This is a genomic window from Pseudomonas sp. ATCC 43928, from assembly GCF_005938665.2.
Classification (GTDB): Bacteria; Pseudomonadota; Gammaproteobacteria; order Pseudomonadales; family Pseudomonadaceae; genus Aquipseudomonas.
In genome coordinates this window covers 2,431,133-2,488,099 of sequence record NZ_CP041753.1, presented here as the reverse complement: position 1 = coordinate 2,488,099, position 56,967 = coordinate 2,431,133, and the positions used below count along the sequence as shown (strand labels likewise).

Here is a 56,967-nt window from a genome sequence, read left to right as displayed (position 1 = left end):
GTCCGGTATCACCCCGGACATGGTCTGCCTGTCGAAATCCCTCAGTGGTTACGGACTGCCGTTCGCTCTGCTGCTGCATCGTCCAGAGCTGGATCAATGGTCGCCCGGCGAAGACAACGGCACCTTCCGTGGCAACACCCTGGCCTTCGTCGCAGCGACCAATACCTTGCAGGAATTCTGGAGCGACGACCGTCTGGTCAAGCACATCCAGGCCAATGAAACGCTCCTAAAGACCTGGTTCGCCAAGGTCACCGAGCGCTTCGCGGTGCATATCAAGCAGGTGCGTGGGCGCGGGCTGTTTTATGGCATCGAGTTCCACGATGCGTCATTGACCGCCGCGGTCACGCGCGCGTGCTTTGCGCGCCGATTGATCATCGAGCGCTGCGGCCCGGAAGATCAGGTGCTCAAGTTGATGCCGGCCCTGACCATCGACGCAGAAACCCTGCAGACCGGACTGGCGAGCATTTTTGAGGCCATGCAGCAGGTACTGGAATACCCCTCGTCCAGCGAATCGGACACTGATACAGATACGTTGCGCTTTACCAATGAGGTCTCCCATGTCGACTAATAACAACCGGGCAATCATCGAGCTGACCATCGGCGGGCTGATGCTCAGCCTGTCAGCACTGGCGGTGGCTTTCGCCCATATCGGCGCCGGTGGTGCCGGATTCTATCGGATGCTGATCGCCTCGATCCTGTTCTTCCTGCTCCTCAAGGTGCACAAGACGCCGGTGCGACTGAAAAGCGCCAAGGCCCAGCTCTACACCGCATTGGCCGGAGTATTTCTGGCGATCGACCTGGTGCTGTGGCATCAGAGCATCTACATCGTTGGCCCGGGCATCGGATCGATCCTGACCAACTGCCAGGTGTTCTTCATGACCTTGCTGGGGCTGTACCTGTTGAAGGAAAAGCCCTCGATCTACTTCCTGATTTCCATCTCGCTGGCCTTCGTCGGGCTGTACCTGTTGCTGTTGCCGGAGATGACCAGCGGAGTCGGGATCAAAGGCGTGGTGTATGGGGTGCTGTCGGGGCTGGCGTATGCCATTTGCGTGTACTTCCTGAAGATCAACACTCAGCTGCCTGATGGTGGCGGTGACAAGATTGCGCAGATGCTCAACTTGAGTCTGTGGGCTGCCCTGGTATTGCTGGTATACGCGCTGGCGACCGGGGAAAGCCTGGCCATCGTGGACGGACAAACCTTGGTGATGCTGGTGATTTACGGGGTACTGGTGCAATTCGTCGGTTGGCTGCTGGTCAATCGTTCGATCGGCGCCATCAGCCTGGGGCTGGCCGGACTGATCCTGCTGCTCGAACCGGTGATCACTTACTTCATCGACGTCGCTTTTCTCGGTAAGGCAAGCTCCTCGCTACAGATTGCCGGCGCGCTACTGACTATCTTCGCGGTGTACATCGGCTCAATCAAGCCGCCGGAAAAGGCTCAGAACTTACCCGAGGCTATCTGACGGATGGGGTGTCACGGCATCTGTGAACCTGGTTGCGTGCCCCCAATCGATAAGCTACGTGCAGGCCCACAAGGTTTGCGCGTAGTCGTTTATATCCGTTGCGGCCAACTTCTCGGACCGGGCAGATCGTGCCAGCTCACAAAAAAGGACGAGAAAAAGCTGCTGAATCTCCGGCTAATCGTTCTTTTGGGGTCGCTATTCAGCGAACCTTGTCAGCTATAGGCGGGCGTTTATCAAGAGCCTGGCATATCTGTCTTTTATTTTGCCCGGCAAGATATTTTCATTTTTCCGAGCGATCATTGTTCGTTAGCATCCAATCATCATGCCTTGTGTGAGCTTGCGCTTGGATTGCCAGGGTTTGTCTTGCAGCATCTTGGGATCGACCCACGATAGCAGCTGTTGCTAATTGAAAAGGTGTGATGGCTAACTGAATCGCCGAAGACTAGAGCAAACTATGGTCAACGTCAGTGCCATTTTTTAGCCAGCATAGACGCGTGTCACATTATAAAAACTGTCAAACTAATGCAATGATCGGTAAGCGGGATGGACGCAACTGCGGTGTTCATAGTGACCCAGGAGTTTCCATAAAGTCTCGGATTAATTAGGATAGCCTTAGGGATATAATTTTTATATATTTTGTAAAATGTCTTTGTAAAACATTTGCTTATTTTTCTATTCGAGTCCAGGTCGTGGAGCCAGACAGCAAAACCGAAAAGCCCCTGAATCGAAAGATTCAGGGGCTTTTTTGTGTTTGCCATAAAGTCAAAAGATCGCAGACCGCAATCTTTTGACTATCTATCTTTAGACATGCTCACTGCTTTTCGCATGCACCGCCCGCAAATCGGCGTGCCCATGGTCCATCTCCACCACCGGAATCTCATTCCCGTCGCAGTCGCGCAGTTTACCTTCGCTGAAGTAGTCCCCTTCCCGCAGCGCCGCCAGGTCTTGATAACGCAAGACCCGCTCTGTACCGGCGGCAAACACCGATTGCTGGTCCGAGTTGCCGGCCGTGAGGTGGTTGAAGGTCAGGTTCAGCACGATGGCCATGATCGCCGAGGAGCTGATGCCCGAGTGGAAGATCGTCGAGAACCAGCTGGGAAAGTGGTCGTAGAAGTTCGGGGCGGCGATGGGGATCATGCCGAAACCGATGGAAGTGGCGACGATGATCAGGTTGACGTTGTTGCGGTAGTCGACCTTGGACAGCGTCCGAATGCCGCTGGCGGCGACGGTACCGAACAGCACGATGCCGGCGCCACCAAGTACGGAGGTTGGCACGGCGGCGATGACCCGTCCCATGAACGGCAGCAACCCAAGCACCACCAGAAACACACCACCGGTGGCCACCACGAAACGGCTCTTGATCCCGGTGACCGCCACCAGCCCGACGTTCTGGGCGAAGGCGCTCTGAGTGAAGGAGCCGAAGATTGGCGCGATCATGCTCGACAGCATGTCTGCACGCAAACCGTTGCCCAGGCGTTTTGAGTCGACCTTGGTGCCGATGATTTCACCGACGGCGAGGATATCGGCCGAGGTTTCCACCAGGGTCACCATGATCACGATGCACATCGACAGGATCGCGGCGAAGTGGAAGGTCGGCATGCCGAAATGGAACGGCGCCGGAAAGCCGAACATCGGCCCTTGGGTAACGGACGAGAAATCCGCCATGCCGAGGAACACAGCGATGACCGTGCCGATGACCATCGCCAAGAGGATCGACAAACGGGAAATGGTCGCGCTGCCGATCTTGCTCAATAGCAACACCAGCACCAGCGTCATCGCCGCCAGACCGATGTTCGCCATGCTGCCGAAATCCGGCGCATGGCTGTTGCCACCCATGGCCCAGCGCGCGGCCACCGGCATCAGCGTCAAGCCGATAGTGGTGATCACAATGCCCGTCACCAGCGGTGGAAAGAACTTGGTAATCCTTGAGAACACCGGCGTGATCAGCAAACCGATCAACGACGCGGCAATCACCGCCCCGAGAATCGACTGAAAGCCACCCTCCCCGCCACTGCTGACTATCGCGACCATGGTCGCAACGCCGGAGAACGACACGCCCTGCACCAGCGGCAACTGACAACCGAAAAACGGCAAACCCAGGGTTTGCAGCAATGTCGCCAGCCCCCCTGCAAACAATGAAGCAGCAATCAACAAACCGATGTCTGCCGGCGAGAGCCCGGCCGCCTGGCCGATGATCAAAGGCACCGCGACGATACCGCCGTACATGGTCAGAACGTGTTGCAGGCCATAAGCCATATTCGCGCCGATCCCAAGGTTTTCGTCCTCAGGCCGCTGGTGTGAAACATGGGGCGTTTTCATGGTTGGGGGGTTCCCTGGTTTTTGTTATGCGCACACTGTATTCAATACTCAGGACAACTGTCTATAGAGTTGTATACAACTACCCAGTCAGATTATGGACACTTGTCCACGCCACCCTTTGGCCATAGCGCCTCCAACCCCAAACGTCTTGAAATACTTCCCTGCGCCCCTATCCCTCCTCACCGCTAATCTTTTGCTTTCCAAGCGACCGTCGGCACGGACGCCTCCTCGCTTATACATATAAAGTATGCATAATGAAGTCATTCGAGATTCAGTATCACAGGGCAAAGAACGCGGCCAACAAACTAAAACATCAAGGCATCAGCCTCGCAGAGACAGAACCGGTGTTTTATGACGAACGAGCCCTGACTTTTCAGGACAACCATCATGATGAGCAGCGGTGGATCATCATGGGGCTGGATGCCAAAGGTCGCTTGCTGGTCGTTGCGTACACCTATCGCGACCCGAATTTCGTGCGAATCATTTCCGCACGCGTCGCCACCAAAGGCGAGCGTCGCCACTATTTGGAGGCTTGAACGATGAAAGACGAATACGACTTCAGCAACGCCAAGCGTGGAGCAATTGCCACAAGCAAAGGCAAGACCCGAATCACCATCATGCTCGACGATGTCGTCATAGAGGCTGCACGCGCTCTGGCAGAAAACGAGGGGTATGGCTACCAGACAGTGATCAACAATACTTTGCGCCAGGTGTTGCTCAGCGATAAAGGCAAAGCGGCGAAGCCCGATGAGAACACCGCAGGTACAAACGTCGGGCATTTCAAAAAAGGCATAACCGCCTCGGAGCTGAAAAGCCTGGAGAAAAAATTGTCAGAGGCCCTCAGCGAAATCCATCACGTGATGGAGCTAGAAGTTCGTTCCTAGACACAAACCGCTTGAGTCGGCCAAATAAAAAAGGGCGGATTGATCAGATCCGCCCTTCGCGTGGTGCTCAGTTTGCCTGCGGCACCGGCTCGATCAACCGCTCCAGCACCGGCTCCAACGCCTCCTTCGCTGGCACCCGAATGTCGAACTCACGTTCCAGCAACCCGATCAACTCATCCACATCCGTCACCTGCCGCCGCTCGCTCTCGCTGCCCAAGCGGTGAATGGCAAAACTGCCATTGTTCAGCGTGCGTCGCCATCCCTCCCCCGTCCGCGCCACCATCAATTGTTTGACGAAGGGCGATTCAGGATGAGTCGAGACGTACCAGTTACCGAGGGTGTAATCGATGTCTTCCTGACGTTGCAGATCGAAGATGTACATCGCCCGCCATTCACCGCCGACGTTGGCACGCAGGGTGTAACCGTCTGCATGCTGTTCGATGCGATAGGGTTCGTGGGGAGTGAGCTGTTCGTCCTCGGTGTCGAGGATCAGCGGTGCGGTGGGCACCATGCCGCCGAAGCCGACGTCGGTGATGTAGCGCACGCCGTCAAGGATCACCAGGCTCAAGCGGTGAGTGCGTGCGGTCCATGCGCCTTCGGGCTGGTTCATGACTACGCGACCGGTGATGCCGCGCGCCTCGAACCCCAGCGTCTGCAGCAAGGCCAGGAACAGGTTGTTGAGTTCGTAGCAGTAGCCACCGCGACCGTCGTGCAACACTTTCTGCTCGATGGACGGCAGGTCGATGAGTACCGTTTGACCCAGCAGCGTGGTGAGGTTTTCGAACGGAAAAGCACCGGTGTGGCGCAACTGCAATTGACGCAGGGCTTCCAGGGTCGGCGCCGGGGGCGCGTCGAAACCCAGGCGTTGCAGGTACAGCGCAAGATTTGTCAGTCGTGGTTCGCTCATCGCTCAATCCTTATGCATGGAGCCCGCGGATCGCTCCGCCGATGGCCGCCATGTATAAGGGAAAAAGTGCTCGGGCCGATAATTGATTTCGCCAATCGCCGCTCACGCCAAAACTATCGCCGTTTGCGTGAACCCAATCGAATCCACGTCGGCGCGTGATCGCTGGCATGAGACTCGTTGCGAACCCAGGCGTCGACGCCGGCCTCTCGCAGATAAGGACTCGCTGCCTGATTGAGCAGCAGATGATCGATGCGCAGTCCCGAGTTTTTCTGCCAGTGCTGCCGGAAGTAGTCCCAGAAGGTGTAGATCCGCTCCTCTGGATACAGATGGCGCAGGGAATCAGTCCAGCCCTGATCCAGCAGACGCTGATAACACGCACGACTCTCGGGTTGCAGCAGCGCGTCCTTGAGCCAGGAGCGTGGGTTGTAGATGTCCATATCGGTGGGCACCACGTTGTAGTCGCCGGCCAGCACCACCGGATGCTCGCTGCTCTGCAGGTCCTTGGCGTACGAGATCAGCCGCTCGAACCACGCCAGTTTGTAATCGAACTTCGGCCCCGGCTGCGGATTGCCGTTGGGCAAGTACAGACACCCCACCAGAACCCCGTGCACGGCCGCTTCGATGTAGCGGCTATGGGTGTCACTGTCATCGCCCGGCAGACCACGCCGACGCTCCAGCGGTTGCGCATCGCGCGCCAGAATCGCCACCCCGTTCCACGCCGCCTGGCCCTGCCAGATAGCGCCATAACCGGCCGCCTCCAGCTCAGCGGCAGGGAATGCCCCGTCCACCGATTTGAGTTCCTGCAGGCAGGCGATGTCTGGCTGCTCCCGCGCCAGCCACGCCAGTAGATTGGGCAGGCGTGCACGCATGCCGTTGACGTTGAAGGTGGCGATTTTCAGGTTGTTCATAATCCGATGCTCGCGCCGGATGGGCGGTATCCAATTGTGACCGGGGGCTGCCCCGGCAGTTGCCGCGGCGGATGTAACAGGCGACTAAAGGTGCGCGCTCTGCAGCGGGAAATCTTCCTGCGAGACCTTGAGCAACGGCAGCAGCGCATACCTGTCCACCGGACGACTGAGGTAAAAACCCTGCACTTCATGACACTGATCCGAGATCAGGAAGTCCAGTTGCTCCAGCGTCTCGACACCTTCTGCAGTGACGGTCAGGCCCATCGCCTTGCCCAGGTTGATGATCGCCTGCACCACGGCGCGATCATTGCTGCCGCTGCTCATGGACGAAATAAAGCGTTTGTCGATCTTGATCCCGTCGAACGGATACGTGCGCAAGTAACCCAGCGAGGAATAACCGGTGCCGAAGTCGTCCATGTTCAGGCGCACGCCCAGCTCCTTGAGCGCATTCATGGTCGCCAAGGCGCCATCGACGTCGATGAGCATCACGTTTTCAGTGATCTCCAGCTCCAGCCGACTGGCGGGCAAGCGGGTCTGGATCAACGCTTCGCGCACGTCCTCGATCACATCGCTACGGGCGAATTGAACCGGTGACAGGTTGACCGATACCATCATCGCACCGGGCCAGGTCAGAGCGGTCTCGCACGCCTCGCGTAGCACCCAGCGGCCCAATGGCACGATCAGATCGGTTTGCTCGGCCAGCGGGATAAACGCGTCGGGACTCAACAAGCCTTGCACTGGATGCTGCCAGCGCAGCAGCGCTTCGACCGAGACGATGCGCTTGCCATCGACGTGATAACGCGGCTGGTAATGCATCACGAATTCGTTGTTCTTGATCGCCCGACGCAGGTCGTTTTCCAGTTGCCGGCGATGCTGGATCTGATCGTTCATGTGCGCGGCAAAATAGCACCAGGTCTTCTTGCCATCGGATTTGGCCTGATACAACGCGATATCGGCACACCGAATCAGCTCCTGTGGAATATGCCCCTGGCGCCGGCTCAAGGCGATACCGATGCTCGCGCCGATGTGCAGCGAGTGATGGTCGTAGTGAATCGGCTGATGCAGGCTGTCGAGCAAGCGCTCGCAAAACCGGTCGATTTCCGCGTGGCTGTCCATGCCATGGAGCACCAGCACGAACTCGTCGCCCCCCAGTCGGGCGACCAGATCAATTTCTCGTGTGCTCTCGCGCAAACGGGTGGCGACTTCCAGCAATACTGCATCGCCGGCCGGGTGGCCGAGGGAATCGTTGATCGGCTTGAAGTTATCCAGGTCGATCATCAACAACGTCAGCGCCGTCGACTGCTCTTTCAGTGCCAGCGCCTCATCGAGAAAACGCGCCAGTTTGTTGCGGTTCGGCAGGCCGGTCAGGGCATCGTGCAACGACAGATGCTGGATCTGCGCATGGGCGGCGACTTCGTCGGTGATGTCGCTGGCCGTTCCGCGATAGCCCAGCACTGCGCCCTTGCGCTGGATCGGCCGTGCCGACACCCGACAGACCCGCTGTTGCCCCGATTGATCGCGGTAGGAACAGCGCAAATGGCTGACGGCTTGCTCTTCATCGAGTTTGTTCAGCCACAGCGACAACGGCGTCGTATCGCAATTGAGCAATTGCCCGATGTTCTGTCCCAGCCACTGCTGATCGGAGAACCCGGTGACGGTGCTGAAGCGTCCCGACAGATAAGTGATGCAATGCTGGTCGTCGATTTCCCAGATCCAGTCGGACGCGGCCTCGGCTACCGCACGAAAACGCTCTTCACTGGCCTCCAGTGCCTGGTTCGACAAATCGAGGCTGGTGTAACTGGCATCCACATGCCCGGACGTGCGCAGGACATAGCGAAAGAAATAAGCGGTCAACAACGCCAGAACCAGCAGCGCCCCGCCCAGTGGCGGCAGCAGTGACCAAAGCAATTGATGACCCGGCCGCTGGAGCCGGGAGACCAGACTGTAACCGGTGCCAGCGAGGGCAATAGCGGGCTGACCGGGAGCGATGACGTTGTCGGGCGTCAGGCTCAAGTCGTGCAAACCGTAATCGACGCTCAAGGCGCTGAGCTTTTCAGGGTTCAGCTGGTCAACGTATATAAGCACCGAAGTGCTTTTGGGATCGACCGCCGGGCGTTCGTCATTGGGCACAATCGCGGCGGCCGACAGCAGCGCGGGTTTGCCCTCGAACAAGGTGTAGTGGCTGACGGGCTTGATGAGGTTCTCCTGACCCTGAACCTCGTCAATGAGCGTCGCCATCGAGGTCGACAGATAGGCCGCCGCCTCGTCCTGCACCTGAAGCCCACGCACCACGGCGTATTTTGTTCGCTGGGGATCGACCACGAAAACCCCCTCGTAGTGGTCCATGGTGAACAGGGTCTTACCCAGGTTCTGCTCGACGTAGGCCCATTCCACATCGACCTCGCCGTTCAGGTGATCATAGGCCGACGTCCAGTTGGCATAACTGGCAATGTAGTTTTTCGTGGAGGTAATGCGGTTTTCCAGCGCGCGCTGGGTATAAAACGTGGTCTTGGCCAGATCCTCGGCATCGAGCCGCCCGGCAATACTGAACAGGGCGATCAGCGCGATCAGCACCCCAACCACAAACAACAGACCGACCACCAACATCAGGTTGCGGGTAATCGGGGTATGGCGCGCAGGTGCAGCGGTGGTAACGGCAGACAAATCCATGCACTTGATCCTGTCAATCGATTGCTCGATCGGAATGAGACCGTTGGGCCGGTCGGTCAGGTGTGACAGCCAGGCTCTCTGCACTGACCATAGCAGGCATGCCCGATCATCGCTCCTGGATAACGCAAGTCATTGCCGCACTTGAAGAACCGGTCACAAGAACCATTGCCCATCGATGGTCGCAAGCGTCATCGATCCGAGCGCATCAGCGCCTCGACGCCCCCTTCCATCGACAACACCGCCGAGCGATTTCGCCCTGAATGCTTGGCCTGGTACAGCGCCGCATCCGCGCGCTTGATCAACACTTCGGTGCTGTCGTGCGCCGTCGGCACAAACGAATAACAGCCAAGACTGACCGTCAGATAGCCCGTGGGCGAACCGCTGTGGGTGATGTTTTTGTCCATGACGCTGCGGCGGATTTGCTCGGCGATCGTCAGTGCTCCATGAATGTCGGTGTCCGGCAGCAACACCGCGAACTCTTCACCGCCGTAGCGCACCGCCAGATCGGCTTTGCGGTGACAGCAACTCTTCAGGGCCCGCGCCACTTCAGCCAGGCAATGGTCCCCGGCCACATGACCGTAAGTGTCGTTGTAGCGCTTGAAGTAATCGATATCGAGCATGATCAGGCCCAGCGAGCTCGACCGCCGGGCACCGCGCCCGAACTCTTTCTCCAGCGCCCGTTCGAACAAGCGGCGGTTGGCCAACCCGGTCAGGCTGTCGTGGGTGGCGATCAGCTCCAGGGTTTTCTGCGCCTCACGCAAATCCGCCTCGATGCGCTCGCCCGCGCGAACCTGATGAATGAACACCCAACCGAACAACCCCACGCCGAGGACAACCAGAGCGACGATCACACCGGATTGAATCGCCGTGTCGTACCAGTCCTTGAGGACCGCGTCTTTGGAGGATGCCGCCGCGACCACCACCGGATAGGCATCGAGCTGACGATAGCCATACAGCCGAGGGATGCCATCCACCACTGAGTCGATCATGGCGTTGCCGGACGTGGCGTTGGGCAAGAGTTTCTGAAAAATCTCGCCCTTAGCCAATGACCTGCCGATCTGCGATTCCACAAACGGCCGCCGCGCCAGCAGTGTTCCATCGGTCAATGCCAAAAACATCGCGCCGTTGTCGTCGAGGCTGAAGCTTTTGAAGAACTGATCGAAGTACGACATCTTGATCCCGGCCAGCAACACACCCTGGAAATGACCGCTCTGATCGTTTATCCGCCTGGAAACCGGAATGATCCACTCGCCATTTTCCCGACTACGAATGGCCGGGCCGATGTGCGCCAGGGTTGAGATGTTTTGCTGGTGAAACCTGAAATACTCGCGATCCGCCACACCAGCCCCGCGGGGTAGATCCTCGAACGACGTCACGGCCCATTGCCCCTGCCTGTCGAACAGAAATATCCCGTGCAACTGATGCAGCGCCTGCACCCGCCGGGCGAAGGTTTTCTGCAGGCGTGGCGTCTGGGCAGCGTCGAAACCTTCAGCCTGAATCCAGTCCACCAGACTGGTCAGTACCAGATCGGCCTTCATGAACGTGTCTTCGGCCTGCTGCGCCATGGCCCGGGTCAGGTTCGACGACGACACCTCGGCCAACGCCAGGTCATGCCGACGCGACTGCTCCAGTTGCAGGTAAAGCAGCCCACAGAGACAAAGACATACCGCCGCAATGAACAGCACCGCAGCCTTGAGCAAAGGCAGTCGCTTCAAGGCACCGCCGGACGCGTGCTGCGGATCGTGAATGGGGATAGGCAAAAGTGAGTCCTGGAAGGGTAAGACATGGGCGACGGCCCAAAGCCCTTATTTTTTGAGCGTAGTCTACGGGGTTGTGCGGGATAAACAGAGGATTGAGGGATAAAAGGTTGTGTTTTAATCCCATGACGCAAGGCAAAACCACATGACCTTGAAGGAGCTACGATTAACTGACATCACGACAGGAAATCGAAATGAGTAAGGTAGACGAGCTCGCCGCGAAGCTTAAACAATCCCGGCAAACCAGTGCCGACGCGACCATCGCCGATCAAGCCATCGACAGCTGGCCTGCCCAGGTCTACGAGCTGTATCACCAGATCGAAGCCTGGCTGCAACCACTGATCGAGGTGGGCCTGAAGCTGCGACGCAATTCCACTCATGTATTCGAGAGTGCGCCGGACGGCGCGACTTACGATTACGCCATCGACCAACTGCTGATCGAAGGCAACCACCACGGCATCACCTTCGATCCCGTCGCGCGCTTCACCGTCGACGGTGCCGGGCGGATCGAAATCCACTCGACAGGCAAGGAACTCGCCTTGTTACGAACCGTGAACGAACATGGCGAGACGCAGTGGTGGCTCCAGGCGAGCGAACAATCCGGACAACAACCGGATGCGATCGCGCTGACGGAACACAATTTGCTGCTGGCCGTGCAGGAAGGCTTGGGGCTTTAAGGCCTACAAATTGCTCTGCTCCGCCGCTACCGAGGGAGGCGCCGCTCGCCTCCCGTCCAGCGCCGGCCGCTCCGAAGGCAGATTCAACGCCCGCAGTACCGGGGAGTCATAGCCATACACATCGGGCTTGAATGTCACGCGTCCATCAAGACTCAGGTCCACCGTCCAGTAGGCCAACAGCACCGGCACTTTCACCGGGAGCCTGATGTTCTCTGTCTTGCCGTTGGCTAACTGTTTTTGAATCCCTTCGCTGTTCCAGTGAACCGGATCGTTGAACAACAGCTCCACCAATTGCAGCGGGTTTTCTACCCGAATACAGCCGGAGCTGGTCGCGCGGTTGGATTTGGCGAACAACTCGCGATGCGGCGTGTCATGCAGATAAATCGAATACTCGTTGGGAAAACGAATCACCACTTGCCCCAGGGAGTTATCCGAGCCCGCATCCTGCCGCAAGGTGAGACCGCGCGGGTTGTCCCAATCGACAGTGGACGGATCAAGCACATTGCCATCTCGATCGATCACGCGAATCCGGCTTGCCTCAAGGTAACCAGGATTGTCGCGAATCTTCGGCAGCATGTCCTTGAGCAGAATCGTCGGTGGTACGGTCCAGGTGGGGTTGAACGTGACGTAGGTGATCGCGGATTGAAAAATCGGCGTGCTGCGAAACGGTTTACCGACCTGCACCCGTGAGCGCCAGATCGGTTTGCCATCGCGATAGAACGCGACTTTATACCCGGCGATATCGACCACGACGAAGGTGCCCTGAAGCTTGTACAGCAGCCATCGCGCCCGCTCCATATTCACCCGCACCTGATCGATTCGCGCCTCGACCGGTACATTCAGCTCCGCGAGCGTCGCCGGCCCCGCTACGCCGTCCGCCCCAAGGTATTGCTCGGTCTGAAACTTCTTCACCGCCGCAGTGACGGTGTCGTCGTAGTCGGTGCGAGCAGTTCCTTGCGCGGCGAGATAACCGCCCGCCGCCAAACGCGTACGCAGTAGAGCAACCGAGGCGTCGTCCATGCCGGGCCTGAGCGTCTGCCCTTCCGGGATCTTTGGCCAGCCACCCCGATCACGAACCTTGCGCAGTTGCGCCAGGCCATGGCGCAACGTGCCGTAAACCGCTTCTTGGGGCGGCGCCTGGGCAAAGGCGCGCGCAATGTCATGGCTATCGAGGGCGGCAAAAAATTTATTGACGTCCTCCCGAGGATCGACGCCGGCGGGGTCGAAGTTCCAGTGGATGTCCAACCGCGAAGGGTCGACCTTGCCGCGCCGCAACTGCAGCAGCGCCGTGATGAACGTCCGGGTGGCGGAGATATCAAAGGCTGCCCGTTGCCCGGGGGTTGGGGAGGTTGTCTGCATCAGCGTGTGGGCCTCGGCCAACTCGGCGATCCGGAAATCCGCGGGGTTCAGGCCATCGGCCTGGGTATCACCCAAGCTTTTCAACAACTGGGCGACATCGTCATCGTCCGTCCAGGCGGCGCGATAGCCACGATGGCTATAAAAATCCAGCACGACTCGGTTCACATCGACCCGTTGATGACGCGGCGAGGTGAGCAGCGGCGGAAACGCCGAACTCAATGGCGCCAACTCCGCCTGAATCGCTTGGCCAACATAATCACCGGGAGCCGCTTCAGCCACAGTGCTAACGGGAGATACCGGCTCAATCGGCGAAGTTTGCGCGATCGCCGTGCCGCTTATCAGAAAGCCCATAAAAAACATGCGGCTTATGACGAATAACCTTGTTAACTGCGCCATGGATAATCCTTAATCTTCCGTTTTCAACCGGCTAGCGTCGTGCGCGCTGCTAGACTCGAAATATTCAGATGAGACTTGCATATGGCCCCACACCGCTTTGGCTGCTTAATGACGGCCCTGCTGCTGACTGCTTTTTTTTCATTACCGGCAGCCTACGCCGATTCGCTTGAAGCTGCCTTGGTCAAAGCGGCCCCCGATGCCAACGCCAAAGTCATTGCCCTGGCCGTTCGCGCCTCCCAATGCAGCCGGGCCCAAGGCACGTCCCCGGTGCAGAGACTCGCAGTGATCGATTATTCCCTGCCCTCGACGGTGCAACGTCTTTGGGTATTCGACCTTAAACAACGCAAATTGTTGTTCCATGAACTGGTCGCCCACGGTCGCAACAGTGGCGAGAACATGGCCAGCCAATTCTCCAATCAGAATGCCAGCTACGCCACCAGCCTGGGCTTGTACCGCACCCAATCCAGCTATGTCGGGCAGAACGGTTATTCCCTGCGCATGGAAGGCCTGGAACCGGGTTTTAACGACAACGCCTTCGAACGGGCGATCGTCATTCACGGCGCACCTTACGTCAGCCCTGCCCTGGCGCGGGCCAATGGCCGGATTGGCAGAAGTCTCGGCTGCCCTGCGGTGAGGCCTGCGATTGCACATCGGCTGATCGACTCGATGAAAGACGGGCAGTTGTTGTTTTCCTACTATCCGGATCAGCGTTGGTTGAAGTCTTCTTCGTATATCAATTGCGGTAACGCCACCGTGGCGGATTCGTCCAGGTCCAATAGCAGTCCTTGAACACCGCGTGAAACTGTCAAAACTGTAATCTTGGCCTCAGCCTGCTGAAAGGCACCGCCCGTTAGCCTCCTCCCCATTGAGTTCTCTTCCTTCCGCTCAGGATGGACCTGAGGGCTTCATCAGGCTGACGGACGGGATAAAACGGCATGCATTCCAACACCTCAAGACGCACCTTTGTGAAGGGCCTGGCCGCTGGCGGGGTGCTCGCTGGCCTCGGGCTGTGGCGCACGCCAGTCTGGGCGGTCACCAGCCCCGGCCAACCGAATGTGCTGGCCGGTACCGACTTCGACCTGTTCATTGGCGAATCCCCGGTCAACATCACCGGCAACCCTCGAATCGCGATGACCATCAACGGCGGCATTCCCGGCCCCCTGCTGCGCTGGCGTGAAGGCGACACCGTCACGCTGCGGGTGAAAAACAAACTCAAGGACAGCACGTCCATTCACTGGCACGGCATTTTGCTGCCGGCCAACATGGACGGTGTGCCGGGCCTGAGTTTTCACGGGATCGAACCGGATGGCATGTACGTCTACCAGTTCAAGGTCCGGCAGAACGGCACTTACTGGTACCACAGCCACTCGGGCTTCCAGGAACAGTCCGGGGTTTATGGGCCGTTGGTGATCGACGCCAAGGAGCCGGAGCCGTTCCAATACGACCGCGATTACGTGGTGATGCTCACCGACTGGACCGACGAAGACGCCGTCGGCCTGATGAAAAAACTCAAGAAACAATCGGACTACTACAACTACAACAAACGCACTGTGGGCGACTTCATCCACGACGTCAGCGAGAAAGGCTGGGGGTCGACGGTGGCCGATCGCAAGATGTGGGCCGAGATGAAGATGAACCCCACCGACCTGGCGGACGTCAGCGGTGCCACTTACACCTACTTGATGAACGGCCAGGCGCCGAACATGAACTGGACTGGCCTATTCCGTCCCGGCGAAAAGCTGCGCCTGCGTTTTATCAACGGCTCGTCCATGACCTATTTCGACGTACGTATCCCGGGCTTGAAAATGACCGTGGTCGCGGCGGATGGCCAACACGTCAAACCGGTGAGCGTCGACGAGTTCCGCATCGCGGTGGCGGAGACGTTCGATGTAATTGTCGAGCCGACCCAGGACGCCTACACGCTGTTCGCCCAATCGATGGATCGAACGGGTTATGCGCGAGGCACCCTGGCGGTGAAGGCAGGGTTGTCGGCGCCGATTCCAGCGCTGGATCCGCGACCGCTGCTGACCATGGATGACATGGGCATGGGCGGCATGGATCACGGCAGCATGGGCGGTGACATGGCGGGGATGGACCACGGTGCCATGCAAGGCATGAACGGTGGTGACATGCAGGGCATGGACGGCGGCGACATGCAGGGCATGGACAGCATGGCCGGAATGGATCACAGCAGCATGGCCATGGGTGGCATGGCCGGAATGGCCGGTATGCAATCCCATCCCGACACGGAAAAAGACAACCCTCTGGTGGACATGCAAGCCATGAGCACCACGCCAAAACTCGACGACCCGGGCATCGGCCTGCGCAACAACGGCCGCCGTGTGCTGACCTACTCCGACCTGCGCAGCACCTTCGAAGACCCGGACGGCCGCGAGCCCGGCCGCACCATCGAACTGCACCTGACCGGCCACATGGAGAAGTTCGCCTGGTCGTTCAACGGCGTGAAGTTCTCTGATGCCGAACCCGTGCGACTCAAGTACGGCGAGCGGGTTCGAGTGGTGCTGGTCAACGACACGATGATGACTCACCCCATTCATTTGCACGGCATGTGGAGCGACCTCGAAGACGAGAACGGCCAGTTCATGGTACGCAAACACACCATCGACATGCCGCCAGGATCAAAGCGCAGCTATCGGGTCACTGCCGATGCGCTCGGCCGCTGGGCCTACCACTGCCATCTCCTGTACCACATGGAAATGGGCATGTTCCGTGAAGTTCGCGTGGAAGAATAAGGCGCTACCCATGACCAGACTCACTCCGATCACTTTGACCCTCGTCACCATGGGCCTGACGCTCTCTTCGGCCATGGCCGCCACCGACAACATGCAGGGCATGGACCATAGCCAGATGCCGGGCATGGACCACAGCCAGATGCAGAGCGAGGATTACGGGCAAATGCAGCCCGCCGCGCCGACCCAAAGCCGCACGCCGATCCCGGCATTGACCGACGCCGACCGTGCCGCCGTTTTCGTCAGCCCCGCCGGCCATGACATGCACGACAGTGCGCTCAACTATTACTTCCTAGCCGACAAACTCGAATGGCAGGACGCCGATAACGGCAGCGCATTGGCGTGGGATCTGTCCGGCTGGATCGGCGGCGACATCGATCGCCTGTGGCTGCGCTCCGAAGGCGAACGCGTCAATGGCAAAACCGAAGACGCCGAGGTCCAGGCCCTCTGGGGTCACGCGATCAGCCCATGGTGGGACGTGGTGACCGGCGTGCGCCAGGACTTCAAACCCGGCGCCCCGCAAACCTGGGCCGCGCTCGGCGTGCAAGGCATGGCGTTGTACAACTTCGAAACCGAGGCCACCGCGTTCATCGGCGAAGGCGGTCAGACCGCTGCACGCCTTGAAGGCGACTACGACATCCTGCTCACCAACCGGCTGATTCTGCAGCCGACCGCCGAGCTCAACGTCTACGGCAAAAACGACCCGCAACGGGGCATCGGCTCCGGGTTGTCCAGCACCGAAGCCGGCCTGCGCCTGCGCTATGAAATCCGCCGGGAATTCGCGCCCTACATCGGCGTGACCTGGAACCGCACCTACGGCAAAACCGCCGATTACGCCAGGGACGAAGGCGAGGACCGCAGCGAAGCCCGACTGGTCGTCGGCGTTCGGCTGTGGTTCTAAACACTTCAACTCAAAAACCTAAAAACCAACCGCTTAAAGCGGTAAGAGGCCTTGCATGCGCACCATCAAAACCACCGCTGTCGCCATCGCACTTTCCACCGGGCTGCTCATGAGCGCACTGGCTCAAGCCCACCCGAAACTGCTCTCCTCCACCCCAACCGAAGGCGCGGACGGCGCAGCGCCCAGCAACATCGAACTGCACTTCTCCGAAAACCTCATGACCCAATTCTCCGGCGCCAAACTGGTCATGACCGAAATGCCCGGCATGGCCCATTCCCCCATGCCGATGAAAGCCAAGGTCTCCGGCGGCAGCGACCCGAAAACCATGGTCATCACCCCGCTCTCGCCCCTGCCCACCGGCAGCTACAAAGTCGAATGGCGCGCCGTGTCTTCGGACACTCACCCGATCACCGGCAACGTTACGTTCAAAGTGAAGTGATTGATGAGCGACTCGGTCGGCATTGCCCTGCGGTTTGCGTTGTATGTGGATTTGATGCTGTTGTTCGGGGTAGCGCTTTTTGGGCTGTACAGCCTTAAAGGTCAGGAACGGATGTCCGGGGCGGTGCTGCCATTCCGCTCGATGCTGGCGGGGACGGCAGTGCTGGGCGCGGTGTTGTCCGTCGCCAGCATGGTGATGATGGCGAGCGCCATGAGCGGTGAAACGGACTTCGCCGAGCTGCGTCCGCACATCGAGATGATGCTGTTTGAGACGGATGTCGGCTTGGCTTGGGGGATTCGCATTGTTGCGCTGGTGATCGCTGGCTTAGCGGTGATGCTCCGTGTGCCTGGTTTCAGTTTATGGGTCGCGGCTTTTGCCGGTGCTGTCGCCCTCGCCAGCCTGGCCTGGAGCGGACATGGGGCGATGGATGAAGGCGATCGTCGCTTTTGGCATTTCGCGGTGGACATTCTGCACCTGCTGGCGGCGGGGGCTTGGCTTGGCGCGTTGCTGGCGTTTGCGTTGATGGCGAAGATCAACGCCCTGCAAACCGAAGCGCGCCTCAGGTTGCTGGCCCGCGCGGTCAATCGGTTTGAGGCGATTGGCGCGGCCATCGTCGTGGTCATCACGGTGACGGGGGTGGTGAATTATCTGTTCATCGTTGGGCCGAAGCTGGACGAGGTGTTTCTCAGCACTTACGGGATTCTGCTGTTCATCAAAGTGGTGCTGTTTGCCGGCATGCTGGTGCTCGCCGCGTTGAACCGGTTTCACCTCGGGCCGTTTCTGGAGCGGTCGTTGCGGGACGGGCAATACACGGTCGCCGCCAATGCGTTGCGGCGCAGCGTGGTGGTGGAATTGGCAGCGGCGGTGTTGATCGTGGGATTGGTGGCCTGGTTGGGGACGTTGAGTCCGGAGATGAAAATGGGCGAATTGTAGGGGCACAAGTACCTTTAGAAGGCGCGTAACAAAAGAGGTCGCCTTCCCCGACGTCCGGTGCCCTCCTTTATTTGCCTAGGTGAAAATCCCCTACTACCGTCAACAGTCAGAGGCGGCATTTACCGCTGTGGGCACTCGACATCAGGGAGCGAAATCGGGATGGCTTACAATTTAGCGTTGGTGAACCCCTTTAATGCAAAGGAATCAGCGGATTACGACGAAATATCTAGAAGCTGGCTTGATGCCTGGAAAGAAAAGTCCAAAAGAATAATGCCCCCACCCTCGGAAAGCGATTCAAAAAATTCATCTCCTTCTTTCAAAGAAGATGGAATAAAAAGATTAAGAGATGACGATGAGGAAGAAAAGGCACACCCGAGCAAGACACAAAAAACTTCGACCATCATCTCTAAATACATAAGCAAAGGCTGCCTGGTGTCCGGTGGACCCGCGGCCGAGCAGCTTGTTAGTTTTATTAGAACACTGATTGGAGACGGAGATCGAATTTACGTCTTGGGCCATTGTGAACCGGGAAGCTCCGTGCTTATGTCCTCGGAAGAAAAAGGCAAAGGTCAAACCGTCAACGCCAAAGAACTGGCAAGATTCTTTGACGTGTTATTTGGACTTAATAAGAGCTATGCGGGAAAAATCAAGATATTCGGATGCCATAGCGCACTGGGTTTGGGTGATACAAAATCCTTCGCCGAACAATTCAAGGATGCAATGAGGAAACGTGAATACCATAACTGCACCGTTGAAGGGTATACAGCGTCAGTCAGAGGCTACGATGGCGAGCACAAAGTTGCGTTCATCGGAACCGCCGAAGAGCTAAAACGAGCCCAGATGGCTGAAATTCTGTATGCAGAAGAAACGATCAGCAAAGCTAAGCTCGACTCTTTCTATGAAAACAAAACCGCACGTCCCAGCACCCGGAGAGTGTCCTTCGCCTAGTTTCAGATAGTTTTAAGACAATAGGCTGACGCGTCGCTCAATCATTAAAGGGCGCAAAGGCTTAAGGGTTGACACCCAAGCGCCAAGGTGAAAAAAAGCGGCGCAATTATCGAAAGGAGTTCGAAAATGGCTGACGTGATGAAAGTAGTGGATGTCGACTTAAAAATACTTAAATCAAACCCACCGCAGCTACACATATCGGCAATTGGCTTGGTGAATTCTGGTGGATGGACAAACCCGAGACTGGAGCCACGGGTTTATATCCAGTTCCCACCGGACGGCATTCAGGACTTCGATTTTGTTGCTGATCCGCCCCAAGGGGCTGCTATACAGGTCATCCTTCCCATCGACGCATCAAAACTTTGGAAAGACCCGCCACTCGATAAACTCAAGGGAGTAAGAGTCCACTCTGCTAGCAACTCGATTGAAGCTCACCTTAAGAGTTCGAAGTCCGTGGCTTGTGGATAAACAACTCATATAGAGGGATACGTGTCGGGCCTTGCCTGACACGTATCAGCCATTGGAATGTCACCCTGGCAGCACAACAAACCTCTGTGGACCTCGTTTGATATGGATCAACAACGCCCTGCGACCGTGGCGTAAGTTCAAGATCACTCCCTCTAACGGGAACACAACATACCTTGGTCCGCAGCCATCCGACGCTGCCGATCCGCGTTATCAATGTGGAGATCGCCATGCACATCTACGTCAAGTCCCTCCTGGCCGCACTGGTCATGAGCAGCCCATTGCTGACGCTGGCTGCCGAATACCCCGAAACAACGCCCGCCGCCCCCTCCGAGGACGCAACCCAAGCCACGCCCATGCAAGACAAGGCCATGAGCGAACAGATGAAGAAAATGCAGGCGGCCCACGACAAAATGATCGCCGCCAAAACCCCGGCCGAACGCCGGGCAGCCATGCAGGAAGCCATGACTACGATGAGAACAAGCCTCGGCATGCTGCACGACAATTGCAGAGGTATGGGGATGGGCATGGGCATGTCCGGTGGCAAGGGCAGTTCGGATACGGCGATGATGGACATGATGATGAAAATGATGGATCAGCAATCCATGATGATGAAGATGCCGATGGGCCAATAAGCATCGCGCCATAGCCCCCGTCGTAGGCGGTTGGCATTGGCCGGCATAGCCGGACGACACCCCGGAAGATTTTCGTCAGAACGGAGCGCGTCACATGAACCACTCAAACCCCTCGACACCTCCAGCCACCTCATTCTGGCGCAGCAAACCCGGCATCGCGCTAGGCATGCTGCTGGTGATCGGACTGTTCTACCTGGCCCGCGAGCATTACGGTCATATCTACCCGCTTTTGCCCTATCTGATTCTATTGCTGTGCCCGCTGATGCACCTGTTCGGGCATCACCACGGCAGACACTGACCCATGCATCGCCATCTCGATCACCTCAAATCACCTGCTTTGGCGCAGCAGGCGGCGGAGCCGACGACCGAAAAAGAGTACACCTGCCCCATGCACCCGGAGATCCGCCAGCACAGTCCGGGTACATGCCCCAAGTGCGGCATGACCCTTGAGCCGGTGTTGCCCGAACTGGAGGAATCGGACAACCCTGAGCTCGCGGACTTTTCCCGGCGCTTCTGGTGGACCCTTCCTCTGACTCTGGCGGTGACCGCACTGGCGATGGGCAGCCATGGCTTGAGCCTGTTTCACGGCGCCACACAGAACCTGGTCGAACTGGTGCTCGCCACGCCCGTCGTGCTTTGGGCCGGCTGGCCGTTCTATGTGCGCGGCGCCCGTTCGGTCATCCAGCGCAGCCCCAACATGTGGACGCTGATCGGCCTCGGCACCGCGGCGGCCTTCCTCTATAGCCTTGCCGCCACCCTGACACCCGGCCTGTTTCCAGCCACCTTCATGATGGACGGCCGGGTTGGCGTGTACTACGAAGCAGCGGCGGTCATTATTTCCCTGACGCTGCTCGGACAGATGCTGGAACTCAAGGCGCGCTCGCAAACCTCGGCCGCGATCAAATCACTGCTCGGCCTGGCGCCCAAGACTGCGCGCCGGATCAACACCGACGGCAGCGAAACAGACATTGCACTGAGCCATGTGCACAGCGGCGACACCTTGCGCGTGCGCCCCGGCGAGAAGGTCCCGGTCGATGGTGTGGTGTTGCAGGGCGAAAGCGCGGTGGACGAGTCCATGCTCACAGGCGAGCCGGTCCCCGTGATGAAACGCCCTGGTGACGGGCTGATCGGTGCCACCCTCAATACCCACGGCAGCCTGGTGATGCAGGCGCAGAAGGTGGGCTCAGCCACCGTGCTTGCGCAAATTGTGCAGATGGTGGTCCAGGCACAACGCTCCAAAGCACCGATGCAACGCCTGGCGGACGTGATTGCTGGCTACTTCGTCATGGTGGTGATCGCCATTGCCGTCCTGACTTTTGTCGGCTGGGGGTTGTGGGGGCCGCAACCGAGCTGGGTGTTCGGCCTCATCAATGCAGTGGCGGTGCTGATCATCGCCTGCCCGTGTGCCCTCGGCCTGGCCACACCGATGTCGGTGATGGTCGCCACCGGCAAGGCGGCCAGCAGCGGCGTGCTCTTTCGGGATGCGGCGGCGATCGAAAACCTGCGCAAAATCGACACCCTGATCGTGGACAAGACCGGCACCCTCACCGAAGGCCGCCCGGCGTTTCACAGCGTCGAACCTGCGCCTGGCTACAGTGCTGACGAGGTGCTGCGCCTGGCCGCCAGCCTCGACCAGGGCAGCGAGCACCCGTTGGCCCACGCCATCGTCGAACATGCACGCGCCAATGGCTTGGTGTTGAGCACAGCGCAGACGTTCGAGTCGGCGTCAGGGATCGGCGTGCGCGGCCAGGTCGACGGGCACCGTGTTCAACTGGGCAACACCGCCCTGATGGCAGAAGCCGGCATCGCCCTGGAAGCCTTGCAACCTCAAGCCGAGCAACTGCGCAGCGACGGAACCAGCATCATGTACCTGGCCGTGGATGGCGTGCTCGCGGGGTTGCTCGCCGTCGCCGACCCGATCAAACCCACCACCCGGCTCGCTGTCGAACGCCTGCAGGCCGATGGCGTGCGGGTGATCATGGCGACCGGAGACGGCCTCACCACTGCCCGTGCCGTCGCCCGTCAACTGGGTATCGAAGAAGTCCACGGCGAGGTCAAGCCACAGGACAAGGAACGCCTGGCCGCCGGTATGCAGGAACGCGGGCACCGAGTGGCAATGGCCGGCGACGGCATCAACGATGCCCCGGCCCTGGCCCGTGCCGATGTCGGTATCGCCATGGGCACTGGCACCGATGTCGCGATGAACAGCGCTCAAGTCACCCTGGTCAAGGGCGACCTGCTCGGCATTCTGCATGCCCGCAACCTGTCGGTGGCAACCGTGCGCAACATGCACCAGAACCTTGCCTTTGCCCTGGCCTACAACGCTATGGGCATCCCCCTCGCCGCCGGGTTGTTCTACCCGTTGACCGGGCATTTGCTGTCCCCGTTGGTGGCGGCACTGGCCATGAGCGTGAGCTCTGCCTCAGTGGTGTTCAATGCCTTGCGCCTGCGCCGGGCCGTGATTGACTGAGCACATTGCTGACAGCCAGGAAGCGGTTTCACTACACTGATCCAGCCTTGCCCCCCACTCCATCACAAAAGCCCGATAACGATGAAAACCATAAAAAGCACATTGCTGCTCAGTGGCCTGCTGGCGCTATCCTGCGGCGCTCAGGCAGAGCAAAGCCCTTCGCACCTGGACACCGTCCTGCAACAAGGCCAACTGCGCGTTTGCACCACAGGCGACTACAAACCCTATACCTTCAAAGGTGAAGACGGCGAATACTCGGGCATCGACATCGCCATGGCCCGCTCGCTCGCCGACAGCCTGGGCGTGAAGGTCGAGTGGGTCCAGACCACCTGGAAAACCCTGATGCCCGACATGCTCGCGGGCAAATGCGACATCGGCGTCGGCGGCATCTCCGTCACCCTGGAACGCCAGAAAAAAGCCTTCTTCAGCACCACCCTGGACGTCGACGGCAAAATCCCGCTGGTGCGCTGCGAAGATCAGGCGAAATACCAGACCCTCGAACAAATCAACCAGCCTTCGGTTCGCCTGGTCGAACCGGCCGGCGGCACCAACGAAGCCTTCGTCCACGCCTTCCTGCCCAAGGCGCAATTGCAGCTGCACGACAACGTGACCATCTTCCAGGAACTGCTGGACAAGAAGGCTGACGTGATGATCACCGATGCGTCGGAAGCGCTGTATCAGCAGAAACTCAAACCGGGGTTGTGCGCGGTCAACCCGACGCAATACATGCAGTATGGGGAGAAGGCATATCTGCTGCCGCGGGATGACATCAGCTGGAAGATGTATGTCGATCAGTGGCTGCATTTGGCCAAGGTGACGGGGAATTACCAGAAAATTCTGGGTCAGTGGATCGCGGTGCCAGAGGCTAAATAGCCCGTTAGTCCATTCCCCGTAGCAGCTGGCGCAGCCTGCGTTCGGCTGCGCAGCAGTCGTAAAATCAGAACACGCGGTTCATCAGGTAAATCACGCAACGGCGAAAACACCCCAGCCGTTGCGTCATTCCTTAGTCGTGCAGCAAGCCCGAGCTGTACTCATTAAAGCTGTTGCCGATGGCGCTCCCACCAAAGTTCACCTTGTTGGGGTTATGGCCATCGAATTGTTGGCAGCCTTCTGAAAAGCAGGAACTGGTGCTCACACCCGAACAGGCGCTCAAGAGCAAAGCACCGGTGATCAGCATGGCTTTGAAGAGGTTCGAGATCATCTTGTTGTTTCCTGTGGGCTGGAGGTGAGGCAGCACGGTCTTAGGTGGTCATCCTATGCCGCGAGCCTGCCCAACTTGATGAAACATTGCTGAGCGACAGCGTTGGTTCAGCATCCTTGTTTTTTCTGAAGCGACACACCTGCTCAATGGCGGCTTTGTGCGGGAGACCTTCGGGTCTGCCGGGTTCCTGGTTTCCCGGTCTTGCAGACCCGCGCACAGCTGCCACCGCATCGATTTGGGCGCTGCTTTCTCATTCCGTTTTCGCGGGCGCAGATCCGGCAGATCAGATAGTGCATATAAACATACACTCGATATTTCAATTTTTTCCAAAGGCGGAAAATTTCCCGGGGTGGGAGCTTTGTGCTCGCCTATACTAAAAAGATTGAACAGTGTCAGCGAGTGCGCTTAACAAGATATTGAAATTATTGAAATTCAGGCGTCTTTTGGAGTGACTGGTTAAAAAACATATTTCTGTGATGATCTGGTGTCGTGACGAGGATTTGACATGAACGTTTTGTTGAAAGAGCTTCTGACCTATCATCACGAAGTGTCTATGAAAATTACGCAGATCAAAGAGTTGCTGAGGAAAATCAGACATGAACCCGATGGAACTGATGACTGCAAGCTGTTGTTCACGATGCTGGAAGCCTTGCATGGTGATGCAGAGCGACACCACCATGAAAATGAAGAACTTATTCGGCTGGCCTTGCTAGAGACTGAGGCGCCGATCCACCAACGGGTCAAGGATATCGAGCGAGATCATCAGGCATTTGGGCGCATTGCTGGACAGTTGAAGATGCTGAAGGATACAACTCACGAAACGAGAGTAATTGCTGACACTATCGATGACTTCATCAAAAAATATTACGATCACATGGACGCCGAGGAGAATATTTTCTTTCCGGCGGCAGATAAGTGGCTTTCAGACGACCAGTGGCAGGAAATCAAGCATCAATGGCATTAATTGGAGCTCGCCGCATACGTTAAAAAATTAGCTACTACTTAGTACTGACCTCACTAAGTAATTACGCGCACACCACGTATTAACTTACAGGGGTGTCCGTATATCGATGGCTCTTTGTTGCAATTCACTCAACCCCTTCCGTTCCTGTTTTCACTCGCTCTCAACTACCTCCGCTAGACTCACCTGAGCCCCGCAAGCCCAATCCTGATAAACTCCCCACCTCCCAGCCTCACCCATTCCAGAAACGCCAATGCCACCAATCACTGCCACACTCGCCCTGCTCTCCCGCCGCTTCTGCGTCGCCCCATTTTGCGTCGGTCAGGCTGGTCGTTGGTAACTCAGCATCTCTCTTTTACGCAAACACGCTTATTTGAAATCGCCCATTTATTCTCGAGGTGAGTCACTCTTCGGATCAACGTACTGACGAAAAAAGCCTGCCTCGATTATTGCTCGATCTACTTTGGCAAATCGCCGTACTGTTGATCCCGATTTTCCTCGTGGCGGTACTACCGCTGTTATGGGCACTCGGTGTGGTACTGGGTTGTACTGCCTTAATGTGGCTGACCGCGCGGGCCGGTTGGCAACGAACCGGCCGAGGGGCTGCACGGCTGATGACCTCTGCCGCACTAGGCCTGGGTTTTAATCTGGGCAGGGCTTTGCCGGCGTACTGGGATATTGCGGGGGCAGCGGCTGTGATGTTCTTCGGGCTGGCTTGCGTCAGTCACTTGGAAAGACGTTTTGGCCTGGTCGATAAAACACAGGCCAAGTCGTCACCGCTATCGCCTGGTCAGTCTTCAGGTGGCGCCAGTGCCTGGGGTGGGGACGAACCTCAGCAAACTCCCGAGGGCGAGCCCATCAGGGTGTTCAACTACAGCGAAATCGCCATGGGCGGGCCCGTGCTGTGCGATTACCTGTTTCCCGATGGAGTGCTGCTCCAGGGCCTTGGGTCGTCGGCTCGCTTCTCGAATGACGGACGTTATTTCGCCGCGCCTTTACCCTCGCGCCAAGCCTGGGGGTTGGTGATTCTGGATCGACAGTTGCGTCAGCTTTACCAGTGTTCGTGTGATGAATTTTGGGAACTGGATGCCTTTAACGACGGCATCCTGAGTGGGCGTTACAGTCCTCTGGTCGACAACGGCGCACGGGAGATCAGCCTGGAGCAACTGCTGACGACGGCTGAAAAGGTCAGCCTGGTGCCCGTTATTGACCTTTGGGTTGAGCCTGGTGACTGGCAAAAAAACCTTGCGCTCGACGCGTTCCGGCATACGTCTCCCGATGGTCAGCAAAGTTTGGACGCCTGTCTGGCGCTGCCGGCCAGCCTGCGTGAATTGCCACAGCCTTGCGCCCCGCTGATGAGCCCGGAATACCGCGTGAGCATAAACGGTGAGCCCACTTCGTTGCTGATCAGGGCCGATACCTCAATCATCTGGAATCACGATAGTCGCTCGTTCGCTTGCCATGCACGGATGGATGATGAGCAACCGCAAGCCCTCGAATACTGGCTCTGGCACGTAGACCGCGGCTGGCAAGCATTGCCTTGTCCGTGGCTATCTGCCGACAGCGAACCTTCCGTGGGTTGGAGCGACCCCCTGGAGCTGGATGACCACTACCTGCGGCTATCGTCCTACTTCGACTACCCGCAGCCTGATCGCGGTCGCTATGGTTATGGCTTGTACAACATACACAGCGACTGTGAATCTCAGGTGGGCCATGATCCGAACGGCCGGGTGCAGGTTGCACAGCGGCACCTGACTCGCGTGCGGTTGGCCGTGCCTCTGGTGGGTGATGGACAGCGAGGCGCGACGATGGTCGAGTCGGCACCATTGACGGGTGATACGCGGGCTCAATTTAGCTGGCGGCAAGACAACAGCCTGGGGCTCGGGGGTTATACCTGCAAGATTGGGGGCTGGGAGTTACCGGGCGTTTGGCTGCTCGATCATCGAGTTTCAGACACTGGACGTTACATCGCATTAATACCGTTCGCCCTGCCGCCCGCCACAGCAGGTCACGTGGTGGTGGTCGACGCACTGGAACGACAATTGATGAACAGCCCTCCTCTGTTGGTCGCACGATTGTTGGACTTTCGTGGGCCGAGACTGAGCCTGGCAGTGATTCGAGGTCGTCTGGATCAGGATCGGCAAAGCAGTCCATTGCAGCGCTTTGATCAATCGCCTTCCGAGGCGGACGATGCCGCTGCATTTTGCCAGTATCGACAGGACTCCCGGCTTTACTACGAGTGGTGTGAGCTCAATGTCAGCCAACAAGGCCTGAGCGCCCTCCCCGATTGGCGCCTGGTTCAACAGCCACAGTCTGCAATCGCCGATGGAAACTTTGTCCAGCCAGCACCGATGGATAAAGATGCCGCGTGGCTGTTCGGTTGTGAAACCGAATACGCCGACAGTTGGCTACGCGTCCAGAGCCCACGCCTGGGCGGGCATTTGCTGACGGCGTCCGGTTGCGCCATCAGCCATCTCGCGCCCTCGATGATCTGGTCCGAGGATGCACGTTATCTCGCGCTGACTCGACTCCATACCAACGTCGACGATGACCACGGAGGTCGCTTGGCATGGCAGATCTTGCTGTTGGATGTCCAGGAGCGAACCTTGAGGCATTCACCTCAGTGGCTCCACAATCGACCACAGTTTGAAGGTTTTAATGCCAATGTCTTGAAGGTGCGTCTATTTCTGCGCGACTGGGAAGCCGAGGATGAAAGAGACCGAGGCTCAATCAGCGCAATGAAGTTGAGCGACCTGCTGGCACTCCCCGCCGAGTCCCTGTGCCCGCACGCAGGACTCTGGCTGACGAAGGATCAACTGTGTCACTCCGAAGCGTGGCAAGCATTGGATACATCGGCTTTACGCCATTGGCGCTAGTCACGTTTATCACTGGCGCTGGCATGGCGCGCAAATAGAGACGAAGCCGACTGAGGCACGTTCGGTTGAGTCACGTTAGATGTCGGGCCTGAGCTTAATCTTGCCTGACAATATCGGAACAGGCGTATCTGTGCCGTGTAACTGGTGCCGCCGTCGGTGCGCTTGCGTGCTCTGATCGTGGCCATAGTCAACTGGTACAATTGTTAAAGAGGTTGGTACATTGTATCAACGCCCCTCAAAACGCCCATTTACCCCCTAAAACCGGCTTTGAACACGTAGAGCGAAATGGTACAGAAATCAGCTACATACTCAGTAAATTCAAGCTCTACAGTGTCTAGACGCTTTAGCGTGGCGCCGATGATGGATTGGACCGACCGCCACTGCCGTTTCTTCCTGCGCCTGCTCTCCAAGCACGCCCTCCTCTACACCGAAATGGTCACCACCGGAGCGCTCCTCAACGGCGATCACGACCGCTTCCTGCGTCACAACGAAGCCGAGCACCCATTAGCTCTTCAGCTCGGCGGCAGCGTTCCATTGGACCTGGCCGCCTGCGCCCGCATGGCCCAGGAGCACGGTTACGACGAGGTGAACCTGAATGTCGGCTGCCCGAGTGATCGGGTGCAAAACAATATGATCGGCGCGTGCCTGATGGGGCATCCGCAGTTGGTGGCCGATTGTGTGAAGGCGATGCGTGATGCGGTGTCGATTCCGGTGACGGTGAAGCATCGGATCGGGATTAATGGGCGGGACAGTTACGAGGAGTTGTGTGATTTCGTCGGCACGGTTCGGGATGCCGGGTGCACGAGTTTTACCGTGCATGCGCGGATTGCGATTCTGGAGGGGTTGTCGCCGAAGGAGAACCGCGACATTCCGCCTCTGCGTTATGACGTGGCGGCGCGGTTGAAGGCGGATTTTCCGGAGCTGGAGATTATTCTCAACGGCGGGATCAAGACGCTGGAGGCCTGTCACGAGCATTTGCAGACGTTCGACGGTGTGATGCTGGGCCGTGAGGCGTATCACAACCCTTATGTGATGGCTGAGGTGGATCAGCAGCTGTTCGGCAGCACCGCGCCGGTGATCACTCGGGCCGAGGCGCTGGCGCAGTTGCGGCCTTATATTGCCGAGCATCTGCTGGCGGGTGGCGCGATGCACCACATCACTCGGCATGTACTGGGGCTGGGCACCGGGTTTCCGGGGGCACGCAAGTTTCGGCAGTTGTTGTCGGTGGATATTCACAAGGCTAAAGAGCCGTTGGCGTTGCTGGATCAGGCGGCAGAGTTGTTGGAGGGACGTTAATCCCTCGTCACTCACTTGCAGGTTTCGCGCGCCGGTGTCCGCGCTCTGTCTCGTTAGAAAATGGCCGCTTTGAAATGGCGGCCGTCACTTGTTCGACCCGAGCGCTCAAAGGTCTAATTCGCAAGCTGGTCAAATCGGTAAGCATTGAGGACATGACCCAGGCCTGCTCAGCACGCTAACCGTCACCTCCATTGAACCTGCCCTCCATTTCAGCATCGTATTTACCGAGACCACGCCCCGCCTTTCAAACATCTGTTTCCAGGATGTTGCCACTGGGGCCTTCGATACGCACATGCACCCTTGAGTGGCTGTCAGCGCTCGGGTAATGTCATTAGACCCATAGGACAGAGCACGCCCATGACTTCCAAGCTGGAACAACTCAAACAAATGACCACCGTGGTTGCCGACACTGGCGACTTCGAAGCAATCGCTCGCGTTAAACCCGTGGACGCCACCACCAACCCTTCCCTGCTGCTCAAAGCGGCGGCCATTCCCGGTTATGCCGAGTTGCTGAACGCTTGCGTCAGCGACTGCAAGGGCGATGTGGGCCTGGCCAGTGACCGTTTTGGTGTGGCGGTGGGGCAAGAGATTCTGAAGGTGATTCCTGGCCGTATTTCCACTGAAGTGGATGCGCGCCTGTCGTTCGACACTGACGCCGTATTGAAGCGTGCGCACCGTCTGATCGACTTGTACGAAAAGGCCGGCGTTGGCCGTGACCGTGTGCTGATCAAGATCGCTTCGACCTGGGAAGGCATCCGCGCTGCCGAGAAGCTGGAAAAGGAAGGCATTCAGACCAACCTGACCTTGCTGTTCTCTTTCGCTCAGGCGGCGGCATGTGCTGACGCTGGAGTTTTCCTGATTTCGCCGTTCGTGGGCCGTATCTACGACTGGTACAAGAAGGCCACCGGCAACGACTACACCGGCGCGGATGATCCGGGCGTGCAGTCGGTGACGCGCATCTACAACTACTACAAGGCCAATGACTACAAAACCGTAGTGATGGGTGCCAGCTTCCGTAATCTGAATCAGATCGAACAGTTGGCCGGTTGTGATCGGTTGACCATCAGCCCTGATCTGCTGGAGAAACTGGCGGCGGATACCGGCAAGCTGGAGCGCAAATTGGTGCCGGGGCATACGGGTGAAGCGCGTCTGAGCTTGAATGAAGCGCAGTTCCGTTGGTTGTCCAACGAGGATGCGATGGCGACCGAGAAGCTGGCTGAGGGCATTCGTCAGTTTGCTCGGGACCAGGAGAAGCTTGAGGCGTTGTTGCAGGCCAAGCTGTGATTTGAGTTAGCTGGATGCAAAAAGGGCGAACCATGGGTTCGCCCTTTTTTTGCGTTGAATTCGGGTAATGGGCTTAGCACTGGAAGATGTGGTGATTGTTAGGGCGCCTTCGCGGGCAAGCCCGCTCCCACAGGGAATTAATCAGTGACGCTCCAGCGCGTTCACCAGGTCATGAAACGCCTCACGGTTGGAGTCGTTCAGGCCCATGAGGATTTTGTGTGCTTCGAGGACTTTGATCCGCACCACTTCTTCGGACTGGTCCTGGTCTGGCAGGTCGGTCAGGCATTCAGGGCATGGGATCGGGCGGTCAACGATGTTGAACACTTGCTCGAAGCCCATCGACTGCAGCAGACGGGTGATGTCTTCGTGGGTGGTGACGACAGTCGGCAACAGGCCGACTTTTTGCCGCGACAGGATCGACAGCTTGGCCAGCAGGCCCAGGGTGGTGCTGTCGATGCTACGGGTTTCAGTCAGGTCGATCACGATGGCGTTGAAGTTCAACGCAGTGAAGATCCGCTCAATAGTCGCATCCAACGCCGAACACAGGGTCAGGCGAACTTCACCGACGAACTTCAGGACGAAGGTGCCGTCCTGCTCGGCGAACTGGATTCTACCGGTACTCATTAAAGATTCCTGCTCAACACCAACAGGGCGATATCATCCGGCATCTCCCCTAGCGTGGCCAATCCAAAAACCTGGCGCAGACCATCCAGGCTGCCGCCCGCCGCTTTCACCCGTTGAGGCAAAGCAGCTTCTTTATCTTTGAGTGTGGGTTCTGGCAAAAGGTCCAGAATGCCATCAGACATCAGCGTCAGGCTGAATACCGGCGGCAGCTCCAGTACGTGGTCTTCGTAGGTGGCTTCATTGAAGAGGCCCACCGGCAGACCACGCCCTTCCAGGTAACGAACACTGTCTGGCGTGTACAACACGGGCAACGGCAGATGACCGCCGATGCTATAGGTCAACAAACCTGTCTCCTCGTCGATGACTCCACCGACCATTGTGACGTGTTTACCCAGCTTACAACTGATCAGGCCCCGGTTGATATGACCAAGGACTTCTGAAGGCTTGAATTCCGGCAATGTGCCGTTGCGCTTGGATTCGAACAGCAAGCGCGTGGTCATGAACTTCAGCAGCACGGTAACGAAGGCTGAAGAGGCGCCATGACCGGAAACGTCCGCCAGGTAGAACGCTACCCGACGCTCGTCGACCCGAAAGTAGTCGACGAAATCGCCCGACAGGTACAGCGACGGGATGATCTGGTGCGCAAACTGGAACTCGTTGATGGTCCAGGGGCTCACCGGCAGCATGTTCATCTGCACCTGGCGACCGGCGTTCTGGTCTTCCTGGAGCAAGTTCAGGCTGGCTTCGAGCTCGCGGTTGGCCTTTTCCAGCTTCTCGCGGTAGCGCTGGTTTTCCAGCAGCAGACGCGCACGATCCAGGGCACGGCGCACGGAGTGCTCGAGTACGGCGAGATCTTCGAGAGGCTTGATCAGGTAGTCCGCTGCGCCCAGGCGCAGGGCCTCGACGGCGTCGTTCATCACGCCGGCGCCCGAAACCACGATTACCGGGGTTTGCGGCGACAGTTCGGTGACCTGGCGAATGAGTTCGAGTCCGCCCATCTGCGGCATGCGCAGATCGCAGATGACCAAGTCGGGCTTGTCTTGCTCGAATACCTGAAGACCCTGCTGGCCATTGCTGGCCTGCAGGACACTGAAACCACTGTCTTCCAAGTAGGCCGCGAGGCTCGCACGCACTACTTCGTCATCATCGATTATCAGCAGCGTGGCACTGGTTTTTGGCATGTGGGCAAACGGCGCCAGAATTAGGTTGGCGTAGCAGGCTGGGCATTTGGCCCTGCACACACTACTGGATTCGCTTTCTAGCCTCTCTGCTGCACCGTTTTCGAGCGTTTGCCCTACTCACTGTTCCACCAGAGGTGCCCTTCTAAGGCGCAGACGGTACTCCCATCCGCGAGGCGTTTCAAGCTCACGCCGATGGTCGCTTGACGTCTTTACTTGTCAAATCACCGAGAGTTATAAGAACAGGCAAAACCGTAACCCAAAGGAAGGATCGAGCCCATGAGCCAAACCGATCGGGACTACAGCGAAAAGCGCGATTTCATCCGCATGCGGGTTGATGCCGATGTGTCGCTGATTCATGAAGGCGATGAGGTGCAAGCCGTCTGCATCGACCTTTCCAGCAGTGGCATGCAGCTGGAGGCGCCCCGCTCATTCAAGGTCGGTGACCGGCTCAGCGTGCGGATCGATTCCGATCACGCAGCGCTCAAAGGCCTTGAAGCCGACACCGAGGTGGTGTGGGTGAAAGCACAGGACGGTGGCGGCCAGAAACTCGGGCTTACAATCCTGAAGATGAAATAGCCCTGACTTCACCCGCAAGCCAAACGAAAGAAGGCGGCCAATTGGCCGCCCTCTTCGTTTTACCGGTCGAGATTAAAAATCGTCTTCGACCTTACCGTCCTTGACCTTGAATTCGCGGTTTTGCAGGTATGCATTGCGAATAAAGGTGTATTTGTCGCCAGTGACCAGTTTCTCGGCTGACAACAGGCTGGCGCGAGTGTCGACGATGTTCAGGCCGTAAATCGAGTTACGTACCGGTATATCGTTGATGTAAGGGTACGGACCGGTATAGCCGTCGACATACTTGGAAGGCGTATCACGCAAGGTGCTTGGACCCAGCAGCGGCAGCATCACGTACGGACCGCTGCCCACGCCCCAGTAACCGAGGGTCTGGCCGAAGTCTTCGTCGTTGCGGTGCAGGCCCATCTTGGTGCCCACGTCGAAGAAGCCCAGCAGGCCGAAGGTGGTGTTGAAGATCAAACGTGCGGTGTCGACGCCAGCCGCAGCGGGCTTGGCCTGCAACACATCGTTGGCGAGGTTGGTCACATCGCCGACGTTGCGGAACATGTTGTGGATGCCGTCTTCCAGGAACTGCGGTGTGACGAACTGGTAGCCCTGAGCCAACGGCTTCAGTGCGTAGGTGTCGACAAAGTCGTTGAATTTGTAGATCGGGCGGTTGATGCTTTCCCAAGGGTCTTCTTCCGTGGCGGCCTGAGTCGCAAACGGAACCAGCAATACACTGGCACACATACAAAGCTGAGCGAGTCGATTGCTCCAGCGCATAAGAAACTCCTTGGATTGTACTGACGCGGGCGCTTGGCCCAGGCGCAAAGACCGCTAGTATATGACGGAAAACCCGGTTTAGGCAGCATCGTGCACGATGGTCTACGAACGACGCCTCCTGACGGCGAGCGATTCACATCCGTGTCACTCGATTGTCATCGTCCATGAATAGCCTTGTCGCTATTTCAGGGACGTTTCCATGCCGCACGCCGAAGTCTTGCCCCTTGCCGCACCGAATCTGACCGCCGTGCTGTTCGGTCTCAGTGGTTGCCTGGTGGATTTCGGCGCGCGCACGCGTCAGCACGGCACCGTTTCTGCCGAGCATGCCGAGGTCACGCCCGGCGCCCTGGAGAGCCTGTCCAGCTTGCAGCGACAACGGATTCCCTGCGCCTGGCTTGATGAACTACCCCCTGCCCTCAGCCATTCTCTGGCCGTCGCACTTCCGGCCTGGATCAAATCTTTGCAACACTCGGAAACAATCAATCCATGGCCGGCCCCGAATGCCTGCTGGCAAGCCTTGATGGCGTTGAATGTCGAGCGCCTGGACGGTTGCGTGCTGGTCAGCGGCGAGCCGCGACTGCTGCAATCGGGCCTGAACGCCGGGCTGTGGACCATCGGCCTGGCGTCGTGCGGCTCACTATGCGGGCTCGCGCCGAACGAATGGCAAGCCTTGAGCCAGAAGGAACGGGAACACTTGCGCGGCAAGGCGACGGTGCAGTTGTTCGGCCTTGGCGTGCATTCGGTGATCGATCATCTGGGCGAGCTCGATACCTGCCTGGCCGATATCAGCCTGCGTCGGCTCAAAGGCGAAAAGCCCTGACTGAGATCATGCAGGTTGCGCGCGAGTGGATTAATCTAAAGGTCAGCCATAGACCTTTTGGCGCGCCGCTGCGGTCTATGCCAGTGCCTATTGATAAAAGGAAGAACGCCATGCCCGCCCGCGAACTGCAAGATCAGCTCAATAAACTGCGCGAGCAATTGGAACAGAATCCGCCACTGACCGAAGCCGAGCGCGAAGACCTGCACGCGCTGATGCAACAGATCCAACTGGAGCTTGAGCTGGAAACCAAAACCCAGGACACCAACCTCGCCGACAATGTGAATCTGGCCGTCGAGCGCTTCGAACTCGAACATCCCACATTGGCCGGCACCTTGCGCAACATTGTGCAAGCCTTGGGCAATATGGGGATCTGAACCTGCCAGATGCAAAAAAGCCCCGCTATCGATAGCGGGGCTTTTTCATATCCGGGATGTGCAAATGCAATCCCACACTGGCTCTTTATTGTCGGACCAAGCGATGGTTCGGCAGTTGCACCTCTTCGGTGCTGCGATACGGGTTGATGTCCAATCCACCACGACGCACATACCGCGCGTACACCGTCAATTTCTCCGGCTTCAGCAACCGCTGCAGGTCGAGGAAAATCCGCTCTACGCACTGCTCATGGAAGTCCGAGTGCTGGCGGAAGCTCACGATGTATTCCAGCAAACTCGCGTGATCCAGCGCCGCGCCACGATACTCCACCACCACGCTGCCCCAGTCCGGCTGACTGGTGACCGGGCAGTTGGATTTGAGCAAGTGGCTGTGCACGCACTCTTCAACGATGCGCGACTCATCGCAACGCAGCAGTTCCGGACGCGGATGCTCATAGTTGCTGACACTGATGTCCAGGTCATCGATGCACACACCCGGCAACGCCACGACGCCTTCCGCCTCTACCTCTTTCAGGCTGCGAACCCGCACGCCCACCGATTTGCCGGCAGCGGCCGAGAGGTCTTTCACCAGCGTCGCTTCAAGGCTGGCGGTGTCGGCAAATGGCGTCTGGTTCAACGAGTTGAGGTACAGCTTGAACGACTTCGACTCGATGATGTTCGGCGAATCCGCCGGGATGCTGAATTCGCCGATCGCCACCACAGGCTTGCCGGACGGCAATAGCCACGACAGCTCGAAGCAGTTCCAGAAGTCCACGCCCTTGTACGGCAGAGTTTGCGCGGTCAGGCCCAGCTCGGCCCATTTCGCTGTGCGCGGGATCGGGAACAGCAAGGACGGCGTGTAGGTGGCGATGTATTCGCTGGATTTGCCCAGCGGCGAATGTTCGGCTGCGGGATGCATGGCGGAAACCTGACTGAAGAATCAGCGGATTCTACCAGCCTTTGCTCCCGCCTTTGAGTGCTTACTGACTGACTGTCAGTTTGCCGACCATACCGGCCTGGTAATGGCCGGGGATGTTGCAGGCAAATTCCAGGTTAGTGGCCTTGGTGAAGGTCCAGGTCAGCTCGGCGGTTTTACCCGGCTCCACCAACACACTGTTGGGGTCGTCATGCTTCATGCCGTGATCCATGGCGCCATGATCCATTCCGGCCATGGAACCGTGGTTCATGGCCTTCATGCCTGTAGGCATCAGCATGCCGCTTTGCTGCATCTGGAGCATTTCCTGCTGATGCCTGGCATGCATCGGTGCATCGCCGAGGTTGAATTCATGCAGCAACTGGCCTTTATTCACCAGTACGAGACGCACGGTTTCCCCGGCCTTGATATCGATGGTCTTGGGGCTGAAGGTCATATCGCCCATTACCACTTCAACGCTGCGGGTGGCCTGGGCGGCCGAGGCCGGTTGACCGAAATCGTAGGTCTGCGCCGGTGAGGCTTCCAGCCCTAAACTCAGAGTCAGCAAACAAGCGGCCAGTGCCAGACGCTTTTGCAAAAACATAGTCGTACTCCAACAAGATGAGGTTCAGCTTGTGGGAAACTCTACCAGCCGGCTCTGCCAGCTACCTGACAGGCAGATTACAACTTTGTCAGATTGGCCAGCTTCCTCGCCGCCCACGGTATAACGCACCTGTTCCAACTACCCGAGTCGCCCATGAAACTGCTGATCGTCGAAGACCAACCGAAAACCGGCCAATACCTGCGCCAGGGCCTGACCGAGGCCGGGTTCAATACCGAACTGGTGGCAGACGGCACCACCGGCCAGCAGCTGGCCTTGAGTGGCGATTACGCCTTGTTGATTCTCGATGTGATGCTGCCCGGACGCGATGGCTGGCAGATTCTGCAAGCGGTGCGCGGTGCAGGCCTGGACACGCCGGTACTGTTTCTGACCGCACGAGATGCGGTGGAGGACCGAGTCCATGGCCTGGAACTGGGCGCCGACGATTACCTGGTCAAACCTTTCGCCTTCTCCGAACTGCTGGCCCGGGTTCGCAGCCTGCTGCGTCGCGGCAGCGCCACGCCCCAGGAAACCAGCCTGCAACTGGCCGATTTGCGCCTGGACCTGATCCGTCGCCGGGTCGAGCGTAACGGTCAGCGCATCGACCTGACCGCCAAGGAATTCGCCCTGCTGGAAATGCTCCTGCGGCGCCAGGGCGAAGTTCTACCCAAGTCGCTGATCGCGTCCCAGGTGTGGGACATGAATTTCGACAGCGACACCAACGTCATCGAAGTGGCGATCCGCCGGTTGCGCCTGAAGATCGACGACGATTTCCCGAACAAGTTGATTCACACCGTGCGCGGCATGGGTTACGTCCTTGAAGAGCGCCCCGCCTGATGCGCCGGCTTTCATTAAGCAACCGCCTGGCACTGCTGTTTGCCGCCTGCACTGCGGTGGTGTCGTTGTTCGCCGGGGTGTTGTTCAGCCGCGCCAGCGAGGCGCACTTTGTCGAGTTGGACCAGCAGTTGCTGGATGACAAATTGATTGGTTTACGCCGGGCGCTGGATGACATTCAGGCCGGCGACGCCGAGGCCAGGCTGGCCGATGAATTGAGCCGACAGGCCGATCTTTCGCTGCGCATCATTAGCAGTGACGGCCAACGCATGTACGACAGCTCGCCCAGCGTGCCCAAAGATTTACCGCGCAAGCGTGGCCTGTCGACAGTGAGCGACGACGGCACCGATTACCGCGTCCTGAATGCGCCGCTGTTCCTCGACAAACCCGACTCACCGCAACTGACCTTGTTGCTGGACATCACCCATCACCAGCACTTTCTGCAGCGCATGCAGCACCTGATCTGGCTGACGGTCGGCCTCTCGGCCCTGGCTACCGCCCTGCTCGGTGCCTGGGCGGCGCGCAGTGGTTTGCGTCCGTTGCTGCGTATGAGTGCGGTCGCCAGCGGCGTGTCGGCGCAATCACTCAACGCCCGTCTGCCGGAAGCAGACATGCCACCGGAGCTTGCGGAAATGGCCCACAGCTTCAACGCCATGCTCGGACGCCTCGATGACTCTTTTCAGCGGCTCTCGGCCTTCTCCGCCGACATCGCCCATGAACTGCGCACACCGCTGTCGAACCTGCTGACCCACACCCAAGTCACCCTCACCCGCCCTCGCCCCCTTGAGGATTACCGCGAGGCGCTGCACAGCAACCTCGAAGAACTGCAATGGATGGCGCAACTGGTCAACGACATGCTGTACCTGGCCAAGGCTGATCACGGTTTGCTGATGCCCAAGCGCGAACCGCTGGACCTGGCGGAAGAAGCGGATGTGCTGCTGGAGTTTTTTGCGCCGCTGGCTGAGGACGCCCGGGTGAAGTTGAGTCGTGACGGCCACGCGAGTATGCAGGGCGATCGCAGCATGTTGCGCCGGGCACTGTCCAATTTGCTGGACAATGCGTTGCGGTTTACCCCGGCCGGTGGTGAGGTGCGGGTAAAGATTGTCGAGAAACCGGCAGGCTTGAGCCTGACCGTTGAAAACAGTGGTGAAGGGATTTCCGAGGACCTGGTGCCGCGTTTGTTTGACCGCTTCTACCGGGCAGACCCCGCGCGCCGTGAAGGCAGCAGTGAGCATGCGGGATTGGGATTGGCGATCACCCAGTCGATCATCCGCGCCCATGGCGGGCAGATTCGTTGCGAATCGGCCCAGGGGTGGACGCGGTTCATAATTGAGTTGCCAAGAAAGGACTGAGGCCAGCAGGACTGGCCCCCTCGCGGTCTAACGGACTACGAATACCGCAACGCGGTAGCCGGCTCGACTTTCGCCGCCCGCCACGCCGGATAAACCGTCGCCAGAAAGCTCATGATGAAACCGGCGGAGCAGATCAACAGCACATCCGCGCCCTGCAATTCGGACGGCAAGTTGCTGACGAAGTACACATCGGAACTGAAGATGTGCTGCCCGCTGACCCGCTCCATCCAGCCCACCAGTTCACTGACGTTCAACGCCGCGATCACGCCCAGCACACCACCGATCAAGGTGCCGACAATCCCGATCACCGTGCCCTGCACCATGAAGATCGCCATGATCTGCCGAGGTGTGGCGCCGATGGTGCGCAGGATGGCGATGTCCGCGCCCTTGTCGTTGACCACCATGATCAGGGTGGCGATGATGTTGAACGCCGCCACGGCGACGATCATCAGCAACAGCAGGCCGATCATGGTTTTTTCCATTTTCATCGCACTGAACAGACTGCCCTGGGTGTGAGTCCAGTCGTCAGCCTTGTAGGCGGCGCCCAGGCCGGTCGCGATGTCGCTCGATACTTGCGGCGCGGCGTACAGATCCTTCACCGCCAGGCGCACGCTCTGCACCTGATTCGGTTGCCAGTGCTGCATCTGCGCGGCATCGGCCATGTGGATCAGCGCCATCGAACCGTCCAGTTCGGCGCCGACCTTGAACACGCCCACCACGTTCAGCCGCTGCATGCGCGGGGTGATGCCACCCGGCGCATTGCTGACTTCCGGCACGATCAGGGTGATCTTGTCGCCGACGTTCAAGCGCAAGCGCCGCGCGGTGATCTCGCCGATCACCACGCCGAATTCGCCCGGCTTCAAGGCGTCGAGACGCCCCTGAACAATGTGCTTGGCAACGATCGAGACCTTGCTTTCCAGCGCCGGATCGACCCCGCTGACCTGGATCGGCTGCATGGTGCCCTTGTAGGACAGCATGCCTTCCATCTCGGTGAATGGCACGGCGGCGGTGACTTCAGGATTCTTCATCGCCGCGGCGGCCACCGGCTGCCAATCGTCGATAGGGTTCACGCCGACGATGGTCGCGTGGGGCACCATGCCGAGGATGCGCGAGCTCATTTCGCGCTGGAAGCCGTTCATCACCGACAGCACCACGATCATCGCCAGCACGCCCAGGGCGAGGCCGATCATCGAGGTCATCGAGATGAAGGAAACAAAGCGATTGCGGCGCTTGGCGCGGGTATAGCGCGTGCCGATAAAGATCGATAACGGTCTGAACATTCGCTGGGGCACCGTATAAAAATAAAAGACCCGACGCACTGTTCAGTGTGCCGGGTTTTAGCCAATCAGATGGGGGTCAGGCAACCTTCCTGCAAATGCAGGACGCGATCCATCTGGCGAGCCAGGTTCATGTCGTGGGTCACCACCAGGAACGCCGTGCGCATCGAGGTGCTGAGTTCCAGCATCAAATCCTGAATGCCCTGGGCGGTGTGGGAGTCGAGGTTGCCGGTCGGCTCGTCGAGCATCACCAGGCCTGGCTTGTTCACCAGGGCGCGGGCAATGGCCACACGCTGGCGTTCGCCACCGGACAATTCCGCCGGTTTGTGCTCCAGGCGATGGCCCAGCCCTACCCGCTCCAGCAACGCCGTCGCACGCAGACGCGCTTCCGGGATCGCGGTCTTGCCGATCAGCAGCGGCATGCAGACGTTTTCCAGCGCGGTGAACTCAGGCAGCAAGTGGTGGAACTGGTAAACGAAACCCAGCGACCGGTTGCGCAACAGGCCACGGGCCTTTTCGTTCAGGGCCGAGAGCTCTTCACCGGCCAGCCAGACGCTGCCCTTGGTCGGCGTATCGAGGCCGCCCAGCAGGTTGAGCAAGGTACTTTTGCCCGAACCCGACGTACCGACGATCGCCACGCGCTCACCCGGATGCAGTTCCAGTTGCAGACCGGCCAGAACCTCTACCGATTCCGGGCCTTCCACGTAGGATTTGCCCAGATTGCGGCAGCTCAAGATTGCTTTATCACTCATGCCCGACTCACTCATAACGTAGCGCCTCCGCAGGCTGGGTGCGCGCGGCACGCCAGGCTGGATACAGGGTGGCGAGGAAACTCAGGACCAACGCGGCGGCGCAGACCATCAACACGTCCTGGCTCTGCACTTGCGACGGCAGGTAATCGATGAAATACACGTCGGCGTTCAAGAACTTGTGGCCGATCAGCCCTTCCAGGGCTGCGATCGCGGCGCTGACGTTCAGCGCGGCGAAGATCCCGACCACGGCGCCGATCAGCGTACCGACCACACCAATGACCGTGCCCTGGACCATGAACGTCGCCATGATCGAACCCGGCGTGGCGCCCAGGGTACGCAGGATCGCGATGTCGCCCTTCTTGTCGTTCACCACCATCACCAGCGTGGAAATGATGTTGAACGCAGCAACGGCGACGATCAGCAGCAACAGCAGGCCGATCATGGCTTTTTCCATACGGATCGCCTGATACAGATTGCCGTGGGTACGAGTCCAGTCGCGGGCGTAGTAACGGTCTTCGCCGAGCTGCTGGGCGATGGTCCACGCGGTGCGCGGTGCCTGGAACAGGTCGTCGAACTTCAGTCGCAGGCCCTGGACCTGATCCGGTTGCCAGCGGTGCAACCTGGCCAGATCCTGCAGATTGGTCAGGCCCAGATAGCCGTCCAGCTCACCGGCGCCGACATGGAAGATGCCGACCACGGTAAAGCGCTTCATGCGCGGGAACATCCCGGCCGGGGTCACGGTGACTTCCGGCGCGACAAACGTCAGCTTGTCGCCAACCGCCGCGCCGAGCTTGGCTGCCGCCTTGTCGCCGATGACGATGCCGAAACTGCCCGGCGCCAGGTCGTCGAGTTTGCCCTGCTGCATGAAGTTATCAATGATCGACACCTGCCGTTCCTGCACAGGGTCGATGGCATTGAGCAGCACTTTGGAAACCTTGCCGTTGTTGGTCAGCAGGCCCTGCATCTGGACGAAGGGCGCAACCGCCGCCACCTGCGGGTTCTGCTTGACCTTGGCGGCCAGGCTTTGCCAGTCGCTGATCGGTTCGCCGGACTCGATGGTTGCGTGGGGCACCATGCCCAGCACACGGGTACGCATCTCATGATCGAAGCCGTTCATGACCGATAACACAACGATCATCACGACCACGCCGAGGGCGAGTCCGATCATCGAGGTCAGGGAAATGAATGACACAAAATGATTGCGACGTTTTGCACGGGTATAACGCGTGCCGATAAATACGAAGAGAGGTCTGAACATGTCGGGGCTTGTTCGGAGGGAAAAGGAACGTCCTTGTGGCGGGGGTCGATAACCAGCTTTACACTCAGACCACCGCCGCTACCATGGGTTCGCCATGTCGACATTAGATGAAGAAGATCGCCGCGAATACTACCGTATCGAGGACACGATCGCACTGGAAATTCGGCCCCTGTCTGCTCCCGAAGCAGCAGGCCAGGAAGTGTTGCAGGATGCTTCCCCGCTATTCAACCTGCTCAGCGAACTGCACCTGAGCGAATTCGAGTCGCAACACCTGTTGCGCCAGATCAACGAACGCGACAGGACCATCGCCGCGTTCCTGAAATCACAGAACAAACGCATCGATCTGCTGAGCCAGGTGGTCGCCCTGACCGTGCTCGGACAGATCGGCGAACCGCAGCCGGTGATCATCTCCGAAGGCGGCATCGACTTTCAGCATCCGACGCCCATTGCCGTCGGCGCGCACCTGTCGGTCAAGCTGGTGCTGATGCCACAAGCCCTCGGCCTGTTGCTGCGGGCCCGCGTCACCCATTGCGACCGCAAGGGCGGCGGCTACGACGTCGGCACCGAGTTCGAATACCTGTCCGATGCCCAGCGACAACTGCTGGCCCGCTACATCTTGCAGCGACAGGCACAAGAACGACGCCTGGCGCGCGAACAAAACGAAACCGGCCATTATTAAGGAAGAACCGTGACTCTCATCTACGGCCATCGCGGCGCCAAGGGCGAAGCACCGGAAAACACCCTGACCAGCTTTCAGCAATGCCTCAAGCACGGCGTGCGCCGCTGCGAACTGGACCTGCACCTGTCCAAGGACGGCGAGTTGATGGTGATCCACGACCCGACCCTCAAACGCACCACCGACCGCCGCGGCAAAGTGGCCGAACACACGGCTGCGGAACTGGTGACTTATGATGCGCGCAAGGGCGGCCCGGGCTGGATCAAACCCTGCCCGATCCCGACACTGGAAGAATTGTTCGAAAAATGCGATTTCGAGCACTGGCAGCTGGAAGTCAAAAGCGCTTCACGCACCCGTGCCGCAACCACCGTGCTGGCGATTCGCGAAATGGCCCAGCGTTTCGGCATACGGGACAAGGTCACGATTACCTCGAGTTCACGCGAAGTGTTGAAAGCCGCGCTGGACCTGGTGCCGGACGTGTCTCGCGGACTGGTGGCCGAGTACGCCTGGCTCGACCCGTTGAAGGTCGCGCAAAACTATGGCTGTGAGATGCTGGCGCTGAACTGGACCCTGTGTACGCCGGAACGCCTGCAGAAGGCGCAGCGTCAGGGGCTGCATGTGTCGGTGTGGACAGTCAACGAGCCTGCGCTGATGCGCAGGCTCGCCGACTTCGGCGTTGACAGCCTGATTACAGACTTTCCCGGTTTGGCCAGCGCCACGCTCGAGAATTGCTGAAATCGGTCTCCCCGGCCGGCTCAGGCCACCGGCCGGAGCCGCTCAAAAAAGCCGGTTGAGGCCATCGTACGCCGCTACCCGATAGGCTTCGGCCATGGTCGGGTAGTTGAACGTCGTGTTGACGAAGTACTTCAGGGTGTTCTGCTCGCCCGGCTGGTTCATGATCGCCTGACCGATGTGCACGATCTCCGACGCCTGATAACCGAAGCAGTGAACGCCCAGCACTTCCAGCGTCTCGCGGTGGAACAGGATCTTCAGCATGCCCTGAGGCTCGCCGGCGATCTGCGCACGCGCCATGCTCTTGAAGAATGCCTTGCCCACTTCATACGGCACCTTGGCCTGAGTCAGCTCCTGCTCGTTCTTGCCGATCGAGCTGATCTCCGGAATCGTGTAGATGCCGGTCGGCACGTCGTTGACGAAGCGCCAGCTGCCGTTGTCGACGATGCTGCCAGCGGCCGAACGGCCCTGGTCGTGGGCGGCACTGGCCAGGCTTGGCCAGCCAATCACATCACCGGCGCCATAAATGTTCGGCACGCAGGTGCGGTAGTTCTCGTCGACTTCGATCTGGCCACGGCTGTTGACCTTCACGCCGATGTTTTCCAGACCCAGCTGATCGGTGTTGCCGGTACGGCCGTTGCACCAGAGCAAGGCGTCGGCCTTGATCTTCTTGCCGGACTTGAGGTGCAGGATCACGCCGTTGTCCACGCCTTCGACGCGGTCGTAGTCTTCGTTGTGGCGAACCGTGATGTTGTTGTTGCTGAAGTGGTAGCTCAGGGCCTGGGAAATTTCCGAGTCGAGGAAGCTCAGCAACTGACCACGGTTGTCCACCAGCTCAACCAATACACCCAGACCACTGAAGATCGAGGCGTATTCGCAGCCGATCACGCCGGCGCCGTAAACGATGAGTTTACGCGGGGTGTGGCCGAGGCTGAGGATGGTGTCGCTATCGTAGATACGCGGGTGATGGAAATCGATGTCCGCCGGGCGATAAGGACGCGAACCGGTGGCGATGATGATGTGCTTGGCCACCAGTTTTTCGACCACGCCGTTGGCGCAGACGACTTCGATGGTTTGCTCGTCGGCGAAGCTGCCGGTGCCGAAGAACACGTCGACGCGGTTACGGGCGTAGTAGCCGGTGCGCGAGGCGACTTGTTTGGAGATGACTTTTTCAGCACTTTTCAACACGTCCGGGAACGAGAACCAACGCGGCTCACCAATGGCCCGGAACATCGGGTTGGTGTTGAACTGCATGATCTGCCGGACCGAGTGACGCAAGGCCTTGGACGGGATGGTGCCCAGGTGGGTGCAGTTGCCGCCGACCTGGCGACGGCTATCGACCATCGCCACCTTGCGCCCTGCCTTGGCAGCGTTCATTGCCGCGCCTTCTCCCGCCGGGCCGGAACCCAACACCACCACATCGTAGTTGTAGACAGCCATGCGTACTCCTCAGAACAGGCCGCGACACCCTCGGCGCCTGCGGCTAAATCACGCCGATCGGCGGCGTGAAGGAACAATTTGGGGCCAGTGCAGAACCCGGACACAGTCTATAGAAGCGTCAACGCCGCGCACATTAACCCTTGGTCGCGTCGTAGGCTAGTTTTGCCTGCACTACAAAGCCATCGAAAAATGCTTTTGCAGCCGCAATCACTCGGTTTTCTCACCGGCCAGGCGCTCAAAAGCCTGATTGGTGCGTGTGACAAAACCTGTATCGGCACGAATCACAAAGAATGCAGCAATGTCATGCGTTTGGGCATAGTCCCAACCCCGTTCAGGGCCAAGAATCAGCAACAGCGTCGATAAGCCATCGGCCATCAACGCTGAAGGATGAATCACCGTGACTGAGGCCAGGGTGTGTAGGACCGGTGTTCCGGTGCGGGCATCGAAGGTGTGGGAAAAGCGTCGGCCACCCTGCTCGAAATAGTTACGGTAGTCACCGGAGGTGGACACGCCGTAGCCGTCGACGGCAATGATGCGCTCGGCCACTTGCTGATCATCACGGGGTTCTTCCAGGGCGATGCGCCACGGTGAGCCGTCGAGTTTTTTACCGACGGCCTTGAGTTCACCGGTGGCTTCAGCGAGGTAGTCGTGGATGCCCAGCGCTTCGAGTTCGGCGGCAATCGTGTCGACCGCGTAACCGGCAGCGATGCTATTGAAGTCGACCTCGACCGCGGCATCCTTGCACAACTGGTCACCTTCGATGCGCAGGTGATTATGACCGACACGCTGCTGCACCTCGGCCAGTGCTTCGGCGCTCGGGACTTTTTCCTCACGCGCCTGCGGGCCAAATCCCCAGAGGTTGAGCAGCGGTTCCACCGTCAGGTCGTAGGAGCCGTCACTTTGCAAAGACAAGCGCTCGCCGACGCGGACCAATTCGAGGATCGGCGCAGGCATTGTCTGGCAGTGGTTGGCGGGCAGGTTATTGAAGCGTTCGATGTCGGAGTCACTGCGATAGGTCGACATTTGCCGATCGACATCAGAGAGTATTTTTTCGACCTGGACGCGGACTTCCGCCGGTGCGGGAAGACCGGCATGGCGCACGTATTGGATCGAATAGCTGCTGCCCATGGTCGGGCCGTCGAAGCGTTCCAGGCTATCGCCGTTGCCACAACCGGACAAAATCCCGACCATTACCACAAGCCCTCCCCACCGTCCAGTTAACAAATCTTCATCTCCCCTCAAAACCGCGCCCGCCATTATGGGCTTCAGAGCGCATGGGAGCGAGCCTGCTCGCGATAGCGGTGACCGGTTTTACGATTGCTGCGCAATCGAACGGGAGCAAGCTCCCTCGCCACATAGGTGCAGCGCTTTCAAACAAGATCGACCAGAGTGAGTACCTACACATGTCTTCCAATACGAGCAAAGGCAAAGCGATTTTTCGCGTTGTCAGCGGTAACTTTCTCGAAATGTTCGACTTCATGGTCTACGGCTTTTACGCCACGGCCATTGCCAAAACCTTCTTTCCCGCCGATAGCGCGTTTGCTTCCCTGATGCTGTCTCTGGCCACTTTCGGGGCCGGTTTCCTGATGCGTCCGCTGGGGGCGATTTTCCTCGGTGCCTACATCGACCGCCACGGCCGCCGCAAAGGCCTGATCATCACACTGGCGTTGATGGCCGCCGGCACGGTGCTGATTGCCGGTGTGCCGGGTTATGCCACGCTGGGCGTCGCGGCGCCGCTGATCGTATTGTTCGGTCGTCTGTTGCAGGGCTTTTCAGCAGGCGTGGAACTGGGCGGTGTGTCGGTGTACCTCGCCGAAATCTCCACACCGGGCCGCAAAGGCTTCTTCGTCAGTTGGCAGTCCGCCAGCCAGCAAGCCGCGGTGGTATTCGCCGGCCTGCTCGGCGTGGGTTTGAACCACTGGCTGAGCCCCGACCAAATGGGTGAGTGGGGCTGGCGCGTGCCGTTCCTGATCGGCTGCATGATCGTGCCGGCGATCTTCGTGATCCGCCGTTCGCTGGAAGAAACCCCGGAATTCCAGGCACGCAAACACCGCCCTACCCTGCGGGACATCGTCCGCTCGATCAGTCAGAACTTCGGCATCGTCCTCGCCGGCATGGCGCTGGTGGTGATGACCACGGTGTCGTTCTACCTGATCACCGCCTACACCCCGACCTTCGGCAAAGCCGAGCTGCATCTGTCGGATCTGGATGCGTTGCTGGTGACGGTGTGCATCGGCCTGTCGAACTTCTTCTGGCTGCCGGTGATGGGCGCGCTTTCCGACAAGATCGGCCGCAAACCTCTGCTGCTGGGCGCGACGATTCTGGCGATCCTCACGGCTTATCCGGCGCTGTCGTGGCTGGTGGCGAACCCCAGCTTCAGCCACTTGCTGATTGTCGAACTGTGGCTGTCGTTCCTGTATGGCTCGTACAACGGCGCCATGGTGGTGGCCCTGACCGAGATCATGCCGGTAGAAGTGCGTACGACCGGTTTCTCCCTGGCCTACAGCCTGGCGACCGCAACGTTCGGTGGTTTCACCCCGGCGGCCTGTACGTACCTGATCCACGTGCTGGACAACAAGGCAGCGCCGGGGATCTGGCTCAGTGGCGCGGCGGTGCTGGGGTTGATCGCGACACTGGTGTTGTTCCGTGGCAATCGGCATGCGTTGCGCACGGCGCAAGCGGCTGTCATCAGAGGCGCTCACTAAAAGGAACGCAGTCAGGTGCAGAACCTGGAGCGGGCTTGTTCGCGAAGAGGGAGTGTCAGTAAACACTGATGTTGCCTGACATACCGCCTTCGCGAGCAAGCCCGCTCCCACATTTAATCGGCGTGCCCCATAGGTTTTAGTTCGCTTCGGTCCACATGCAGCCAAGGCGGCCCCTCTGCAAATCTGGCCTCCAGCCATGTCTTGAACGCCATGAGCGTCGACTGCGCGATGTTCAGGCAGTATCGGTATTCGATTTTAGATGAACAATATAGGCTCACTGCAGTTCATTGCTGCACACAGTGCAGCAGTCTGAAGCCCGTGGAAACAGGGCCACGGCAAGGGCCAGGATGATCAGTGCCACGGCGACGGCAAACGTTATCCGCATGCCGCTGGCGACGGCTGCGGGAGACGCGCTGGTGATGTCTGTCGTCGCCGAAGCAAGCGCAAACACCGCGCCCATCACCGAAGCTCCAGTGATCAGGCCGAGATTGCGTGACAGGCTGAGCATGCCGGAAATCACGCCGCGCTGGTCCGGGCGGATGTCAGTCATGATCGCGGTGTTGTTGGCCGCCTGAAACAACGCGTAGCCGGCCGTGATCACCGCGATGGGCGCGAGGTAACCGAGGAGGCCGAACCCCGCTGGCATCATTGATAAAGCAATCGCGCCGAGCGCCATTGCCGCGAGCCCGAGACGGGTCATGCGCCGAGTGCCAAAACGGTCTACCAGGCGACCGGCCGGCACGCCGGTCAATGCAGCCACCAACGGGCCGACCGACAAGGCGAAACCGACAAGTGCCGTGCCGAGGCCAAGCGCACCCGAGAGATAAAACGGCCCGACCACCAGCGTCGCCATCATCACCGTCGAAACGAGCGCGCTCATGGCCAGGCTGGCGCTCAATCCCTGTTGGCGGAACAGCGCTAATGTGATCAATGGCGATGCGACCGTGGCCTCAACGAAGATGAAAAGCCCAACACCGAAAACAGCCGCCAGCAGCAGCGCGATATTGAGCGGTCCAAATTCACCGTGCCCAATCGTCATGGCCAGCGCGTACGCCGCGAGCGTCAGCGCCAGCAGCAACGTGCCGGCCTTGTCGAACCCCACCCGCCCTGCTTTCGCCCGCTGAACATCCGCCGGCAAATAGCGATATGCGAGCCAGATGTTCAGCACACCCAGCGGTATGTTGATCAGAAAAATCGCCTGCCAGCCAACGCCGGCAATCAACATCCCACCGAGCGACGGCCCCAGCGTGGTGCCGATCGCCGACATCGTTCCGAGCAACCCCATGGCGCTGCCGGTCTGCGCTTTCGGCACCGTCTCGCCGACAAACGCCACGGTCAGCGCCAGCATGATCGCCGCCCCAAGCCCCTGCACCGCCCGTGCACCGACCAGCCACCCAAGCGACGGCGCGACACCGCAGGCCAGCGATGACAGGGTAAAAATGGCGATGCCCACCAGTAGCAAACGCCGACGGCCGAGCATGTCGCCAAGCCGTCCGACGCTGACGATCAGCGTGGTGATCGCCAGCAGATACGCCAGAACAATCCACTGCACGTGTTGGAAGGAAGCATCGAACGCCTCGGCCAACGTCGGCAATCCCGCATTGGCGATGCTGGTGTCGAGTGAAGGCATCAACATCGACAGCGAAAGACTCGCAAGCGCCCAGCGCACCGAACCTGATTGAGTGATGGATTTCATTGTCTGGCCACGTCTGAAAGGTAGAGCAGCAGCGTATGCCCGTGCGTGACAAGGCGGAAGGCGCAGCATTTGCACTTGATAGATGCGTTTGACGCCATGTCAGCCCCGCGCCGTGCTAACGTTGCGGCATGACCACTCCCGATCTCAATCTGCTGATTACCTTGGACGTGCTGCTCGCCGAAGGCAGTGTCGCCCGCGCCGCCCAACGACTGCGCCTGAGCCCGTCGGCCATGAGCCGAGCGCTGGCGCGGTTGCGCGAAACGACAGGCGACCCGCTGCTGGTCCGGGCCGGACGCGGCCTGGTGCCGACGCCACGAGCGCTTGAATTGCGCGAACACGTCAGTCGATTGGTGCAAGACGCCGAAGCGGTTTTGCGCCCCGCCGAACAGCTCGACCTCAAGCAACTGGTTCGAACATTCACGCTGCGCGCCAGTGACGGCTTCGTGGAAAACTTCGGCCCGGCGCTGATCGCCCGCGCCAGTGAGGAAGCCCCCGGCGTGCGTTTGCACTTTATGCAGAAGCTGAGCAAGGACAGCGCCGCACTTCGCGACGGCTCCGTTGATCTGGAAACCGGTGTGGTCGGCGGCACGACCAGCCCGGAAGTGCGCACCCGGGCATTGTTCGAGGATCGTTTCGTGGGCGTCGTTCGCACGGGGCATCCGCTGAGCGAGGGCGAGATCACTGCCTCCCGTTATGCCACTGGCCGGCACATCCTGGTCTCACGGCGCGGGGTCGATAAGGGGCCGATGGATGAAGCATTGGAAGCGCTGGGACTGCAGCGGGAAATCATCACCGTCGTCGGCGGTTTCTCGGCCGCCCTGGCGCTGGCTCGCGCCTCGGACCTGATCGCCACCGTGCCTGCCCGACATACCCAAAACCTGCGCACCGGCCTGCACAGTTTCGAGCTGCCGTTCGAACTGCCGCCGATCACCATTTCGATGCTGTGGCATCCACGGATGGATGCCGATTCGGCGCATCGGTGGCTGCGTGAATGTGTTCGAGAAGTTTGTGCGCGGCCCTGAGGAACCCTCAACCCTTCCTTTTCTGAAGCCCCTTCAACCGCACACTCGCCCGCTGCGCCGCCGCCATTTTTTCCGGGCGCTTCATGCGTTTCCACTTTCTGATGTCGTCCTTGGTGCGACCACAACTGACACACAGTTCACCACTGAGCTGGCAAACGGAAATACACGGATTTTCGATATCCTTGGCCACGGCTCAACCTCGCGTCGAGCGCTTGGGCGCCAGGCGTTGCTGCCAGTTGCCGCCATTGGCGCGCTGACATTGCTTTTCAGAATCAAACTGCACATGGGCCGCGACCGGGCTGACGAGAACGTCCGCTTCATTTAATGCTGCGGCCGTCAGTTCGACCATGCGCTCGCCCTGCCCGCTCGCCAGCGCCAGATCTTTATGGGCCTGCGTATCGAAGACCCAGATTACCCGCAGGCTGGATGGAAAGGCGTCGTAATCGATCTCGTGGGTCAACCAGCAAAACCCGACGATTTCCGCTTTGGCTGTTTCGCACGCCTCGGTCAGAGTGGCGACCAGGCGACGTTCGATGTGTGCCTGATCGCGTTTGCTTAAAGACATCGGGTGGATCCTTGGGTGGCGGTCAACGAAAAAGGCCCAGCATACCTTTTGATCGACTCCATCTCGACGGCTCAGATAAAAGACTATCCCTATCACCTCCCAATACTCCCCCTATTAGCTGACTGCTTTATAGGCGTCTACCCTTACTGGAGCGCTGGCATCAGCCGGCCGGTTGAGACCTGAGAAGAGATACGAATGAGTCAGGAAACGTACTAGGCTTGCCGTGGGCCACCGTGCTGGCAACTCGATTGCCGCTATCCGGATTTCCCGTGTGACCACGACGATCAATTGATCGCACGGCTGCAGCCTATGTCATTGATTCCGCTCGTCGCTATTGCGTGCCCAACCCCGGGCCGGATAGCCGGATGAACACGACCAAAGGTAGCGCACACATGGCAAATGAATCGAAATGCCCGTTCAATCACGCCGCCGCTGGCGGTGGCACGACGAACCGCGATTGGTGGCCGAACCAACTGAATCTGAAGATCCTGCACCAGAACTCGCGGCTGTCCGACCCCACGGACGAGGGTTACAACTACGCCGAAGCGTTCAAAAAACTGGACTTTCAGGCACTCAAACAAGACCTGCATGCACTGATGACTGATTCGCAAGACTGGTGGCCTGCGGACTTCGGTCACTATGGGCCACTGTTTATTCGCATGGCCTGGCACGCCGCCGGCACCTACCGCGTCGGTGACGGTCGTGGCGGTGCCGGCTCCGGTCAGCAGCGCTTCGCCCCGCTCAATAGTTGGCCGGACAACGTCAGCCTCGACAAGGCGCGCCGGCTGCTTTGGCCGATCAAGCAAAAGTACGGTCGCAACATCTCTTGGGCTGACCTGATCGTCCTCACCGGCAACGTCGCACTGGAGTCGATGGGCTTCAAGACCTTTGGCTTTTCCGGCGGCCGGCCAGACGTCTGGGAACCGGATGAGGCCGTCTACTGGGGCTCCGAAAACAAGTGGCTGGCAGGTGACACCCGCTACGAAAAAGACAAAAAAGAACCCATGCAAGAACCCGGCGAAGGTCCTCTCGTCGCTGAGCCGGGGAAAAATGAGGACAGCCGCACCGAGGGCGGACGCAACCTGGAGAACCCGCTCGCCGCCGTGCAAATGGGCCTGATCTACGTCAACCCCGAAGGCCCGGAAGGCAACCCGGACCCGGTCGCTGCGGCGATAGATATCCGCGAAACCTTCGGGCGCATGGCAATGAATGATGAAGAAACCGTGGCGCTGATCGCTGGCGGCCACGCTTTCGGCAAAACCCACGGCGCCGGCCCTGCCGACAACGTCGGTCCCGAGCCCGAAGCCGCTGGCCTTGAACAACAGGGCCTGGGCTGGAAGAGCACTTTCGGCAGCGGCAAAGGCGGCGACACCATCACCAGCGGCCTGGAAGTGACCTGGACCACCACGCCGACCAAATGGAGCAACAACTACCTGGAAAACCTGTTCGGCTTCGAGTGGGAACTGACCAAGAGCCCTGCGGGCGCCAACCAGTGGACGGCGAAAGGTGGTGCCGGCGCGGGCATCATTCCGGATGCTCACGACCCGTCCAAGCGGCGTAATCCGACCATGCTGACCACGGACCTGTCGCTGCGATTCGACCCGATCTATGAGCCGATTTCGCGGCGCTTCCTCGCCAATCCGGATCAGTTGGCCGACGCCTTCGCCCGCGCCTGGTTCAAACTGATCCACCGCGACATGGGCCCCCTCACCCGCTACCTCGGCCCGGAAATGCCCAACGAAGTACTCCTGTGGCAAGACCCGATCCCGCCGGTCGACCATGCCTTGGTCAACGACAGCGACATCGCCGCACTCAAGGGCAAGCTCCTGGCCAGCGGCCTGACCGTCTCGCAACTGGTGTCGACCGCCTGGGCAGCGGCCTCCACCTTCCGCGGCTCCGACAAACGCGGCGGCGCCAACGGCGGACGCCTGTGCCTGGCCCCGCAGAAATCCTGGCAGGCCAACCAGCCTGAGCAACTGGCGAGCGTGTTGGCGAAACTCGAAAGCATCCAGAACGAGTTCAACAGCGCGCAAACCGGCGGCAAGAAAATCTCCCTGGCCGACCTGATCGTGCTGGCCGGTTGTGCCGGCGTCGAACAAGCGGCAAAAAATGCCGGCCATACCATCACGGTGCCTTTCACACCGGGACGCATGGACGCCTCGCAAGAGCAAACGGACGTTGAATCCTTCGGCTACCTCGAACCCGCCGCCGATGGCTTCCGCAACTACCTCAAAACCCGCTACAGCGTACCGGCCGAGGCACTGCTGATCGACAAGGCACAGCTGCTGACCCTCACCGCGCCGGAAATGACCGTGCTCATTGGTGGCCTGCGCGTGTTGAACACCAACGTCGGCCAAACCCAACACGGCGTGTTCACGAAGCAACCGGGAGCGTTGACCAACGACTTCTTCAAAAACCTGCTCGACATGGGCGTGGAATGGAAACCGGTCTCTGAGGCCAATGAAGAGTTCGAGGGGCGCGACCGCAAAACCGGCGATCTCAAATGGACGGGGACGCGTGTTGATCTGGTGTTTGGCTCGAATGCACAGCTGAGGGCGTTGGCTGAGGTTTATGCCAGCAACGACGCGAAGGAGAAGTTTGTGAAAGACTTCGTGGCAGCCTGGGTCAAGGTGATGAATCTGGATCGGTTTGATCTGAGGTGATGCCGGCGCTCAATCCAGCGTGAAAAAAGCCCACTGACCGTTACTGGTTCAGTGGGCTTTTCAAGTCTGGGTACACGACGGCTGTCACGCCATCAACGTCGCCCTGGCTCAAGCCAAAGTGGAACCGAATCACTAGCGATATAGGTATTTCCCAACTAGGGTTCTCAGTAGCGCATCACCGACGTGGCGAACCGAAGGAGCCAGATCAATTGATGAGGTCTTTTTGTGTCGCGGTCGCATTCGTAGCGCCCATCGTGTTGTCCACCACGGTCACGGCTGAAGTACTTGCGCATAAGACAGCGCTCGCTTTTGTTGCTCAAACCCATGTGGGTGACAGCCTGCCAACACTGGCACTGCTGGCGGCAAAGAAAACACAAACCTTTGCAATGCTCATTGAAAAGTTAGGAAGTGAAAAAGCATACAGCGCCGTATCGAGCGAAATTGACGCGCTACTTCCGCAGTACCAGCCGAAATGGAATCAAAATCTTGCTGCGGCTTATGAGAAGTCTTTTACTGAAGAAGAGCTGTTATCACTCGCGTCTGAAGGCCAGGCATCCAAATACGCTGGCAAAGTGCTGGAACGGCGAACTGACATCGGTAGAGACATGCAGTCCAGCTCTACCCCGATACTGATTGCCCTTGTATCCGAGGCACTTAAAGCGGCCTATTCCAAGCATATTCGTTGAGGCGGTCTTGGCCCCCCTGCCATCAGCTTGTCCGAAGAAAACCAACGCCTCCCAGTGTGGAGGCGTTGTGCTTTTTGCTGATCGCAGGACGAGACTAAACGGGAGAAATCGTAGCCAGCGCGCCAATCAAAATGGTCAACACCAGAAATCCACCCAGGAAAATTGCCATCTTGCCCATGGGGCCTCCTACGCTATGAGTTTGCGGTGCAGCGGTTACCGCCACTGCTGACCGTGCCGTCATTGTGAGCCGCGGGCTGATCCCATTACAGATGCAGATAGCCAAGAAAAATACGGATCAGATCCGCGATTCACGCCCCCTGTAGCTGCCGAAGGCTGCGATCTTTTGATCTTAAACACGTCGCCCTGGCTATGTGGCATCTGCTAATGATTTCACATGAGTCGCAAAATCATCGTGTATCTGTTGAAACCCGCAGCGAAGGTAAAATGCCGATCCCTCAGGTGTATCCGTGGATAGGCGCACGACACGGAATCTCTGAGCCGCATATTCCAGAAGCTGCTGTACCAGAGCTTTACCCACATTCTGGCCCCTTGATGCGTGCGCGACGTATACCCGCCGTAGCCTCCCGGTATCCGACCTGGCATATGGATCATATGAAAGACCACCGATGGCAATCAGTTGCCCGTTGCGGAAGGCTCCCAAAAGACATTCACCTGGTTGATCGAATCGATTCGACCCGTTTTTCCAATCGGCAACCAAGCGTGTGAGAAACCTGAAACCCTCTGTAACGGCCTCCGCTTCCAGTATCAGGATTTCCGGAGGAAGTGCTGATATCTGACGTATCGCCAGTTCACCCGTTGACGTAATCACTCGATATCCCTTGTTTGCTTTGGCACCCTGCCTGACTCATCTGCGCGGAAGGTGTTTTTACACAGGACCGCGTAGGAGCTGCCGAAGGCTGCGATCTTTTGATCTTTTGTAGCTACGACTCTTCAATTGGCGCTCTCTAATCTCTTGTCGAGTGTATGGGTGAGACACAACGCCTCATCTTTCAACGAGCTGCAGAAGGCGTCGACGAAGATTGACGAGGGTCGATAGTCAGGCCTGATCAACATAACGCGATAGGGAATAGACACGCTGATCGGCCGAATGGCCAATCCTCTGCCTGACTCCTCCACGGCAGTCAACGGGTTGATAATCGCTACCCCCAACTGTTGCCTGACCATGGCGCAGACCGATGTGGCGTTGGTTGTTTCGATGACGGTATGCCGATCGACTCCGGCCCGGCGAAAGTGCTCATCGAGCGTCTGACGATAGATATCCAGACCCGAAAAGTTGATGAAATCGACACCGCAAAAGTCTTCCATTACGAGGAGTGACCTGGACAGCAAAGGGTGACCCTCTGGAAGTATGCAGACCATGTCGGAACAAAAGAGCAATTCCCCTTGGGTGCCTCGAGGTACATGCTCACCTTCGGTCAGTCCGAGGTCGTAACGCTGGGCGCTGAGTGACTCTTCCAGTAAGGGGGATTCCTGTGCAGCAATGCTCAAGCCTATGCCGACATGCCGTTGCTGAAAGTGCTTACAGGCCTTGGGCAACAAGGTCTGGGACAACATCGGAAGACAGGCAATGCTCAGTTGGCCATGTTCGAAGCGACGAATCGATTGTGCAACGCTGTTGATTCGTTCCAACCCAATGTAGGACTGTTCTACCTCTTCGAACAGCATAATGGCCTGAGCCGTCGGTACCAGTCTCCCTCCCTCTCGGTCAAACAGCCGAAGGCCAGAGATACTTTCAAGCCGCGCCAGTTCTCGGCTGATCGTGGGTTGGGAAGTAAATAGTAAACGCGCTGCGCCGGTGACGCTCCCTGCCTGCATGATGGCGCGGAAGACTTCGATATGCCGTATGGAAATTCCCACATCTGGCCTCCGCCAGTTGATCAAGTCCCATATCAAAACTGAATCGACCAGCAAAGAATAGATATTTTATTGAATACAGAATGGTCGACATGATGGCTTCTCTCTTTACTTCAGATTGAATACCTCCATGCCCAATCATTCCGTTTTCCTGCCATTAGCCGAGACTGCGAGACAGCACGGCACCCCGCTCTGGTGTTATGACGCCCAGACCATCAGGGCACGCATCGACCAACTGCAAGGCTTCGATGTCATTCGATATGCGCAAAAAGCCTGCTCGAACCTGCATATTCTCCGGTTGATCCGCGAACAAGGCGTGCGGATCGATGCCGTATCACTGGGTGAAATCGAGCGGGCGCTGCTCGCTGGATACAGCCCAGCAGGTGACCCGGCGGGTATTGTTCTGACCTGTGATCTGTTCGATGAAGCGACATTGCGACGCGTCGTCGAACTGAACATTGAGGTCAATACCGGCTCGATTGATATGCTCCGTCAATTGGGCCAACAGTCTGCGGGCCATCGCGTCTGGCTGCGGATCAATCCTGGGTTCGGCCACGGCCACAGCCGCAAGACCAATACCGGTGGTGAAAACAGCAAGCATGGAATCTGGCATGGTCAGGTTCAGGAAGCCCTCAGCGTGATTCGGCAATTCGGACTGAAACTGGTGGGATTGCACATGCATATCGGTTCCGGTGTGGATTACGTACACCTTGAGCAAGTGGGCTACGCAATGGTCTCGGCCGTGAAGGCACTCGACCACGATATCGAAGCATTCTCCATCGGCGGGGGGCTTTCCACACCTTATCGTGTGGGGGATGAGCCGGTGGATATCCAGCGTTATGCGAACGCCTGGCGCCAGGCCAAACAGGACATCGAGGCTTTTCTCGCTCACCCGGTACGGATGGAGATCGAGCCGGGCCGATTCCTGGTAGCCGAGTCAGGCTATTTGGTCACCGAAGTCCGTGCGGTAAAAAAAGTGGGCAGTCGAAACTTCGTCCTGGTGAATGCCGGCTTTAATGACCTGATGCGACCAGCCCTCTATGGCGCCTATCACCACATGACCTTGCTGGACTCCCAGGGTGTCCCG

Annotated in this window: 54 protein-coding genes (2 of these 54 only partly in view); 32 read left to right on the top strand and 22 right to left on the bottom strand. The window is 58.7% G+C overall.

The window, feature by feature from the left end; genetic code table 11:
* Together ectB and FFH90_RS11385 are read left to right on the top strand one after the other, a co-directional pair.
* Nucleotides 1–568: the final stretch of a diaminobutyrate--2-oxoglutarate transaminase gene (gene ectB, locus FFH90_RS11390; RefSeq protein WP_052965506.1), read on the top strand. 755 nt of this gene lie to the left of the window's left edge; only the last 568 of its 1,323 coding nucleotides appear in the window; its start codon lies beyond the left edge, outside the window; its stop codon occupies nucleotides 566–568.
* The gene (locus tag FFH90_RS11385) at nucleotides 558–1,463 is read left to right on the top strand and encodes a DMT family transporter (RefSeq protein ID WP_096480691.1); all 906 of its coding nucleotides are present in this window, start codon (nucleotides 558–560) and stop codon (nucleotides 1,461–1,463) included. The genes ectB and FFH90_RS11385 overlap by 11 nt, the downstream gene beginning before the upstream one ends.
* Nucleotides 1,464–2,264: 801 nt before the next feature.
* On the opposite strand, the gene FFH90_RS11380 is transcribed toward FFH90_RS11385, so the two are convergent.
* Nucleotides 2,265–3,782 (bottom strand): nucleobase:cation symporter-2 family protein, encoded by a 1,518-nt coding sequence (locus FFH90_RS11380; RefSeq protein ID WP_026286581.1) that lies wholly within the window; start codon nucleotides 3,780–3,782, stop codon nucleotides 2,265–2,267.
* Nucleotides 3,783–4,036: 254 nt separating this feature from the next.
* On the opposite strand from FFH90_RS11380, the gene FFH90_RS11375 reads away from it, so the two are divergent.
* Nucleotides 4,037–4,318 (top strand): BrnT family toxin, encoded by a 282-nt coding sequence (locus FFH90_RS11375; RefSeq protein WP_111453785.1) that lies wholly within the window; start codon nucleotides 4,037–4,039, stop codon nucleotides 4,316–4,318.
* 3 nt (nucleotides 4,319–4,321) lie between these two features.
* Nucleotides 4,322–4,666, top strand: a complete 345-nt coding sequence (locus FFH90_RS11370; protein ID WP_064616981.1) for a BrnA antitoxin family protein — start codon at nucleotides 4,322–4,324, stop codon at nucleotides 4,664–4,666.
* Between the two features lie 67 nt (nucleotides 4,667–4,733).
* Here FFH90_RS11370 and FFH90_RS11365 read toward each other — a convergent pair whose 3' ends face one another.
* The 4 genes from FFH90_RS11365 to FFH90_RS11350 form a co-directional block, all read right to left on the bottom strand.
* Nucleotides 4,734–5,573: an arylamine N-acetyltransferase gene (locus tag FFH90_RS11365; RefSeq protein WP_138867196.1), complete on the bottom strand. Its 840-nt coding sequence runs from the start codon at nucleotides 5,571–5,573 to the stop codon at nucleotides 4,734–4,736.
* 113 nt (nucleotides 5,574–5,686) lie between these two features.
* A complete protein-coding gene (gene xth, locus FFH90_RS11360) occupies nucleotides 5,687–6,481 on the bottom strand; it encodes an exodeoxyribonuclease III (protein WP_138867195.1) in 795 nt (264 codons plus the stop codon).
* An 84-nt stretch (nucleotides 6,482–6,565) separates the two neighbouring features.
* The gene (locus FFH90_RS11355) at nucleotides 6,566–9,151 is read right to left on the bottom strand and encodes an EAL domain-containing protein (protein WP_111453782.1); all 2,586 of its coding nucleotides are present in this window, start codon (nucleotides 9,149–9,151) and stop codon (nucleotides 6,566–6,568) included.
* A gap of 188 nt (nucleotides 9,152–9,339) precedes the next feature.
* Nucleotides 9,340–10,911 carry a GGDEF domain-containing protein gene (locus FFH90_RS11350; protein ID WP_064616978.1) on the bottom strand — a complete coding sequence of 524 codons (1,572 nt, stop codon included), beginning with the start codon at nucleotides 10,909–10,911 and terminating at the stop codon, nucleotides 9,340–9,342.
* A gap of 191 nt (nucleotides 10,912–11,102) precedes the next feature.
* Between FFH90_RS11350 and FFH90_RS11345 the strand changes: the two genes are divergently transcribed.
* Nucleotides 11,103–11,585, top strand: coding sequence for a hypothetical protein (locus FFH90_RS11345; protein ID WP_018928117.1), 483 nt, complete (start codon nucleotides 11,103–11,105; stop codon nucleotides 11,583–11,585).
* Between the two features lie 3 nt (nucleotides 11,586–11,588).
* Here the strand turns inward: FFH90_RS11345 and FFH90_RS11340 are convergent, their stop codons facing one another.
* On the bottom strand, nucleotides 11,589–13,340 hold the full coding sequence (locus tag FFH90_RS11340; RefSeq protein WP_138867194.1) for a murein L,D-transpeptidase: 1,752 nt from the start codon (nucleotides 13,338–13,340) through the stop codon (nucleotides 11,589–11,591).
* Between the two features lie 81 nt (nucleotides 13,341–13,421).
* Between FFH90_RS11340 and FFH90_RS11335 the strand changes: the two genes are divergently transcribed.
* The 11 genes from FFH90_RS11335 to FFH90_RS11290 all read left to right on the top strand — a co-directional run bounded on the left by FFH90_RS11335 (nucleotide 13,422) and on the right by FFH90_RS11290 (nucleotide 23,754).
* Complete coding sequence (locus tag FFH90_RS11335; protein WP_018928119.1) at nucleotides 13,422–14,129, top strand: murein L,D-transpeptidase catalytic domain family protein; 708 nt, start codon at nucleotides 13,422–13,424, stop codon at nucleotides 14,127–14,129.
* A 146-nt stretch (nucleotides 14,130–14,275) separates the two neighbouring features.
* A complete protein-coding gene (locus FFH90_RS11330) occupies nucleotides 14,276–16,093 on the top strand; it encodes a copper resistance system multicopper oxidase (protein ID WP_138867193.1) in 1,818 nt (605 codons plus the stop codon).
* Between the two features lie 10 nt (nucleotides 16,094–16,103).
* The gene (locus FFH90_RS11325; protein ID WP_111453779.1) at nucleotides 16,104–16,991 is read left to right on the top strand and encodes a copper resistance protein B; all 888 of its coding nucleotides are present in this window, start codon (nucleotides 16,104–16,106) and stop codon (nucleotides 16,989–16,991) included.
* Between the two features lie 55 nt (nucleotides 16,992–17,046).
* The gene (gene copC / locus FFH90_RS11320) at nucleotides 17,047–17,430 is read left to right on the top strand and encodes a copper homeostasis periplasmic binding protein CopC (RefSeq protein ID WP_018928122.1); all 384 of its coding nucleotides are present in this window, start codon (nucleotides 17,047–17,049) and stop codon (nucleotides 17,428–17,430) included.
* Nucleotides 17,431–17,433: 3 nt separating this feature from the next.
* Nucleotides 17,434–18,363 (top strand): copper homeostasis membrane protein CopD, encoded by a 930-nt coding sequence (gene copD / locus FFH90_RS11315; RefSeq protein WP_138867192.1) that lies wholly within the window; start codon nucleotides 17,434–17,436, stop codon nucleotides 18,361–18,363.
* Nucleotides 18,364–18,522: 159 nt separating this feature from the next.
* A complete protein-coding gene (locus tag FFH90_RS11310) occupies nucleotides 18,523–19,311 on the top strand; it encodes a hypothetical protein (RefSeq protein ID WP_018928124.1) in 789 nt (262 codons plus the stop codon).
* Nucleotides 19,312–19,437: 126 nt separating this feature from the next.
* Complete coding sequence (locus FFH90_RS11305) at nucleotides 19,438–19,779, top strand: hypothetical protein (RefSeq protein ID WP_018928125.1); 342 nt, start codon at nucleotides 19,438–19,440, stop codon at nucleotides 19,777–19,779.
* A gap of 227 nt (nucleotides 19,780–20,006) precedes the next feature.
* Nucleotides 20,007–20,411, top strand: a complete 405-nt coding sequence (locus FFH90_RS11300) for a hypothetical protein (RefSeq protein WP_064616971.1) — start codon at nucleotides 20,007–20,009, stop codon at nucleotides 20,409–20,411.
* 94 nt (nucleotides 20,412–20,505) lie between these two features.
* Nucleotides 20,506–20,709, top strand: a complete 204-nt coding sequence (locus FFH90_RS30260; RefSeq protein ID WP_018928127.1) for a DUF2933 domain-containing protein — start codon at nucleotides 20,506–20,508, stop codon at nucleotides 20,707–20,709.
* 90 nt (nucleotides 20,710–20,799) lie between these two features.
* Nucleotides 20,800–22,881, top strand: a complete 2,082-nt coding sequence (locus FFH90_RS11295; RefSeq protein ID WP_225602822.1) for a copper-translocating P-type ATPase — start codon at nucleotides 20,800–20,802, stop codon at nucleotides 22,879–22,881.
* A gap of 81 nt (nucleotides 22,882–22,962) precedes the next feature.
* Nucleotides 22,963–23,754, top strand: coding sequence for a transporter substrate-binding domain-containing protein (locus tag FFH90_RS11290; protein ID WP_138867191.1), 792 nt, complete (start codon nucleotides 22,963–22,965; stop codon nucleotides 23,752–23,754).
* A gap of 130 nt (nucleotides 23,755–23,884) precedes the next feature.
* Here FFH90_RS11290 and FFH90_RS11285 read toward each other — a convergent pair whose 3' ends face one another.
* A complete protein-coding gene (locus FFH90_RS11285) occupies nucleotides 23,885–24,082 on the bottom strand; it encodes a hypothetical protein (RefSeq protein ID WP_019582096.1) in 198 nt (65 codons plus the stop codon).
* Between the two features lie 505 nt (nucleotides 24,083–24,587).
* Between FFH90_RS11285 and FFH90_RS11280 the strand changes: the two genes are divergently transcribed.
* The 4 genes from FFH90_RS11280 to tal all read left to right on the top strand — a co-directional run bounded on the left by FFH90_RS11280 (nucleotide 24,588) and on the right by tal (nucleotide 30,499).
* The gene (locus FFH90_RS11280; protein WP_138867190.1) at nucleotides 24,588–25,046 is read left to right on the top strand and encodes a hemerythrin domain-containing protein; all 459 of its coding nucleotides are present in this window, start codon (nucleotides 24,588–24,590) and stop codon (nucleotides 25,044–25,046) included.
* Nucleotides 25,047–25,441: 395 nt separating this feature from the next.
* Nucleotides 25,442–27,919 (top strand): hypothetical protein, encoded by a 2,478-nt coding sequence (locus FFH90_RS11275; protein WP_138867189.1) that lies wholly within the window; start codon nucleotides 25,442–25,444, stop codon nucleotides 27,917–27,919.
* 285 nt (nucleotides 27,920–28,204) lie between these two features.
* Complete coding sequence (dusA, locus tag FFH90_RS11265; RefSeq protein WP_138867188.1) at nucleotides 28,205–29,215, top strand: tRNA dihydrouridine(20/20a) synthase DusA; 1,011 nt, start codon at nucleotides 28,205–28,207, stop codon at nucleotides 29,213–29,215.
* Nucleotides 29,216–29,572: 357 nt separating this feature from the next.
* Nucleotides 29,573–30,499 carry a transaldolase gene (gene tal, locus FFH90_RS11260; protein WP_018928139.1) on the top strand — a complete coding sequence of 309 codons (927 nt, stop codon included), beginning with the start codon at nucleotides 29,573–29,575 and terminating at the stop codon, nucleotides 30,497–30,499.
* 141 nt (nucleotides 30,500–30,640) lie between these two features.
* Here tal and rssC read toward each other — a convergent pair whose 3' ends face one another.
* Entirely contained in the window at nucleotides 30,641–31,123 is a 483-nt protein-coding gene (rssC, locus tag FFH90_RS11255) for an anti-sigma factor antagonist RssC (protein ID WP_007935262.1), read from the bottom strand.
* Entirely contained in the window at nucleotides 31,123–32,304 is a 1,182-nt protein-coding gene (gene rssB, locus FFH90_RS11250) for a two-component system response regulator RssB (RefSeq protein ID WP_018928140.1), read from the bottom strand. Before rssB ends, rssC begins: the two co-directional genes overlap by 1 nt.
* 276 nt (nucleotides 32,305–32,580) lie before the next feature.
* On the opposite strand from rssB, the gene FFH90_RS11245 reads away from it, so the two are divergent.
* Nucleotides 32,581–32,880, top strand: coding sequence for a PilZ domain-containing protein (locus FFH90_RS11245; RefSeq protein WP_007935265.1), 300 nt, complete (start codon nucleotides 32,581–32,583; stop codon nucleotides 32,878–32,880).
* A gap of 72 nt (nucleotides 32,881–32,952) precedes the next feature.
* On the opposite strand, the gene FFH90_RS11240 is transcribed toward FFH90_RS11245, so the two are convergent.
* Nucleotides 32,953–33,642, bottom strand: coding sequence for a VacJ family lipoprotein (locus tag FFH90_RS11240; RefSeq protein WP_138867187.1), 690 nt, complete (start codon nucleotides 33,640–33,642; stop codon nucleotides 32,953–32,955).
* A gap of 199 nt (nucleotides 33,643–33,841) precedes the next feature.
* Between FFH90_RS11240 and FFH90_RS11235 the strand changes: the two genes are divergently transcribed.
* Nucleotides 33,842–34,462, top strand: coding sequence for a hypothetical protein (locus FFH90_RS11235; RefSeq protein ID WP_064616956.1), 621 nt, complete (start codon nucleotides 33,842–33,844; stop codon nucleotides 34,460–34,462).
* A 110-nt stretch (nucleotides 34,463–34,572) separates the two neighbouring features.
* Nucleotides 34,573–34,836: a DUF4404 family protein gene (locus FFH90_RS11230; RefSeq protein WP_018928143.1), complete on the top strand. Its 264-nt coding sequence runs from the start codon at nucleotides 34,573–34,575 to the stop codon at nucleotides 34,834–34,836.
* 85 nt (nucleotides 34,837–34,921) lie between these two features.
* Here FFH90_RS11230 and queF read toward each other — a convergent pair whose 3' ends face one another.
* Nucleotides 34,922–35,752, bottom strand: coding sequence for an NADPH-dependent 7-cyano-7-deazaguanine reductase QueF (queF, locus tag FFH90_RS11225; RefSeq protein ID WP_019649410.1), 831 nt, complete (start codon nucleotides 35,750–35,752; stop codon nucleotides 34,922–34,924).
* A 61-nt stretch (nucleotides 35,753–35,813) separates the two neighbouring features.
* The gene (locus FFH90_RS11220; protein WP_138867186.1) at nucleotides 35,814–36,350 is read right to left on the bottom strand and encodes a plastocyanin/azurin family copper-binding protein; all 537 of its coding nucleotides are present in this window, start codon (nucleotides 36,348–36,350) and stop codon (nucleotides 35,814–35,816) included.
* A 153-nt stretch (nucleotides 36,351–36,503) separates the two neighbouring features.
* Between FFH90_RS11220 and FFH90_RS11215 the strand changes: the two genes are divergently transcribed.
* Together FFH90_RS11215 and FFH90_RS11210 are read left to right on the top strand one after the other, a co-directional pair.
* Nucleotides 36,504–37,184, top strand: a complete 681-nt coding sequence (locus tag FFH90_RS11215) for a heavy metal response regulator transcription factor (protein WP_019649412.1) — start codon at nucleotides 36,504–36,506, stop codon at nucleotides 37,182–37,184.
* Nucleotides 37,184–38,533 carry a heavy metal sensor histidine kinase gene (locus tag FFH90_RS11210; protein ID WP_138867185.1) on the top strand — a complete coding sequence of 450 codons (1,350 nt, stop codon included), beginning with the start codon at nucleotides 37,184–37,186 and terminating at the stop codon, nucleotides 38,531–38,533. The genes FFH90_RS11215 and FFH90_RS11210 overlap by 1 nt, the downstream gene beginning before the upstream one ends.
* Nucleotides 38,534–38,568: 35 nt before the next feature.
* Here FFH90_RS11210 and FFH90_RS11205 read toward each other — a convergent pair whose 3' ends face one another.
* From FFH90_RS11205 to FFH90_RS11195, 3 genes are all read right to left on the bottom strand, one after another.
* On the bottom strand, nucleotides 38,569–39,813 hold the full coding sequence (locus FFH90_RS11205) for a lipoprotein-releasing ABC transporter permease subunit (protein ID WP_138867184.1): 1,245 nt from the start codon (nucleotides 39,811–39,813) through the stop codon (nucleotides 38,569–38,571).
* Between the two features lie 65 nt (nucleotides 39,814–39,878).
* The gene (gene lolD, locus FFH90_RS11200) at nucleotides 39,879–40,562 is read right to left on the bottom strand and encodes a lipoprotein-releasing ABC transporter ATP-binding protein LolD (protein WP_168206160.1); all 684 of its coding nucleotides are present in this window, start codon (nucleotides 40,560–40,562) and stop codon (nucleotides 39,879–39,881) included.
* A gap of 7 nt (nucleotides 40,563–40,569) precedes the next feature.
* On the bottom strand, nucleotides 40,570–41,820 hold the full coding sequence (locus tag FFH90_RS11195) for a lipoprotein-releasing ABC transporter permease subunit (RefSeq protein ID WP_018928150.1): 1,251 nt from the start codon (nucleotides 41,818–41,820) through the stop codon (nucleotides 40,570–40,572).
* Nucleotides 41,821–41,914: 94 nt separating this feature from the next.
* Here FFH90_RS11195 and FFH90_RS11190 point away from each other — a divergent pair, with 94 nt between their 5' ends.
* Together FFH90_RS11190 and FFH90_RS11185 are read left to right on the top strand one after the other, a co-directional pair.
* The gene (locus tag FFH90_RS11190) at nucleotides 41,915–42,499 is read left to right on the top strand and encodes a PilZ domain-containing protein (protein WP_096480706.1); all 585 of its coding nucleotides are present in this window, start codon (nucleotides 41,915–41,917) and stop codon (nucleotides 42,497–42,499) included.
* Nucleotides 42,500–42,508: 9 nt separating this feature from the next.
* Nucleotides 42,509–43,231 carry a glycerophosphodiester phosphodiesterase family protein gene (locus tag FFH90_RS11185; RefSeq protein WP_018928152.1) on the top strand — a complete coding sequence of 241 codons (723 nt, stop codon included), beginning with the start codon at nucleotides 42,509–42,511 and terminating at the stop codon, nucleotides 43,229–43,231.
* A gap of 42 nt (nucleotides 43,232–43,273) precedes the next feature.
* Here the strand turns inward: FFH90_RS11185 and sthA are convergent, their stop codons facing one another.
* Together sthA and FFH90_RS11175 are read right to left on the bottom strand one after the other, a co-directional pair.
* The gene (gene sthA, locus FFH90_RS11180; protein ID WP_007935284.1) at nucleotides 43,274–44,668 is read right to left on the bottom strand and encodes a Si-specific NAD(P)(+) transhydrogenase; all 1,395 of its coding nucleotides are present in this window, start codon (nucleotides 44,666–44,668) and stop codon (nucleotides 43,274–43,276) included.
* 207 nt (nucleotides 44,669–44,875) lie between these two features.
* Nucleotides 44,876–45,859: an FAD:protein FMN transferase gene (locus FFH90_RS11175; protein WP_372240846.1), complete on the bottom strand. Its 984-nt coding sequence runs from the start codon at nucleotides 45,857–45,859 to the stop codon at nucleotides 44,876–44,878.
* A 212-nt stretch (nucleotides 45,860–46,071) separates the two neighbouring features.
* Here FFH90_RS11175 and FFH90_RS11170 point away from each other — a divergent pair, with 212 nt between their 5' ends.
* Nucleotides 46,072–47,373: an MFS transporter gene (locus FFH90_RS11170; RefSeq protein ID WP_064616948.1), complete on the top strand. Its 1,302-nt coding sequence runs from the start codon at nucleotides 46,072–46,074 to the stop codon at nucleotides 47,371–47,373.
* 274 nt (nucleotides 47,374–47,647) lie between these two features.
* On the opposite strand, the gene FFH90_RS11165 is transcribed toward FFH90_RS11170, so the two are convergent.
* Entirely contained in the window at nucleotides 47,648–49,069 is a 1,422-nt protein-coding gene (locus tag FFH90_RS11165; RefSeq protein ID WP_138867181.1) for an MFS transporter, read from the bottom strand.
* Between the two features lie 128 nt (nucleotides 49,070–49,197).
* Between FFH90_RS11165 and FFH90_RS11160 the strand changes: the two genes are divergently transcribed.
* Nucleotides 49,198–50,091 carry a LysR family transcriptional regulator gene (locus FFH90_RS11160; RefSeq protein WP_138867180.1) on the top strand — a complete coding sequence of 298 codons (894 nt, stop codon included), beginning with the start codon at nucleotides 49,198–49,200 and terminating at the stop codon, nucleotides 50,089–50,091.
* 7 nt (nucleotides 50,092–50,098) lie between these two features.
* On the opposite strand, the gene FFH90_RS11155 is transcribed toward FFH90_RS11160, so the two are convergent.
* Both FFH90_RS11155 and FFH90_RS11150 read right to left on the bottom strand, forming a co-directional pair.
* On the bottom strand, nucleotides 50,099–50,281 hold the full coding sequence (locus tag FFH90_RS11155; RefSeq protein WP_081626539.1) for a DUF1289 domain-containing protein: 183 nt from the start codon (nucleotides 50,279–50,281) through the stop codon (nucleotides 50,099–50,101).
* 3 nt (nucleotides 50,282–50,284) lie between these two features.
* A complete protein-coding gene (locus FFH90_RS11150) occupies nucleotides 50,285–50,656 on the bottom strand; it encodes a hypothetical protein (protein WP_138867179.1) in 372 nt (123 codons plus the stop codon).
* Nucleotides 50,657–51,021: 365 nt separating this feature from the next.
* Between FFH90_RS11150 and katG the strand changes: the two genes are divergently transcribed.
* Nucleotides 51,022–53,319 (top strand): catalase/peroxidase HPI, encoded by a 2,298-nt coding sequence (katG, locus tag FFH90_RS11145; protein WP_138867178.1) that lies wholly within the window; start codon nucleotides 51,022–51,024, stop codon nucleotides 53,317–53,319.
* A gap of 212 nt (nucleotides 53,320–53,531) precedes the next feature.
* The gene (locus FFH90_RS11140; RefSeq protein WP_138867678.1) at nucleotides 53,532–54,005 is read left to right on the top strand and encodes a hypothetical protein; all 474 of its coding nucleotides are present in this window, start codon (nucleotides 53,532–53,534) and stop codon (nucleotides 54,003–54,005) included.
* 367 nt (nucleotides 54,006–54,372) lie between these two features.
* Here the strand turns inward: FFH90_RS11140 and FFH90_RS11135 are convergent, their stop codons facing one another.
* Together FFH90_RS11135 and FFH90_RS11130 are read right to left on the bottom strand one after the other, a co-directional pair.
* A complete protein-coding gene (locus FFH90_RS11135; RefSeq protein ID WP_111453764.1) occupies nucleotides 54,373–54,834 on the bottom strand; it encodes a GNAT family N-acetyltransferase in 462 nt (153 codons plus the stop codon).
* A gap of 122 nt (nucleotides 54,835–54,956) precedes the next feature.
* Nucleotides 54,957–55,883, bottom strand: a complete 927-nt coding sequence (locus tag FFH90_RS11130; protein ID WP_111453763.1) for a LysR family transcriptional regulator — start codon at nucleotides 55,881–55,883, stop codon at nucleotides 54,957–54,959.
* 127 nt (nucleotides 55,884–56,010) lie between these two features.
* Here FFH90_RS11130 and lysA point away from each other — a divergent pair, with 127 nt between their 5' ends.
* On the top strand, nucleotides 56,011–56,967 hold the 5' portion of the coding sequence (gene lysA / locus FFH90_RS11125) for a diaminopimelate decarboxylase (RefSeq protein WP_138867177.1). It continues 282 nt past the right edge of the window; the window shows 957 of its 1,239 coding nt (coding positions 1–957); it begins with the start codon at nucleotides 56,011–56,013; the stop codon falls past the right edge of the window.

Coding starts and splice junctions, on each gene's coding strand:
- FFH90_RS11385 (WP_096480691.1), top strand. CDS start 558: ATGTCGACTAATAACAACCGGGCAATCATCGAGCTGACCATCGGCGGG.
- FFH90_RS11380 (WP_026286581.1), bottom strand. CDS start 3,782: ATGAAAACGCCCCATGTTTCACACCAGCGGCCTGAGGACGAAAACCTT.
- FFH90_RS11375 (WP_111453785.1), top strand. CDS start 4,037: ATGAAGTCATTCGAGATTCAGTATCACAGGGCAAAGAACGCGGCCAAC.
- FFH90_RS11370 (WP_064616981.1), top strand. CDS start 4,322: ATGAAAGACGAATACGACTTCAGCAACGCCAAGCGTGGAGCAATTGCC.
- FFH90_RS11365 (WP_138867196.1), bottom strand. CDS start 5,573: ATGAGCGAACCACGACTGACAAATCTTGCGCTGTACCTGCAACGCCTG.
- xth (WP_138867195.1), bottom strand. CDS start 6,481: ATGAACAACCTGAAAATCGCCACCTTCAACGTCAACGGCATGCGTGCA.
- FFH90_RS11355 (WP_111453782.1), bottom strand. CDS start 9,151: ATGGATTTGTCTGCCGTTACCACCGCTGCACCTGCGCGCCATACCCCG.
- FFH90_RS11345 (WP_018928117.1), top strand. CDS start 11,103: ATGAGTAAGGTAGACGAGCTCGCCGCGAAGCTTAAACAATCCCGGCAA.
- FFH90_RS11340 (WP_138867194.1), bottom strand. CDS start 13,340: ATGGCGCAGTTAACAAGGTTATTCGTCATAAGCCGCATGTTTTTTATG.
- FFH90_RS11335 (WP_018928119.1), top strand. CDS start 13,422: ATGGCCCCACACCGCTTTGGCTGCTTAATGACGGCCCTGCTGCTGACT.
- FFH90_RS11330 (WP_138867193.1), top strand. CDS start 14,276: ATGCATTCCAACACCTCAAGACGCACCTTTGTGAAGGGCCTGGCCGCT.
- FFH90_RS11325 (WP_111453779.1), top strand. CDS start 16,104: ATGACCAGACTCACTCCGATCACTTTGACCCTCGTCACCATGGGCCTG.
- copC (WP_018928122.1), top strand. CDS start 17,047: ATGCGCACCATCAAAACCACCGCTGTCGCCATCGCACTTTCCACCGGG.
- copD (WP_138867192.1), top strand. CDS start 17,434: ATGAGCGACTCGGTCGGCATTGCCCTGCGGTTTGCGTTGTATGTGGAT.
- FFH90_RS11310 (WP_018928124.1), top strand. CDS start 18,523: ATGGCTTACAATTTAGCGTTGGTGAACCCCTTTAATGCAAAGGAATCA.
- FFH90_RS11305 (WP_018928125.1), top strand. CDS start 19,438: ATGGCTGACGTGATGAAAGTAGTGGATGTCGACTTAAAAATACTTAAA.
- FFH90_RS11300 (WP_064616971.1), top strand. CDS start 20,007: ATGCACATCTACGTCAAGTCCCTCCTGGCCGCACTGGTCATGAGCAGC.
- FFH90_RS30260 (WP_018928127.1), top strand. CDS start 20,506: ATGAACCACTCAAACCCCTCGACACCTCCAGCCACCTCATTCTGGCGC.
- FFH90_RS11295 (WP_225602822.1), top strand. CDS start 20,800: ATGCACCCGGAGATCCGCCAGCACAGTCCGGGTACATGCCCCAAGTGC.
- FFH90_RS11290 (WP_138867191.1), top strand. CDS start 22,963: ATGAAAACCATAAAAAGCACATTGCTGCTCAGTGGCCTGCTGGCGCTA.
- FFH90_RS11285 (WP_019582096.1), bottom strand. CDS start 24,082: ATGATCTCGAACCTCTTCAAAGCCATGCTGATCACCGGTGCTTTGCTC.
- FFH90_RS11280 (WP_138867190.1), top strand. CDS start 24,588: ATGAACGTTTTGTTGAAAGAGCTTCTGACCTATCATCACGAAGTGTCT.
- dusA (WP_138867188.1), top strand. CDS start 28,205: ATGGTACAGAAATCAGCTACATACTCAGTAAATTCAAGCTCTACAGTG.
- tal (WP_018928139.1), top strand. CDS start 29,573: ATGACTTCCAAGCTGGAACAACTCAAACAAATGACCACCGTGGTTGCC.
- rssC (WP_007935262.1), bottom strand. CDS start 31,123: ATGAGTACCGGTAGAATCCAGTTCGCCGAGCAGGACGGCACCTTCGTC.
- rssB (WP_018928140.1), bottom strand. CDS start 32,304: ATGCCAAAAACCAGTGCCACGCTGCTGATAATCGATGATGACGAAGTA.
- FFH90_RS11245 (WP_007935265.1), top strand. CDS start 32,581: ATGAGCCAAACCGATCGGGACTACAGCGAAAAGCGCGATTTCATCCGC.
- FFH90_RS11240 (WP_138867187.1), bottom strand. CDS start 33,642: ATGCGCTGGAGCAATCGACTCGCTCAGCTTTGTATGTGTGCCAGTGTA.
- FFH90_RS11235 (WP_064616956.1), top strand. CDS start 33,842: ATGCCGCACGCCGAAGTCTTGCCCCTTGCCGCACCGAATCTGACCGCC.
- FFH90_RS11230 (WP_018928143.1), top strand. CDS start 34,573: ATGCCCGCCCGCGAACTGCAAGATCAGCTCAATAAACTGCGCGAGCAA.
- queF (WP_019649410.1), bottom strand. CDS start 35,752: ATGCATCCCGCAGCCGAACATTCGCCGCTGGGCAAATCCAGCGAATAC.
- FFH90_RS11220 (WP_138867186.1), bottom strand. CDS start 36,350: ATGTTTTTGCAAAAGCGTCTGGCACTGGCCGCTTGTTTGCTGACTCTG.
- FFH90_RS11215 (WP_019649412.1), top strand. CDS start 36,504: ATGAAACTGCTGATCGTCGAAGACCAACCGAAAACCGGCCAATACCTG.
- FFH90_RS11210 (WP_138867185.1), top strand. CDS start 37,184: ATGCGCCGGCTTTCATTAAGCAACCGCCTGGCACTGCTGTTTGCCGCC.
- FFH90_RS11205 (WP_138867184.1), bottom strand. CDS start 39,813: ATGTTCAGACCGTTATCGATCTTTATCGGCACGCGCTATACCCGCGCC.
- lolD (WP_168206160.1), bottom strand. CDS start 40,562: ATGAGTGATAAAGCAATCTTGAGCTGCCGCAATCTGGGCAAATCCTAC.
- FFH90_RS11195 (WP_018928150.1), bottom strand. CDS start 41,820: ATGTTCAGACCTCTCTTCGTATTTATCGGCACGCGTTATACCCGTGCA.
- FFH90_RS11190 (WP_096480706.1), top strand. CDS start 41,915: ATGTCGACATTAGATGAAGAAGATCGCCGCGAATACTACCGTATCGAG.
- sthA (WP_007935284.1), bottom strand. CDS start 44,668: ATGGCTGTCTACAACTACGATGTGGTGGTGTTGGGTTCCGGCCCGGCG.
- FFH90_RS11175 (WP_372240846.1), bottom strand. CDS start 45,859: ATGGTCGGGATTTTGTCCGGTTGTGGCAACGGCGATAGCCTGGAACGC.
- FFH90_RS11170 (WP_064616948.1), top strand. CDS start 46,072: ATGTCTTCCAATACGAGCAAAGGCAAAGCGATTTTTCGCGTTGTCAGC.
- FFH90_RS11165 (WP_138867181.1), bottom strand. CDS start 49,069: ATGAAATCCATCACTCAATCAGGTTCGGTGCGCTGGGCGCTTGCGAGT.
- FFH90_RS11160 (WP_138867180.1), top strand. CDS start 49,198: ATGACCACTCCCGATCTCAATCTGCTGATTACCTTGGACGTGCTGCTC.
- FFH90_RS11150 (WP_138867179.1), bottom strand. CDS start 50,656: ATGTCTTTAAGCAAACGCGATCAGGCACACATCGAACGTCGCCTGGTC.
- katG (WP_138867178.1), top strand. CDS start 51,022: ATGAACACGACCAAAGGTAGCGCACACATGGCAAATGAATCGAAATGC.
- FFH90_RS11140 (WP_138867678.1), top strand. CDS start 53,532: ATGAGGTCTTTTTGTGTCGCGGTCGCATTCGTAGCGCCCATCGTGTTG.